This window comes from Phaeovulum sp. W22_SRMD_FR3 (assembly GCF_052113705.1).
GTDB lineage: Bacteria > Pseudomonadota > Alphaproteobacteria > Rhodobacterales > Rhodobacteraceae > JBGQOG01.
In genome coordinates, this window is sequence record NZ_JBGQOG010000006.1 from 222,909 (window position 1) to 278,663 (window position 55,755).

Here is a 55,755-nt window from a genome sequence, read left to right on the forward strand (position 1 = left end):
GCGGCGGGCGTGCCGGTGCGCTATATCGGCGGCGCGGAGTATGACGCCTTTCTGGCCGAGGTGAGCAAATCGCTGGATCTGGCCTGGGAAAAGACCCCCTGGACCAAGTGAGCGGCAGCGCCGGTCCCGGATCACGGCCCCGCGCCGTGGTCCCCCCCCTCTCGGACCGCACCCCCTCCGACCTCCCCCTCTCCTGACCGTCCCTCTCTGGTGACTGCCCTGTGCGATCACCGCTCTCTCCTTTGAAAGGATGTTCCCATGACCTATCGGAAGGCCGAAATTGGGGCCTCGGCAGGGCTGATCCTGCTCGCGATCTTCGGCTGGTTCCAGGTCGATCACCTGCCCGCCGATGCGCTGATGTTCCCCGGGGTGCTGCTGGCGGTGATTGCCGCCCTCTCGGTCTGGATGCTGCTGCGCGCCCTGCGGGGCACCGCGCCGCATCTGACCAATCAGGCGGCGGCGGAATGGCAGTTCGCCATCTCGCGCGAGCGGATGCTGGGCGGCTTCGCCCTGCTCGCGGGCTATCTGGTGATCGTGCCGTTCCTGGGCTTTTTCACCACCTCGCTGATTTTCGTGATGCTTGTCGCCTGGGTCGCGGGCTACCGGCATCTGCGCAATCTGGTGCTGACCTCGGTGGGCTTTTGCCTCTTTGTCTATCTGATCTTTGTCGCGCTGTTCGACCGGCCCCTGCCGAAAGAGCTGCTTCTGACGCTCTTCTCCTCCGCTTCATAAGGACGCGTTATGGACATCCTTTCTGCAATTTTTCACGCGCTGCCGGGCGTTCTGGCGTGGGAAAACCTTCTGGCCATGGTGGTGGGCACGCTGGCGGGCATGACCGTCGGGTCGCTGCCCGGGCTGACCGCAACGATGGCCATTGCCGTGCTGATCCCGCTCACCTTCTCGATGTCGCCGCTGGTGGCGCTGGGGATCATGGCGGGGATCTACAACGGCGCGATGTATGGCGGCGCGATCCCGGCGATTTTGCTCAACGTGCCGGGCACGCCGCCGTCGATTGTCACCACCTTTGACGGCTATCCGCTGGCGCAACAGGGCCGCGCGGCGCTGGCGCTCAAGGTGGCCTGCTGGTCCTCGGCCATCGGCGGCACGCTCAGCGCGCTGTCGCTGATGCTGCTGGCGCCGCCCCTCGTCAAGGTGACGCTGCTCTTTGGCCCTTCGGAGTATTTCTGGCTGGGCATTTTGGGCATGTCCTCCATCGCGATCCTGCTCGGCTCGGACCCGGTCAAAGGGCTGCTGGCGGCGGCCATCGGGCTCTTGCTCGGCACCATCGGCTCGGATGTGGTCACCGGCGAGCAGCGCTTTACCTTCGGGCGGCTGGAGCTGTTGGACGGGATCAACCTGCTGGTGATCCTGACCGGTCTTTACGCCCTGCCCCCGGCGATCCGCATGATCGAGAAACGCTACCGCGCCGATGACGACAAGATCGACATCACCCCGCATCCGGATGATGGCTTCCTCAAGAACTTCAAATACTTGCTGCCGACCTGGCTGCGCTCTTCGCTGATCGGGATCGGCGTGGGGATCTTGCCTGCAACCGGCGGCTCGATGGCGGCATTTCTAGCCTATAACGAGACGCGCCGGACCGCCACCGACACCAGCCTGTTCGGCAAGGGCGACATTCGCGGTGTCGCGGCGGCCGAGACCGGCAACAACGCCGACAATGCCGCCGCGATGATCCCCGCGCTGGTGCTGGGGGTGCCGGGCAGCGGCGTCTCGGCGGTCATTCTGGCCGGGCTTCTGGTGCATGGGTTGCAACCGGGACCGCAGCTCTTTCGCGACACGCCCGACATCGTCTATGGCTTCATGTGGCAGATGCTGATCACCTCGGTCATGCTGTTCGCGCTGGGGGGCAACATCGCCTCGCGCCTGTTCGCGCAGGTGATGCGGATGCCGCAGGCCGCGCTGGCACCGATGATCATGTGTCTGACTTTGGTGGGCATTTACGCGCTGTCGAACGATATGTTCAACGTCTGGATCATGTTTGGCATGGGCATCGTGGGCTATATCCTCAGCCGTCTGAACTTCCCGTTGGCCCCGATCGTGCTGGGGCTGGTGCTGGGCGGGATGATCGAGCAGAATCTGCGGCTGACCTTGCTGATCCACCAGGGCGATCTGACCGCGCTGGTGGCCTCGCCGCTGTCGATCCTGCTGTTCGCGCTTTGCGTGCTGATGTGCCTGATCCCGGTCCTGCGCCGGATGAAACGCGGGCAAACGGCCTGAAATGGACAGCGCCCGGGCGATCCCGGGCGCTGATCCCCCCGCGCCGGGCCGCTCAGGCGCCCCAGCCCATGTCCAACACGCGCCGGACCTCCGCCAGCGGCATCCCACGCAGCGCAAGCGGTGCCAGCAGGTCATTCTCCGCGCCGAAGTCACGCCCGCAGGCGACCGACAGCAGGGTGATGAACGCCGCATGCGCCGGAGCCTCTGCCCCCGCGACCGCCGCAAGATGGGCCAGCAGCACCAGACCATAGGGCACATCTTCGGTGAGATAGCGCGAGGACAGCGTCGCCGGACCGTTCAGCCCGCTGCGCGTCGCGCCAATCGCCTGTACCATCTCCTGCACGCTGCCCTTCGCCGCACCGAACGAGCGGTGCAGATGTTCGGCAAAGGTGACCGGTGCCGCGCCAAACAGGGCCGCGATCCGGCAGCGCTCGGCGTCCAGCTTTTCGATCAGCGCGCAGACCGAGGCGGTCATCTTGCCGTAGTTGGACCATTCCTCGCCCAGTTCGATCCGGGTCAGGTTGCACAAGGCATTGGGCACATGCGCTATCGGATTGGCATTGCCGAACACCACCTCGGTCATCGCGATCTGGCGCAGGTCTTTGCCGCTGAGCGCGCGGACCAGTGCCGCGGTTTGTGCCGCGCGGGCACCGGCATAGAGGGCAAAGCCATAGTCATTGCGGATCGACAGCACCCGCACCGATTGCGCCGAGGTCCGGCGGCCGGTCAGCATCGTGGTCGCCAGGGCCACCACCGGCACATCCGACAGCCCCTGCACGTGCAACTGCTGCGAGAGATAAAGCGCGCTCAGCGAATATTGCGCGCTGATCAGCACCGTCTGCCCGTCCTTCAGCACCGGCACCAGCGCATCAATCAGCGTCTTTTGCGCATCGCCCGGCACGCAGAGCAGGATCACCTCCGCCCCCGCAACCGCCGCGCCCAGCGCCGAATGCGCCGCCACCGGGCCGCGCCAGTCAAGCGCCCCCTGCGCGTCGATCTGCAAGGCGGGTTGATCCGCGGCGATGCTGCGCCCGTGCAGCCGGACGCTGTGGCCCTGAGAGGCGAAGAACGCCGCCATGCCGAGGCCAATGGATCCCGCGCCCAGAACGGCTATGGTGGTCATCTCGGGGCTCTCCTTTGGCATGAACTGGATCGGGGCGCGCGCGCCCGCAGGCCCCCGGACCAACTTTAGACAAACCGGGGCGGATCTTCACCACAGGCGGCAGAATTTTTTGCCAAAACTTCAAATTTATCCGGGTGTTGTGACCCATTTGCGCAGCTCTTTCATCCGCCCCGTCCCCGGTTCTGCGGGGCGGGGCAGAAGGCGGGACCACGCGGCCCGCCGGGGTCGGGGAACCAAGCCTTCGCGGCGGCGTTTTCCCGCAGAGACATAGGCTTGGGAGGTGCCCGATGACGCGCGATGACATCCGGGAACCCCGGGCGATGATCCGCCCTCTGCCGCGCGACGTTGGCGCATCAGCCCCCCGACGCAAGCGGCCCAGACGGCGCCCCGGCCCGTTTCCCGGACCGCAGGCCGGACAGCAACTGGCGCAACACCCCTGCCCCGGCGGCCTCCCTCAGCCCGCTACACCCCCTGACGCCTGTGGCGAAGTTCCGCCGCCGGACTGCAATTTTCATGTGAAACTGCTACCTTAAACACAACCTCAGAATGAAAGCCTTGCCATGACCAGCCCGCAGATCATGATTTTCGCCCTGCTCGCCGCCATGATGGGGCTGTTTCTGTGGGGCCGGTTCCGCCATGATGTGGTGGCACTGGCGGCGCTGCTGGCCTGTGTGATCGCCGGGCTGGTCCCGGCGGAGGAGGCCTTTGCCGGGTTCAGCCACCCGGCGGTGATCACCGTGGCCTGTGTGCTGGTGCTGAGCCAGGGGCTGCGCAGTACAGGCGCGGTGGATTGGCTGGCGCGCAGCATTCTGCCGCGCGATGCCGGACGGGTGACCACCTTGCTGGCGCTGATCGGTCTGGGGGCGGCGCTCTCGGGTTTCATGAACAATGTCGGTGCGATGGCGCTGTTGATGCCGATTGCGATGCAGCTCTCGGGCCGGATTGATCTGACGCCGGGACAGGTGCTGATGCCCCTGGCCTTCGGCACCATTCTGGGCGGCATGACCACGCTGGTGGGGACGCCGCCGAACCTCATCGTCTCGGGTTTTCGGGCGCAGGCCGGGCTGGGGCAATTCGCCATGTTCGACTTTTCCCCGGTGGGCGTCGCGGTGGCGGTGGCGGGTGCCCTTGCCATCGCCTTTGTCGGCTGGCGGCTGGTGCCCGCGCGCAAATCGGCGGCGGGCGACGGGTTTGACACCGGCACCTATCTGACCGAGGTGCGCGTGCCCGAGAAAAGCAAGGCGGTGGGCCTGACCCTGCGCGCCTTTGAAGCCGCAATCAAGGACAGCGGCGCGCAGATTGTCGGCCTTGTCCGCCACGAGGTCCGCATGACAGCCCCCTCTGTCGGGCGCCATATTCAGGCGGATGACATTCTGGTGCTGCAGGCCGATGTGGATGCTTTGGCCGAGGCCTTGTCGGTCTTTGACATCAAGCTGGAGGCGCAAAAGGCCGCCGCGAAAAGTGCCGAGGCCGCGAAGGCTGAGGCTGCAAAAGCCGAAGTGGCGAAGGCTGAGGCCGCAAAGGCTGAGACGGCGAAGGCTGAGGCCGCCAAAGCAGATGCCGCGACAACCAGGGCCGCGCAGAACAGCGCCGTGCAGGAGACCGCCCCAGCCAGCGGATCGGCGACGGCCGCTACCGATGCGGATGCGGATGCGGGTAGCAAGAGCTCCGACAACAGCGACGAGACCGACGACAGTGACGACAGTGACGACAGTGACGACAGTGACGACGATATCGTCTTGAGAGAGCTGGCCATTTTGCCCGGCTCAACCATCGTCGGCCGCTCGGCAAGTGATCTGCGGATGCGCACCCGCTACCGGCTCATTCTGCTCGCCGTCTCGCGCGACGGGCGGCCACCGCAGGCGCGGCTGCGCAATGTAAAGCTGAAATCGGGAGATCTCTTGCTGATGCAGGGGCCCGCGGATGTGATGGCCGAATTCATCAACGACACCGGCTGTGTGCCGCTGGGCGAGCGGGAATTGCGCATCCCGGACAAGAGGATGGCGCTGATTGCCGGGGGGATCATGCTGGCTGCCGTCGGGGTTGTGACCTTCGGGATCCTGCCCGCGGCGGTGGCTTTTGCGCTGGGGGTTTTGGCAACGATGCTGTTTCGCACCGTGCCGCTGCGGCAGATCTACACCTCGATCGACTGGCCGGTCATCGTGCTGCTGGCCGCGCTGATCCCGGTGGCGGGGGCAATGCAGACCACCGGGGCCGCCGATCTTCTGGCGCGGTTTCTGGTGGAGACCATCGCGCGCGACAATCCGATTGCAGCCTTGGGCGTGGTGCTGATCACCACCATGTTCCTGTCCGATGTGATGAACAATGCCGCCACGGCGGCGGTGCTCTGCCCCATCGCGCTGGGGATTGCCGCGACGCTGGATGTCAATCCGGACAGTTTCCTGATGGCGGTGGCGATTGGCGCCTCATGTGCCTTCCTCACGCCGATTGGCCATCAGAACAACACGCTGATCCTCGGGCCCGGGGGCTTCCGCTTTGGCGATTACTGGCGTCTGGGGCTGATGGTGGAGCTGATCGTGCTGGTCGTCAGCCTGCCGCTCCTGCTGATCGTCTGGCCGCTGTAACCCGCGGTCTTCGCTCAGAAATTCGGCGCAACCACCGAGAAATGCAGCCGCGAGCGGTCGGTCAGATAGAGCGAGGTGTAATATTCGATCTTCTCGCCGCGGTCATTTGAACCGACGGATTCAATGCCCAGCAGCGGGCTGCCCAGCGGCACCTGCAGCAGCTTGACCTCTTCGGGTCCGGCACTGGTCGCCTCGATCCAGCGTTCGGCGCGCACCAGCCGGATGCCGTATTGCCGCCCGATCGTGTCATAGAGCGAGCGGTTCTCCATCGGCATCTTGTCCAGACCGGGCACGAAATGCTCGGGCAGTGCACAGCGCACGATGAAACGCGGATGCCCGTCCACCGACAACAGCCGGTCGAGCACCACCACCGGCGTGTCGCTGGAAATGCCCAGGAGCTTGCACATCCGCACATTCGGCAAGGCGATCTCCTGCCGCAGGTTGCGGTGCGAGACGGTCTTGCTTTTGTCGGCCAGCTCGCCGGAAAAGCTGAGCGTGGTGCCGATGAAATCCTGCTCATCGCGGCGTCCCGCCACAAAGGCACCCTTGCCCTGCAGCTTGTAGATCATCCGCTCATTGACCAGCTGCGACAGCGCCTCGCGCACCACGGTGCGCGACACGCCAAAGCGCAGGCACAATTCGGCTTCGGACGGGAGTTGCGCATGTTCGCTCAACTCGCCTTTCAGGATCAGCTGGCTCAGCGCAGATTTGACCTGCGACCACAGCGGTGCGGATTTGCTCCGGTTTGTCGGAAGCAAAAGATCTGCAAATTCCGGTGTGTCCCTGGCCTCCAAGCCGGCTTCCTCCTGAATAATTGTCACCCGATAGTCATGCGATGCCGATCTTGCAAGAGTTTTAGCGTTGCGGCCGCCTCCCCGGCCTCGCGCGTGGCATCCCAGTGCAGCGCGGCCCCCACCAGGCTGGCCAGCGCCGCCAGCCCCTGCACTGTCACCGCCCCCTCAAAGGCCATCAGCGTGCGGCGGAGCACGACATCCTCAAGCCGGGTCACCCGCTCATCGCGGCACAGAAGCGTGATTTCGGCAGAGCTGTAGCCCGAAATGCCCGCCACCATCCCCGGTTCGGCAGCTTCGGCCAGCGCCACATCACGCGCGCGGCTGCCATAACGCGCAGCCAAAACCGCGCATCGCTCCGGCGACAGGCCGGTTTGCGCTGCAAGGTCCGCGCGATAGGCGGCGCGGTCGGCGGGCGCGAAGGGAAAACCCCGCGCGCCGCCGATCGGCAGATCCTCGGTGCTTTGCCGCCGCTTGGCCCCAAGATGCGCCAGCACCGCATCGGCAATCTGCTCGCCACAGACGCGGTAGGTGGTCCATTTGCCGCCGATCAGCGTGACCAGCGGAAACGGCCGCCCGGCCGTGGGCGGGAAATGCACCAGCTTGTGGTCGCGGCTGATCGCCCCCGTCGCCCCGGGTTTGGTCAGGGGCAAAGGCCGCACCCCGGCATAGGCAAAGACGATGTCGGCCCGCGTCAGTTGCACGCCCGGCAGGATCAGCGACAGCTCGTGGAAGAGATAGTCGATCTCGGCTTCGGTGCAGAATTTGTCATTGGCATCATCGCTGCGCAGATCGGTGGTGCCCAGCAACAGCCGGTCCTCGCCAATCGCATAGATCAGACAGGCGCGGTGATCGAGCGTCTCGAAATAGAGCATCTTGCCCGCCAGATCCCGCACCAGCGCCGCACTTTTGACCACCAGATGCGAGCCGCGCGTGCCGCCGATCATCCGCTCATGAAAGCCGAGGTTTTCCTGCACGCCGTCGGCCCAGGCCCCGGCGGCATTCACCACCACCGTCGGGCGGACCTCGAAACGCTCGCCCGTCAGCGTGTCGGTCAGGGTCACCGCGCCATCGCGCAGCGCCCCCGCCGCAAGATAGGGGATCGCCATTGCCGCGGGGCAATCGCGCTCGGCATCGGCGACCAGCTCCGCCACCAGACGCTCCGGATGGCTGATGCTGGCGTCGTAATATTCGGCCACCGCTCGCAGGTTCGGGGCCAGCACCGGCACCTGTTTGCGCGCCGCATCCGCCAGATACATCCGGTGATTGGGCATGGTCTGATGCGCCACGCCAAACCGGTCATAGAGCATCAGCCCCAGCTTGACCGGCACCCCGCCCTTGGCCCCCGGCGTGCGGGTCAGGTGCAAAAACCGCAGCACCGCCATGAAAGAGCCGCGAAACCAGCTCTCCAGCGGCACCCAGACCGGCAAAGGATGCACGACATGGCAGGCGTTCTTCAGCAAGAGGTTCCGCTCGGTCAGCGACTCGCGCACCAGGGCGGCCTCGCCGGTCTCCAGATAGCGCAGCCCGCCATGGATCAGCCGCGAGGGGGCCGAGCTGGTGCCGGAGGCGAAATCCGCCGCCTCGACCAGCAGCGCCGCCTGCCCCTGGGCGGCCAGATCGCGGTAGGTGCCCACCCCGTTGATGCCGCCGCCAATGATCAGCACCGGCGGAGATTCCCCCGCGCGCAGCCGCGCCAGCTGCTCGTCTCTCGTTTGCATGGCGGTTCCTCCCACCCCGTGCCGGCGCGTCTGCAGACAGGACAACGCCGCGTAACTGTTAATGACAAGTTATGCGAGGTTTGCGGCGGACAGAGAAGATGATTCTGATACTGGACGAAATAAATTCCGAATATTTCCGACAGATGCCAGAAAACGCTCATTAATTTAGATTTCTTGACAGATGCCGAATCTCGGTTAGGTTAACTTATAATAACAAGTTGGGTCGATCGGGAAGAGGAGCCGGGTCGACTCGATAGGGAGGATAGCATGAAAAACTGTGTGCTCGGCATTGATGCCGGGGGCACCATGACGAAGGCTGCGCTTTTCGATTATTCGGGAAGAGAGCTGGCCTGCGCACGGCGCAAGAATGTCATGGCGTTTCCGCATTCGGGCTGGACCGAACGTGATCCGGAGGGGATGTGGCAGGCCACAGCCGAGGCGATCCGCGAAGTCCTGACACTGGCGGATATTGAACCGCAAGACATCGCGGCGGTCAGCGTCGCGGGCTATGGCAGCGGCCTTTATATCGTGGATGACGCGGCAAATCCGGTGCGTCCCGGGATTGTCTCGACCGACAGCCGTGCCGCCGCGCTGATCGCGGAATGGACCGAAGCCGGGCTTGCGGCGCAGGTCGAGCCGATGATCCAGCAGCGTCTGTGGTCAGGTCAGTCGCTGGCGCTTCTGGGCTGGCTGCAACGCCACGAACCCGAGGTGATCCGGCCCGGCCATCATGTGCTGTTTTGCAAGGATTTTCTGCGCGCCAAGCTTTGCGGCGACTTTTCCACCGATCCCTCGGATGCCGGGATTGCCGGGCTGATCGATGTGACCCGCTCGGCCTATGCGGAGGAAGCGCTGCACCTTCTCGGGCTCGAGGCCTGGTTGCCGATGCTGCCGCCGATTGGCGCCGCCTGTGACATCGTGGGCGGGATCAGCGCCGAAGCCGCCCGGCTGACCGGCCTGGCGGAAGGCACCCCCGTCGTGCGCGGCGTGGTGGATGTGACCGCCGCCGCCCTGTCGTCGGGCCTGACCCGCCCGGAGGAAATGAGCGTTGTGGCGGGCACGTTCAGCATCAATTCCACCCTGCATGCAACGCCGCGCCAGTCGCTGGCCCCGTTCCTGCAAACGCCCTATCCGCTGGGCGGCTATCTCGCCACCGAAGGGGCGGCCACCTCGGCCAGCAATCTGGAATGGATGGTGAAAACCCTGCTGACGCATGGCGGCGCGCTGCCGCCGGAACAGGCGGTGGGCATCTATGATGTGATCAACACCGCCGTGTCGCGCAAACTCGGCCAGCCGCGCGAGGCCTTGTTCTTCCCCTTCCTCTTTGGCGGCCCGAACGGCGCCCCGGCGGGCCTTCTCGGGATGACGGCCGAATACAGCTTTGACGACATCATGCTCGCGGTGTTCGAGGGGATCGTCTTTGCGCATAAGGTTGATGTGGACCGGCTGCTCTCGGGCAATGATGCCGCCCGGCCGCAGGTGATCCGGCTGGCGGGCGGGGCCTCGCGCTCCGAACTGTGGTCCGAGATGTTTGCCGATATTCTGGGTCTGCCCGTCGAGGTGCCGGACGGCTCGGAACTGGGCGCGCTGGGGGTGGCCATCTGCGCCGCCACCGCCGTTGGCGCGCATCCCTCGCTGAAGGATGCGGTGACGGCGATGACCCGCATTGGCCGCCGCCACAAGGGCGACGCGCTGCGCGCCAAGCCCTATCTGGCGAAATATCCCCGCTATCTGGGCCTCAGCGAAGCGCTCGCTGCGGCATGGTCTCCCCCCGCAACGTCAGGCCTGCAGCATGTTTGAACTTCAGGGTATCTCGCGCGTGGTCAAGGGCCAGACCTGGATCCATCCCACCACGCTCACCCTCGAACGCGGCACGATGAACGTGCTGCTGGGGGCAACACTCTCGGGAAAAACCTCGCTGATGCGGCTGATGGCGGGGCTGGATCAGCCCAGCACCGGCCGTCTGATCTGGGATGGTCAGGACGTCACCGGCATGCCCGTGCAAAAGCGGCGGGTGGCGATGGTCTATCAGCAATTCATCAATTACCCCTCGATGACGGTCTATGACAACATCGCCTCACCGTTGAAACTGATGGGAAAATCCGCCGCCGAGATTGACCGTGCGGTGCGCGACACCTCCGAGATGCTGAAACTCACCCCGCTTCTGGACCGCAAGCCGCTGGAACTCTCGGGCGGGCAGCAACAGCGCTGCGCGCTGGCGCGGGCCTTGGTGAAAGAAGCCGGTCTCGTGCTCTTTGACGAGCCGCTGGCCAACCTTGATTACAAGCTGCGCGAGGAACTCCGCAGCGAGATCCCCAAGATCTTTGAGGCCTCGGGCGCGATCTTTGTCTATGCGACGACCGAGCCGGAAGAGGCGCTGTTGCTTGGCGGCAATACCGCGACGCTGTCGCAGGGCCGCGTCACCCAGTTCGGCCCGACGCCGCAGGTCTATCGCCGCCCGGTGGACACCACCACGGCACGGGTTTTCTCGGACCCGCCGATGAACTTCATCCGCTGCGACAAGCGCGACGGGCGGCTGACGCTGGGCGACGGGGCCACGACCCCCGCCGAGGGCGGTTTCGCCGCTCTGCCCGATGGAAGCTACACCGCCGGTTTTCGCGGCAACCATCTGACATTGCACCGCGAAAGCGGCACCGGCATCGAATTTCCCTGCGCGGTGGCGGTGACCGAGATCACCGGATCGGAGAGCTTTTTGCATCTGGATCACGGGACGGACCGCTGGGTCGGTCTGGTGGAAGGGGTGCATGATCTGGATGCGGGCACCGCGGTTTCGGTCTGGCTGGACCCGTCGCACATCTATCTATTCGGGCCGGATGGTGCGCTGGTGGCCCCTGCCGCCTACGCCCTGGCCAGTCAGGGGAATTGACATGGCACAGATCACCCTTTCCAACCTTGCCCACAGCTACATCAGCCACCCGAGCAAGGACTCGCATTTCGCGCTGAAAGAGATGAACCATGTCTGGCAGGATGGCGGCGCCTATGCGCTGCTGGGTGCCTCGGGATGCGGCAAGACCACGCTGTTGAACGTGATTTCCGGCCTGATCCGCCCCAGCCAGGGCCGCGTGCTCTTTGGCGATCAGGATGTGACCCATGCGCCCACCGCCGCGCGCAACATCGCGCAGGTTTTCCAGTTTCCCGTGGTCTATGACACGATGACCGTGCGCGAAAATCTGGCCTTTCCGCTGCGCAACCGCGGGATGGACGCGGCCTATATCGCCGCCCGGGTCGAGCAGATCGCGCAGATGATCGGCATGGAGGCAACGCTGAACCGCAAGGCGCGCGGCCTGACCGCCGATGCCAAGCAAAAGATCAGCCTGGGCCGCGGCATGGTGCGCGAGGATGTCAATGCGATCCTCTTCGATGAGCCGCTGACGGTGATCGACCCGCATATGAAATGGGAGCTGCGGACCCAGCTGAAACAGCTGCACCGGCAGTTCGGCCATACGATGATCTATGTGACCCATGACCAGACCGAGGCGCTGACCTTTGCCGACAAGGTGGTGGTGATGCACGAGGGGCGCGTGGTGCAGATGGGCACGCCGCAAGAGCTGTTCGAGACGCCCGAGCATACCTTCGTCGGCTATTTCATCGGCTCGCCGGGGATGAACCTGATGGAGGCCGAGGTCGAGGGCAATGTGGCGCATGTGGCGGGCACGCGGATCGCGCTGGCCGGTACCTATGCGCCGATGCAGGGCCGGGTGCAGATCGGGATCCGTCCGGAATTCGTCACCCTGACCGACGGCCGCACGGGCGGGGTGCCGGTGCAGATCCGGCGGATCGAAGATGTCGGCCGCCACCGCATTCTGCGCGCCGATTTTGCCGGGGGCGAGATCAGCGCGATCCTGCCCGAAGAGGCCGAGCTCGCGGCCGGGATGACGCATCTGCATTTCGCCCCCGCCCAGATCAGCGTTTTTGAGAACGATTGGCGCCAGAACCCGCTGGGTTCATTCATCGGAAAGGCCGCGTGATGGAAAAGACAGTCAACCAAAAAGCATGGTTTCTGGTGCTGCCGGTGTTCCTGCTTGTCGCTTTCTCGGCGGTGATCCCGCTGATGACGGTGGTGAATTACTCGGTTCAGGACACATTCGGGAACAACGCTTTCTTCTGGGCGGGCCTTGAGTGGTTCGAGGACATGCTGAAGTCTGACCGGCTTTGGGGCGCGCTGGGGCGGCAGATCATCTTTTCGGCCACCATCCTCGCCATCGAGGTGCCGCTGGGCATCATCGTGGCGCTGAACATGCCGAAAAAGGGCGGCTGGTCCAGCTTTTGTCTGGTGATGATCGCCCTGCCCCTGCTGATCCCGTGGAACGTGGTGGGCACGATCTGGCAGCTGTTCACCCGCGTCGACATCGGCCTCCTGGGCGCCACGCTGCTGGCGCTGGGGATCGAGATCAACCCCGGGCGCGACCCGATTGCCGCCTGGGTGCTGGTGGTGGTGATGGATGTCTGGCACTGGACCTCGCTCGTGGCCCTGTTGTGCTACGCCGGGCTGCAATCGATCCCGCAGGCCTATTATCAGGCGGCGCGCATCGATCAGGCCAGCCGCTGGAGCGTGTTCCGCTATATCGAGCTGCCCAAGATGGGGGGCGTGCTGCTGATCGCCGTGCTGCTGCGCTTCATGGACAGTTTCATGATCTACACCGAGCCCTTCGTGCTCACCGGCGGCGGCCCCGGCAATGCCACCACCTTCCTGTCGATCGATCTGGTGAAAATGGCGATCGGGCAGTTTGACCTCGGGCCCGCCGCCGCCTTCTCGATCATGTATTTCCTGGTGATCTTGCTGGTGTGCTGGGTGTTCTACACCGTGATGACCACGCTCGACAAACAAGAGGAGCGCTGAGATGGCCACCCCTACCCCACACCGCGCCGCAAAAGACTGGGGCAAACCGGTGTCGATCCTGATCATGACGCTGTTCCTGATCTTTCTCTTCGTGCCGATCTACTGGCTGATCAACATGAGCCTGAAGTCGAACACCGAGATCCTGACCAGCATCGCGCTTTGGCCCAAGGATCTGACCTTCGTGAACTTTGAAAAGATCTTCAGCGACTCCACCTGGTACATGGGCTATGTCAATTCGCTGATCTATGTGGTGATGAACACCGTCATCTCGATCACCGTGGCGCTGCCCGCTGCCTATGCCTTCTCGCGCTACAGCTTTGTCGGCGACAAGCATCTGTTCTTCTGGCTCTTGACCAACCGCATGGCGCCGCCCGCCGTTTTCGCGCTGCCCTTCTTCCAGCTCTATTCGTCGATCGGCCTCTTTGACACCCATATCGCCGTGGCGCTGGCGCATTGCCTCTTCAACATCCCGCTGGCGGTCTGGATCCTTGAGGGTTTCATGCGCGGTGTCCCGCGCGAGATCGACGAGACCGCCTATATCGACGGCTATTCCTTTGGCGGCTTCTTCGTGAAGATCTTCGTGCCGCTGATTGCCTCCGGCATCGGGGTCGCCGCCTTCTTCTGCTTCATGTTCTCCTGGGTCGACCTGCTGCTGTCGCGCACGCTGACCTCGGTCAATGTGAAAACCATCGGGGTGGCGATGACGCGCACCTCCTCGGCCACCGGCTTTGACTATGGGCTGCTGGCGGCGGCGGGTGTGCTGACCATCATCCCCGGCGCGCTGGTGATCTACTTTGTCCGCAACTACATCGCCAAGGGCTTTGCCCTGGGGAGGGTGTGATGACCACGACGCGCTGGCCCCTGATCTACACCGCCACCGGCACCTTGATGCTTGCGGCACTGGCCGCCCTCCTGTGGGCGACGCCGCGCACCGAGGATGGGTTTGACTGGTTCGAGCCGATGATCAAAGGCGGCTGGATGGCCTGGACCTTTCCGGTCGCCCTGTTCTTCTACCTCATTGCCTGCCTGCTGGTGACCTTCACCATTCTGGCAATCCGCTTTCCCGAGACACCGCGCATCGGGGTGCTGCACATCGAAACCACGCGCGGTGACCGGCTTTTCATTTCCCTTCTGGGCTCGGCCTTCATCTGTCTGGCCTGGCTCGCGTTGATCGGAGCTCCCGTCTGGGGCGCTCTGGTTGTCTGCCTGATCTTTGCCACAGCGGTGTTCCGCTGGGTCTGACGCCGGGAGGACGTCATGGCCAACCACGGCCAGGATCATGCCAAAAACAGCTGTGCGGCGCGGATGGATGTCCCCGCCCCCCGGCACCTGCAGACCAGTAACGTCTCACATTCTGGGAGGAATACCATGAGACTGCACTACACCACGGCCATGACCGCGGCATTGATCGCCATCGGCATGCCCGCCTTTGCCGACATGGATGCGGCCAAGAAATTTCTGGATGCCGAAATCGGGGACATGTCGACGCTGAGCCGCGCCGATCAGGAAGCCGAGATGCAATGGTATGTCGACGCGGCAAAACCCTTTGCGGGGATGGAGATCAAGGTCGTCTCCGAGACGCTGGCGACGCATGAATATGAATCCAAGGTTCTGGCCCCGGCCTTCACCGCGATCACCGGCATCAAGATCACCCATGATCTGATCGGCGAAGGCGATGTCGTCGAAAAGCTGCAAACGCAGATGCAATCGGGCGAGAACATCTATGACGCCTATATCAACGACTCGGATCTGATCGGCACCCATTGGCGCTATCAGCAGGCGCGCAACCTGACCGACTGGATGTCGGGCGAAGGCAAGGATGTGACCTCGCCCACGCTGGATCTGGCCGATTACATCGGGACCAAGTTTACCACGGCGCCGGATGGCAAGCTCTACCAGCTGCCCGACCAGCAATTCGCCAACCTTTACTGGTTCCGGTACGATTGGTTCAACGATCAGAAATCCAAAGACGATTTCAAAGCCAAATATGGCTATGATCTGGGGGTTCCGATCAACTGGTCGGCCTATGAAGACATCGCGGAATTCTTCACCGGCCGCGACATGTCCTATATGGGCGGGCCGAAATCGGCCTTTGGCAACATGGACTACGGCAAAAAGGACCCCTCGCTCGGCTGGCGGTACACCGATGCCTGGATGTCGATGGCGGGCATGGGCGACAAGGGCGAGCCGAACGGCCTGCCCGTGGACGAATGGGGCGTGCGCGTGGATGAAAACTCGCGTCCCGTCGGCTCTTGTGTGGCGCGTGGCGGGGCGACCAACGATGCCGCCGCCGTCTATGCCATCACCAAATCCATCGAATGGCTGCAGAAATACGCACCGCCCGCAGCCGCAGGCATGGTCTTTGGCGAGGCAGGCTCGGTTCCGGCGCAGGGCGAAGTGGCCCAGCAGGCCTTCTGGTACACCGCGTTTACCGCCGACATGGTGAAACCCGGCCTGCCGGTGATGAACGAGGATGGCACGCCGAAATGGCGCATGGCCCCCTCGCCGCACGGCGCCTATTGGTCGGAAGGCACCAAGGTCGGCTATCAGGATGTGGGTTCCTGGACCCTGATGAAGTCCACCCCCGTCGACCGGGCCCAGGCGGCCTGGCTCTATGCGCAGTTCGTCACCTCCAAGACCGTGGATGTGAAGAAATCCGACGTCGGCCTCACCTTCATCCGTGACTCGACGATCAACTCGCAGCACTTCACCGATCGTGCCGGCAAACTCGGCGGCCTGATCGAATTCTACCGCTCGCCCGCCCGCGTCGCATGGTCGCCCACCGGCACCAACATCCCGGATTATCCGAAGATGGCGCAGCTCTGGTGGCAGAACATCGGCGATGCCATGTCGGGGGAGAAAACCCCGCAGGAAGCGCTGGATGCCCTCTGCGCCGAGCAGGAGAAAGTGTTGGCGCGGATCGAGAAATCCGGCGTTCAGGGCGACATCGGCCCGAAACTGAACGAGGAAAAAGACCCGCAGGAATGGCTGGACGCGCCCGGTGCGCCGGTGGCCAAGCTGGAGAATGAAAAGCCCCAAGGCGAGACCATCGCCTATGACGAGCTGATCAAATCCTGGCAGAACTGACCCTTCTGCCCTGAGAACAGGGCCGACCGTACAGACGGTCGGCCCCCCCCTCCCCAACCCCCTCATTTCACGAGCCCAACCAAACGCCCTCGCGGGCGACAGGAGAAGATCATGACCACCCCCAGGCAACACATCGGCGATCTCGTGTCCGAGATGCTCGCGCAATATGGCGTCACGAAGGTGTTCGGCATGCCGGGCGGGCAGACCACAGCGCTGCACGACGGCATCTCGCGCCGCACCGACCGTATCCGCCACATCCTGATGCGCGACGAGCGCAACGCCGCCTATGCCGCCGATGCCTATGCCCGCCTCACCGGCCGGCCCGGGGTCTGTGATGTCACCGTGGGACCGGGCGCGAACCTCTTGCCCGCGGGCTTCCTCGAAGCGCTGAATGCCTCGATCCCGATGATCGGCATCATTGGTGAGCTGCCGCTGGACTGGCTGTCGCTCAAGGAAAAGGGCATTGCCAGCCAAGGGTTTGACCAGCTGGCCTTCTTCAAGACCTGCTCGAAGGAAGCGTTTCTCGTGCCCTCGGTCGAGGCGCTGCCCGATCTGATCCGCGCGGCCTTCCGCATCGCCACCTCGCCCCGGCCCGGCCCGGTGGCCCTGATCATTCCGCATGATATTTTTGACGCCGAATGGGATGAAGAGACCCTGCCCATCGTCGTGGATGACCGGGCAAAGCAGATCCCCTTCGTGCGCGCCACCGCCCCCGGCCCCGAGATCGACAAGGCCATCGCCCTGATCCAAAAGGCAAAACGCCCGGCCATCGTCTACGGCGGCGGGGTGCATGGCGCGGCCGCGGCGGCCGAGGCCACCGAATTCGCTGACCGTCTGGGCGGGCTGGTGGTGACCAGCCTCTCGGGCAAGGGCTCGGTGCCCGAAACCCGCGATTACGCGGCGGGTGTGCTGAACCCGCTTGGGTCCTGGGCCGCGATCGAACTGATCCAGGAGGCCGATCTGGTGATCTGGTGCGGCTCGAAGGTCAGCCAGAACACCGGGATGAACTGGACACTGCCCAAGCCCGATCAGGCCACGATCACCATCGACAGCGACCCGATGGAACATGGCCGCACCTTCCGCCCGACGGTGCCGCTCTTTGGGGATGTGCGGGAAATCCTGCGCAGCCTGACCGCGGCTTTGGGCGACAGCCTTGCGGGCAGCCGTCCGGACTGGGCGGCGCGGATCGCCGAGATCAAGGCCGAGGGCGATGCGGCGAAGGCGATTGAGATGGCCTCGGATCAGGTCCCGGTCCTGCCGCCGCGCATCATGCGCGAGATCGCCGCGCGGCTGGAGGAGAATGACATTGTCGTCTCGGATGCCTCTTTCTCGGCGGGCTGGATCTCGGGCTATATCCCGGCGAAAAAGGCCGAACGGCAGTTCCTCTTTGCGCGCGGTCAGGGGGGCCTTGGCTATGCGGTGCCGGGGGCCATTGGCGCGGCGGCCACCCGCCCTGATGCAAGGATCGTCACGGTGGCGGGCGATGGCGCGTTTTCCTATACGATCGGCGAATTGGCGACGCAGGCGCAATACAACCAGCGCGTGGTCAATGTGGTGATCAACAACGGCAAGCTCGGCTGGATCCAGCTCTGGCAGGAAATCTACTTTGGCAATGTGCAATCCGCCAATCTGGAAAGCCAGGGTTCAACCCCGGGCTATGCGGCGGCGGCGGCGGGGCTGGGACTGCTCGGGATCTATGTCGAAAAGCCCGATGAGATCGGCCCGGCGCTCGACCGTGCCTTTGCCCATGACGGCCCTTCGGTGGTGGAGGTGCGCATTGATGACCGCGCGACGCCGATCCATTCGTTCAAACGCCGGATGAAAGAGCAAAACGCCAAGCCGCGCCCGCGTCCCGGCACGGTGTACAAGCTGCGGCAGTACAAGATCTCGCCCGATCTTTGAGCGGCAGATCGGGACAATAGTCGCGCGATTGCAATATCTTGCGGGCTTTCCGGCCCGCAAGACGCAGATGGGGAGGCGCAGCGCTTTCCCCACGACCCAAGGCGGAACCTGCCGTCAGGGCGCCGGGTGTTTCTCAAGATCGGGCAGGAAAATCGCCAGAAGCCCGATGGCGGGCAAAAACGCGCAGATGCGGTAGACCATGTCGATCCCCACCTGATCGGCCAGCACCCCGATCAGCGCCGCGCCCAGCCCGCCGAGGCCGAAGGCCAGACCGAAGAACAGCCCCGACACCATGCCGATCCGCCCCGGGATCAGCTCTTGCCCATAGACCACGATGGAGGGGAAGGCCGAAGACAGGATCAGCCCGACGATGCCGCTCAGCGCGACTGTGGCGGTCAGGCCGACATAGGGCAGCACCAGCGTAAAGGGCAGCGCGCCAAGGATCGAGACCCAGATCACCCGTTTGCGGCCAATCCGGTCCCCCAGCGGGCCCCCAACCAGCGTGCCCAGCGCCATCCCCGCCAGAAAGATGAACAAATCGATCTGTGCCGCATGCTCTGACACCCCGAAATGCTGCATCAGATAGAAGATGTAGTAGGAGGTGATCGAGGCGATGTAGAAGAATTTCGAGATCAGAAGCGCGATGAGCACGGCCATGATCCGGCGCAGCTGCGCGGCGGGATAGGCCGCCGGTGCGGCCCGGGCGGGCACCGTGGCGCGGGCGCGCAGATGCGCCTGATACCACCGACCCAGCCCCGCCATCACGATCACCCCCAGCAGCGCGCTCAGCGCGAACCAGGCCAGCGCCGGGCGCCCGTGCGGCAGCACGAAATAGGCGATCAGCAAGGGCCCGACGGCGCTGCCCGCATTGCCGCCGATCTGGAACAGCGATTGCGCGCGCCCAGGCGCGCCGCCCGAGGCCAGCCGCGCCAGCCGCGACGTCTCCGGGTGAAAGATCGACGAGCCGGTCCCCAGCAAAATGGCCCCCACCAGCAGCATCGGATAGCTGCTCGCAAAGGCCAATGTGAGCAGACCGGACAGCGACGACAGCATGCCGAAGGGCAGCGAATAGGGCAGCGGATGCCGGTCGGTGTAGCGTCCGATCAACGGCTGCAGCAGCGACGCCGTGACCTGATAGACAAAGGTCAACAGGCCGATCTGCGCAAAACTCAGGCTGAAGCCGCCCTTGAAGAGCGGATAAGAGGCCACGAACAGCGATTGCGTCATGTCATTGATGAAATGGCTCAGGCTCGCGGCGGCCAGAACCCCATAGACCGGTTTTGGTGCGGAGGCCGGGGGCACCGTCGGCGCGGCACCGGCGGTTTGCGGATGGGTTGCGGTCATCGTCATCGTGTCGTCCTGTCGCTGAGGCCACCCCGTGCAGGGGGATTTTGCCGGTCCGGACGGGAGATAGACCAGATCGACAACGGCCCGCCACCGGGTTAAGGTCAACAAGCAACGAGACTGGGCCAAAGATCGGAGGCGGAACGCGCAGCACAGACACGCGGCGACACGGGGGCGGAACGACGGGAGGCCGGATGAATGGGGACGCGACTGTGAGGGGGAGCGGCGTGAAGGGGGGCGGTATGGAATTCCGGTTTGAGCGCGATCACAGCCGGCCCGAGGTGCAGCGCCCGATCGTGGCGCGCGGCATTGATTACGAAAACGGCAGCGTCGTGCATTCGCATTCGCATGCGCGGGCGCAATTGCTCTATGGCTCCACCGGCACCGTGATGATCGAAACGCCGCGCGGCGCCTGGATGATGCCACCCGAACACGCGCTGTGGATTCCCGCCGGCGTCGCCCATGAGGTGCGGATGATGGGTCAGGTGACGATCCACAGCCTGTATTTCACCCCCGACAGCGTGACCGCGATGCCGTCAACCTGCGTGGTCTTGGGCATCATGCCGCTGATGCGCAGCCTGTTGGCCGAAGCGGTGACCCTGCCGCTGGAATATGATCTGGGCGGTCGCGATGGTCTGGTGATGGCCCTGATCCAGGCCGAATTGCTGCGGCTGCCGGAGGTGCCCCTGTCCCTGCCGCTGCCGCGGGACCCAAAGCTCGCGCGGCAATGCCGGGCCTTTCTGACGCATCCCACCCAGCATGACACGACCGATGACTGGGCGCGCGAAAGCCATGTCAGCCGCCGCACCTTTACCCGCAAGTTCAAGGCCGAAACCGGGCTGAGCTTTGTGGCATGGCGTCAACAGGCCTGTGTGATGGCAGCATTGCCGCGTCTGGTGGCCGGAGAGGCCATCACATCGGTCGCGCTGGACCTCGGGTACAGCAATCCCGCCGCCTTCAGCGCCATGTTCGCGCGCACGCTTGGCGCCGCACCCCGCGCCTATCTGGCAAACGCATCCGACGACGCTGCCGCCGCGCAAACCCGCCGCTGAGCGCGGGCCGCGCCCGGCGCCATCCGCGCCGCCCGTGACATCGCCCGCCGCGCGGCGCAAAGGCAGTGCGCAGGGCAAGGGCGCGCCTTTGCCCGGGCCTGCCTCAACCGGCACCCCGCCGTTGACCGGGACGCCAGCCCATCTCCAGCCCGATCTCCTCCAGCGCCTGCCCCAGGGCCTGAATATGCGCGGGCCCGTGCTGCGGCGAGGGGGTGATGCGCAGCCGCTCGCTGCCGCGCGGCACCGTCGGATAGTTGATCGGCTGGATGTAGATCCCATAGACGTTCAGCAACAGATCCGCCGCCAGTTTCACATGCTCGGGGTCATTGACCATCAGCGGCAGGATCTGCGTCTCGCCCGGCAGCAGCGGCAGATCCAGACCCTCCAGCTCGCTCCGGGTCTCGGCGATCCGCCGCTGCAACATTGCACGCAGGTCATCTGCCTTGCGCAAAATCTCCAGCGACCGTTGCGCCCCCTCGGCCAGATAGGCGGGCAACGACGAGGTAAAGATAAAGCTCGCCGCCTCCGAACGGATCACATCCACCGCCGCCGCGGAACCCGCGATATAGCCGCCCACCAGACCAAAGGATTTCGCCAGCGTCCCCTGAATCATCGAGATCCGTGCCGCCTGCCCCTCGCGCGCGGCGATGCCCGCCCCCTCCGGCCCGTAAAGGCCCACGGCATGCACCTCATCGAGATAGGTGAAGGCGCCATATTTCTCGGCCAGATCGCAGATCCCGCGGATCGGCGCCACCGCGCCATCCATGCTGTAGAGGCTCTCAAAGGCAATCAGCGGCGTGGATTTCTTCGGCAGCCGGACCAGAAGATCCTCCAGATGCGCCAGATCATTGTGCCGAAAGATCTGCACGGGCGCGCCAGAGCGCTTCATCCCCTCGATCATGGAATTATGATTGCCCGCATCCGACAGGATGACGCAATTGGGCAAGACCTTGCCCAGCACCGACAATGCCGCGAGATTGGCCACCCAGCCGGAGGAAAACACCAGCGCCGCCGCTTTGCCGTGCCAATCTGCCAAGGCCGTCTCCAACGCCACATGGGCCGGATGCGTCCCCGCAATGTTGCGCGTGCCGCCGACACCTGCGCCATAAAGCTCGACCGCATCCGCCACGGTGCGGATCACATCGGGATGCTGCGACAGCCCCAGATAATCGTTGGAACACCAGACCGTCACCTCGCGCGGAGTGCCATCGCCGCGCGCCCATTGCGCAAGGGGCCGCGCGCCGGGCTGCATCGCGATGCTGCGAAACTCCCGGTAGCGCCGCTCTGTGCGCAGGACGTCCAGCCGGTCCGTGAACGGGCGATCCGAAACCGCAAATCGGGACATGTCATACCTCATCGGCGGCGCGACCCGGACCTCCGGGCGCCGCATCTTGACGGGCCGCGCCGGTGATGGCGGGCCGTTGGGGGGAAATATTCTGCGACGCGGGGCGTCAGATGTCAGATGTCCGGCGTCGGACGTCAGGCGTCGCGGCGGCCGAAACCATGCATGCGGTTGGCCCATTGCACGGCGACAAACAGCCCCTTGGCCGAGGGCAAAAGCGCCAGCGCGACCACGGTCACAAAGACCGACATCAGCGAGGCCATCACGATGGGCTCCATGCGGAAACTCTCCCACAAGATCGCCATCATGAAACCGGCGAGGTGGCAGACCACCAGAATGACCAGATAGGCCGGGCCATCATCCGCCCGTTGCGGCGTCAGGTCGAGACCGCAGCAGGGGCATTCGGGCTGCACCTTCAGGTAGCGATAGAACAGCGCCCCCTCGCCACAGCGCGGGCATTTCAGCCGGAGGCCGCGCTTGATCGCCAGCTTGCTGTCGCGGGGCTGCTCGGCATCGGAGAATGTTTCTGCGGGCATCTGCGTCCTCATCGGGTGAAGTATGAATCATTACCCGCTTAATGTATGCATTAATGATGCGAAATTGAAGCGGATCCTTGCGCAGACCCCGTGACAAATCGTCCGCCTCCCCCGCGACTGGGCGACGCCGGTGCACTGTCAAAGCGGATGCCGCCGGGTTTCAACCCTTGCGATGATGCGGGTGCCACCGCGCAGCACGTCGCAACAGCGCGCCTCCGGGGTCGCGCCGCCCATCCGCAGACGGACAGTCTCGCCCCGGTCAAGATTGCCCAGATAGACCACATCGCGCCGGGCCAGCGGCGCCAGAACGCCCGAGGCCGCCCATTCCGCCTGCTCCGCCAGTCTGGAGAATGTCGGGAAATAGAGCAGCCCGACGGCGTTGAAATCCAGCGACGGACAGGGCGTCACGGTCACGCCCCCCGGCGGGGCTCCGGCGGCATCGCGGGCGCGGCGCGCCTGCTGCCGCGCCTGATCGGCCAATGCCCGCAACGGCGCAGGCGCGGGCGGCAGGGCCAGCCCGCGGCCCGGCGGACGCCGCAAGATGCGATGGTTCGAGCCGCTCGCATCATGCCCGACAAAGGTGGAGATCATCCGCAGTTCGGCGAGAACACCCCCCGCCTGCTGCAGCAGATGCACCGAGCCGAGCTGGGTCGCGCTGACCTCATACAGCGCCGAGGTGATCTGCGCGCTGTGCCCCAGCAAGGGGCCGTCGGGCCGCGCCAGGACCAGCGATGTCGCGCAAAAGGCGGCATAGAGCGCGCGCCCCTCGGCATCACGGAACACCGCCCGCTCCTGCCCCATGGCCTCGGCAATCAGCGCCCAATGCCGGTCACCCGCGTCGCGCAGCAGCCATTGCTCCGAGAGGCCGTCCGGGCCAAGCTGCATCATCCCGAGACGCACCGTCTCTGTCCGGCGTGGGGCGACGGGCAGAGACGGCACCGCAACGGATGCCGGAATAGATGCCGGAGCGGATGCCGCAACGGATGCCGGTTGGGCAAGCGCGCGCAGCGTCATTGCGCCACCGCTTGCAGCACTTGCCCCGCCAGCTGCGCCTCGATCGCATCGGCGAGATAGCGGCTGTCCTCCTCGATCCCGAGGAAACGCCCCGATCCCCAGGTGTTCAGCCAGCCGAGCCCGATGAAATGGAACCCCGGCACCGGCGTCACGCCCCGGTGAAACACCGGCTTGCCGCGCGCATCGAACACATCGACATGGATCCAGGAATAGTCCGGCCGAAAGCCGATGGACCAGATCACCGAAGTGATCCCCAGCGCCGCCGCGTCAATCGCCGTCACCTCGGTCTCCGGCGTCCAGAGCGGCACGAAGGGCGGCTCTTCCGGGGCCTCGATGCCCGAACGCGCGATATAGGCATCAATCTGCATGCGGATGCCGAGGTAGCTTTTGTCCGCATCGTCGAGGTTTTTCGCCAGATCCGGCAGAAAGCTGATCTGCCCGCCCTGCATCCCCGCCACCGAGCCATAGAGCGAGATCCCATCCTCAACCACAAAGCGGCGCAGGTCGATTTCCTTGCCGCCATCGCGGCCCGACATATAGTGGTTGGTCTGGGTCATCGCCTTCACCGGGTCCGGGTGCTGGTCGATGGTCACCGCGTAATGCCCCATCTCATAAAGCCAATCCGTCGCGTCGCGGCCGCGGTATTTGCGCGGGCTGCGCGGGGCCGGGCCAACGGCCAGATGCACCTTGCGGCCATCGCGCACCAGATCCTCCATGATCTGCACGCCCGATTGCCCGGTGCCGATCACCAGCGTCGCCCCCTGCGGCACCTGCGCCGGACGGCGGTAGTCAACCGAATGCATCTGGGTGATCGCCGGGTCCAGATCCGCAGCATAGGGCGGCACGATCGGATTGTCATAGCCCCCCGTCGCAATCACCACCTGATCGCAGGTCCAGGCGCCAATGGAGGTATCCACCTCATAGCCGCCGTTCAGCCCGGGTGCCACACGGGTCACCTGCACATTCTCCCGCAGCGGCGGCGCAAAGCTGTCGGCGAAAGCATCAAGATAGTCGGTGATCTCCTCCTTAAGCATGAAACCGTCGGGATCATCGCCCGCATAGGGAAAATCCGGCAGCCGGCATTGCCAGTTTGGCGTCACCAGACAGAATGTATCCCAGCGGTTCTCGCGCCAGGAATGGAACTTGCCGTAGCGCTCAAAGACGATATGGCCGATGCCCTTTTGCGTCAGCTGGTGGCTGACCGACAGGCCCGCTTGGCCGCCGCCAACGATCACCACCGGAACATGCGGAATCTCATGTTTTTTCATGGGAGTATCTTTCATTGCGAAATCTCGAGACAGGTGACCATGGCTGCAGGTTGGCCCTCGAATGTGGCGCTGCGGGCCTCGATCCGGTCCAGCTCGGCCATGGCGCTGGTGCAGGCGAAGCCGTATTTCGCCTCGACACGGTTGGAGGCGCGCACCAGCGCGATGCGGGCACGGTTGAGGAAATCCTTCAGCGGATAGCTGGTGCCGGGGCTGAAGAGTTCCGCCACCACGCCAGAGGGGGAATAGCAGCGCTCCACCGTGCCATCGGGCCAGCGCAGGGTGAAAAAGGTCTCAGGCATCTGCGTGCTCCCTTTGGGTAAGGCCGAGATAGGGGGTGATTTTGGGGTCCCAGAAGATGGCAGCGCTGGCGCCCGACCGCAGCGTGACTGCGCTGCCGGGCGTGACCTGCCCGATCACCGCCGCCGCCAGATCGCGCGCGGTAAAGCGGCGGCAGATCTCGTCGGCCTGTTCCGGCGCGGCCGTGAGCAAAAAGCCAAAACTCGGGAAGCTGCGCAGCCAGCGCTCCAGCGGCACGCCGGGTGGCGGCGTGACGCGGGAGAGGTCGATCTCGATCCCGACGCCCGAGCTTTCGGCCAGCATCAGCGCAGTGCCGGGGATGCCGCCCTGGCTGATGTCTTTGCCCGCCCGCACAAGGCCCGCCTCGGCCAGTTCCGGCAACAGCGCCAGATCGCCGCGCAACCGGGCGGGCGGTGCCGCGAGGGCGGCGCAGAAATTGTCAAAGTTGCGGTAGCTGCCGCGCGGGTCATGCACCGCGATCAACACTTGACCGGGGCGGGCGGCAAAGCTGCTGATCAGCGCCGTCGCCCGGCCCAGAACCGAGACCGCGAGATTAAGCTCTCCGGCGGCGAAATTCGTATGTCCGCCCACGAGTGGCACGCCGTAAGCCGCAGCGGCATCGCGGAGCCCGGCCAGAAGCGGGGCCGCCGTCGCCGCATCCGGGGCCCAGATCTGATCGATCAGCGCCACCGCATGCCCGCCCATGGCAGCGATGTCCGAGAGATTGACCATCACCCCGCACCAGCCCGCAAACCACGGATCATCCTGCACAAAGCCGGGGATAAACCCCTCGCCCGCCAAGAGGTCATAGCCGCCCGCGCGGGGCAGAACCGCCGCGTCATCGCCGGGTTGCCCGGTGGCGTGCCCCGCCAGACCCAGCGCAGCCGTGGCCTGCCCGATGGCCAATTTTGAGCGGATGCCGGGATGCGCGCGCAGGCGGGCGGCGAGGGCTTCGGGGTCCGGGATCATGCGCCGATCCCCCGCCGCACCGGGTGATACCAGCCCGCCGCCGGGTCGCTCAGCGGCGGATAATAGGCCAGATCCGCCTGCATTTTCATATGCGGCACACCCTGCAGCGTGACCTCTCCCAAGGGCTGCCAGTGCAGACGCCGGAACAGCACCACATTCTGGCGTTGCACATGCGCGAGGAAAGTATGGCACCCCCGCGTCTGCGCGGTGCGCACGGCCAGCCGGATCAGCTCGGCCCCGAGCCGCCCCACCTGCCGGAAATCGCGGTCCACCGCGAGGCGCGAGCCCCACCAGAGCCCCGGCTCCTGCTGATGAATGCGCACCGTGCCCACCACCGCATCCGCCTCATGCGCATAGGTCGAGAGGGCGACGAGCGGCGTGGCGATGCGGTCAATCTCATCGCGGTCAGAGCCGGTGAAAATTCCCTGTTCCTCGACAAACACCCGGCGGCGCAGATCGGCGGCGCCAAACAGCTCCCAAGGCGTGCTGGCGGCGCGGATGTAATAGCCGGGGCTGTGAAACTGCTGCTGTGCCTGTTGCATCAGACCCCCCGCAGCTTTTCATAGGTGGAAAGCGCCGAGCAGGCGCCGCATTTGCCGCAGCCTGCCTTGATGTCCCCGGAGCGCATTCCGGCGCGGACGATCATCTGGCCGAGCGGTTGCAAGATTGCGGCCATGAACTCGGCCCGCGGCGCGGGATGACTTTCCAGCGGCGTGCCCGAGATCGGCACGAAGGGCACGACAAAGGGATAAACCCCCATCGCACAAAGCTTTTCTGACATTTCCAGAATGGCCTCAACGCTGTCGCCCAGCCCCGCGAGGATATAGGTCGAGACCTGACCATGGCCGAAAACCTTCACCGCCGCCGCGAAACTGGAGAAGTATTTCTCAAGCGGCACCGAGGCTTTGCCGGGCATGATCCGGGCGCGCACCTCCGGCGTCACCGCCTCCAGATGCATCCCGAGACTGTCGACGCCCGCGTCAAACATGCGCTGGTGCCAGATGTCATCCTCGGGCGGCTCGCATTGCGCCTGAAGGGGCAGGTTCACCGCCGCCTTGATCGCCCGCGCGCTCTCGGCCAGCACCGCGGCACCGCGGTCCGACCCGCGTGGGGTGCCGGTGGTCAGCACCATATGTTTGACGCCGTCCAGTTCCACCGCCGCCTTGGCCACTTCGGCCAGTTGCGCGGGGGTTTTGTGCGCGATGGTCCGCCCCGCCGCGAGGCTTTGGCCAATGGCGCAGAACTGGCAGGTTTTCTTGCGGCTTTCATAGCGGATGCAGCTCTGCAACACCGTTGTTGCCAGCACATCCTTCGCATGCAGGGTGGCGATCTGGTGATAGGGCACACCATCCTTGGTGGTCAGATCGTAGAAACGCGGGCGCTGCGGAAACCGCACCTTTGCGACCTCCGCGCCATCCCGCGTCACCCGGGCGCGGCCATCGGCATCCGGCGCCTCGACCAGAAACGGGCTTTGAAAGGCGGGGGCGGTGTGCACCGGCACCATCACCGTGGTCGCGCCAATCGTCACCGCCTTGTGGTCCGAGGGCCCGGCCCCACCGCGCCGCGCCTCATGTCCGGCGCGCGGATCCACCAGCCGCATGCCGTGGGTTTGCAGATCGTTGATCAGGGCGGAGTCAGACATTCTCGCTCTCCTCTGCCGGGGTTTTCACCGGGGTTTCAGGCGGAAATTCCGTCGCCGCGCGGGTCACGGCGGGGCGGGTGTCATGCACCAGATGCAGGAGTTCCGGCCGCGCGTAATGGCCGACGCTGTCCATCATCCGCTTGCGTTTGGTGATCAGCCGCATGTCGAGATCGGCGATCAGGATCCCCTCGCCGCTGGTCAGCGGCGGCACCAGATGCCGCCCCTCGGGCGAGATGATGCAGGTCATGCAGCCGCCGCGCAGACCCTTTTGCAGCGCCGGATCGGGATGGATTTCGGCAATCTGTTCCTCGGTCAGCCAGCCGGTGGCATTGACCACGAAACAGCCCGCCTCCAGCGCATGATGCCGCATCGTCACCTCGATCTGCTCGGCAAAGATCGGCCCGACGAGGCTGCCCGGGAAATGCGCCGCATGGATTTCCTCATGCTGGGTCATCAGCGCGTAACGGGCGAGCGGGTTGTAATGCTCCCAGCAGGCCAGCGCGCCGACGCGGCCCACCTTGGTCTCGACCACCTTCAGCCCGGCGCCGTCGCCCTGCCCCCAGACCATCCGCTCGTGATAGGTCGGGGTGATCTTGCGACGCTTCAGCGCCAGACTGCCATCGGCGTCAAAGATCAGCTGGGTGTTATAGAGCGAACCATTGTCGCGCTCATTCACCCCCAGCACCACCACCACGCCGCGGCGGCGCGCGGCTTCGGCCACGGCGCGGGTCTCAGCCGAGGGGACGGTGACCGCCTCTTGGTACAGCTCCAGATGCGGGGCGCCCTGCTGCACCGGCGGCAATACGAAAGAGAAATAGGGATAATAGGGCACGAAGGTCTCGGGAAAGACGATGAATTCCGCGCCCTTCTCCGCCGCCTCGGCGATGGCGTTCAGCACCCGCTCAATGGTGCCCGCGCGGCCCGCAAGGTTGGGCGCGATCTGCACGGCGGCGGCGCGAATGGTATCAGTACGCATGGGGTTCTCCGGGCTGCGGGGGACATGCGGGGGCCAGAGCTGCGGCCCCCGCGTCTGGATATCGCGGGGCGCGGTGCTCAGACCGTCCAGGTGTCGAGGATCACCGCATCGGCCTTTTTGTGCAGCAAGATGCAGTCGAGCACGTCTTGCGGCGCGATCGGCGTGATGCCCGGGATCAGCGCGGCTTCGCCATGGCCATAGAGCGCCTGCAGGGCGAAGCGGCAGGCATAGACCTTGCCGCCCTCGGACATGAAGCGTTTGAGATTGTTGTTGAAATTCAGATGGCCCGGAAAGGCCTCATCGCCCAGCGTCGGAAAGCCGCGCTGAATGCCCAGCGTCACGCCGGGGCCGTAAAGCAGGATCGAGGTCTCATAGCCTTTGCGCTGCAACCGGATCGCGTTCAGGATGTTGACCAGCCCGATCGAGCCCTCAAAGGCCACGGTGTGAAAGGTCACCAGCGCCTTCTCGCCCGCATCGGCCTTCACATCCTCAAAGACCTTTTGTTCGTAATCGACGAAGTAATCGCCATCTTTATGCGCTTCCTGAGTGACTGTCGGCATCTTGCTCTCCATGTTGGTGATGCCTTTTGATGATCGGGTGTAGTGTATGGATCAATAAACAAAACAATCTACATACAATAATGGCATCATATATCGTACATTCGCGCATAATATTTTTGCAGCACGGCGGCGTGCGCTCAGAAAATAGCCTCGACCAGAACCCTGCGCCCGGTTCTGGCGCGCGTCAGATCCGCGCGCCGAACAGCAATCCATACAATCCGCTTCAGTTTCGGGAATCAGCACGATAGAACGGCAGCAGACTGGAGAAACCGATGACCGACTGGCTTCCGACCCTGAGCAACAACGGCAAACCGCGCTATCTGGCGATTGCGGATGCGATTGCCACCGACATTCGTGCAGGCTCCCTCGCGCCCGGCGACCGCCTGCCGCCGCAGCGGCGGCTGGCGGCCAGTCTTGGCATCGATTTCACCACCGTCTCACGCGCCTATTCCGAGGCACAGGCCCGTGGGCTGGTCGACAGTCAGGTCGGACGCGGCACCTTTATCACCGGCACGGCCCCCGCGGATCAGAGCGCCGATCCTTTGCGCGAGGGCGAAGAAGACCTGTCGATGAACATGCCGCCGGAGCCGACCGATCCGGCGCTTCTGGAGAAAATGCGCGAGGGGATGGGCTATGTCTCGGCCAATCTGATCCCGCTCCTGCGCTATCAATCGGCGGTGGGCAGCGAAAAAGACAAGATCGCCGCCTCAACCTGGCTGTCGCTGCGCGGCATGGTGCCCCGGCTGGAGCGGATCGCGGTGACCCCGGGCGCGCATCCGACGATGCTCGCTATTCTGTCGATCCTCACCAACCCCGGCGACACGGTCTTGTGCGAGAACATCACCTATCCGGGCATCCGCAACCTCGCCGCGCGGATGCGGGTGCGGCTGGAGGGGATTGCGATGGATGCCGACGGCATCCTGCCCGACGCGCTGGAGGCGGCGATCCGGGCGCATGGCCCCCGCGCGCTCTATCTCAATCCGACGCTGCAGAACCCGACCACCCTGACCATGCCCACCGCCCGGCGGCTGGAGGTCAGCGCGATCCTCAACCGGCACGGATTGCCGCTGATCGAGGATGATGCCTATGGGTTCATCCCCGCCAAGGCCCCTGCCCCGCTCGCGGTGTCGGCCCCCGATCTGACCTGGCACATCGGCGGTCTGGCGAAATGCATCGGCGCCGGGCTGCGGCTGGCCTATACCGTCGCGCCCTCGGGCAAGGATGCCTATGCGCTGGCGCAGGCGCTGCGGGCGATCTCGGTCATGCCCTCGCCCTTGCCGATGGCGCTGACCACGCGCTGGGTTGAGGATGGCACCGCCGACCGCATCCGCCGCTTCATCCGGCAGGAAAGTGCCGCGCGGCAAAAGGTGGCCGCCGAGGTCCTGGACGGGTTTGAGTTCACCGCCGCCGAGAATGCGTTCAACATCTGGCTGCGGCTGCCCAAAGGCTCGGGCCGGGCTGATGTGATTGCGCGGATGGCGGGGCGGCATATCGGCATCATGCCCTCGGATGCTTTCACCGTCGGCGGCACCCCGGATGAGCATGTGCGGGTCTGTCTTGGCGGCTCGATCACCCGGGATGCGCTGCAGTCGGGCTTGCTGTTTCTCTCGCATGCCATGGTTCCGGACACCTATATGGGGTGACCCCGCGCGTTGCCGGACGGACCGGGGCACAGAGCCGCGCCCCGTTAGGGGCGGGACTGCCCCCACCCCGCCCCCGGGGCCGGATGGCGGAGAGGCAGGTGCCGCAGTCTTCACAGCATATGGCGATGCGCAGGGGCGCGCGCCGTGCCCCTCGTTCTGCAGGTACCGGGTCATTTGTCGGGTCCCGCCCGAAGGGGGTGTCGCGGAGACGCCGAGCAAGTTTCCCCCCGACGTGCCCGCGCGCGGTGTGCGCTGGGTCCTCCACTATACGGATCAGCACGGACCGCGTTGCCACGCCGTCATGCCGATCGCGTTGAAGATCGGCGGCGGGCCGCAGACCGGGTCAAGAAGGCCAAGGTTGATAGCGTCAGGCGCGCTGGCATCCCTTCCGGGAACTGCGAGCGTCTGAAGGCGCTGGCACGGGAGAAGCGGGAGCTGTGCCAGGCCCACGAGATCCACCGAAAGGCGTCAGCCAATTCTTCGATGATCGAGCGCAATGCGGGATCACTTCGCGCGCTGCGTGAGATGCTCGGCCGCCGGTCGAAGGGTTGGTCGGGTTCATCGTCGATCATCGCGAGAACCACGGGCAGTGATGCGGGAACCGGAGTCGCGCAACGGCGAGTTACCCGCGGGCTGACCTGCCCCGTAGGGCGTCCTATGCCTGCGGTTGCGGTTTCTCTGCTGTCTGGCTGATGTGGCGTTGATGTCGGGAACCCAAACGACAAAACCCCCGCGTGTTGCGGGGGTTTTTGTCGGTATTGGGTCGGTATCGATGGTTGCGGGAGCTCGACTTCATAAATACTTGCCTTTGTATGAAACCCCGTGTGTCAACGATAATCGCTTTATAGAATGCAGATTTTCATGTGCATGAGGCCGCATCGCTTCCTTGATCAAACCCCGCGAAATCAACGCCGCAGAACCCTTCGCCAAATTCTTCAGAAAGCGCCGGAATAGCTCATTTATCTAGAAACACTCAGGTAGGTCGGAATATCCCGTGCCTAGCTCAGTGGCATGTCTGGCCAATCGTCAGGCACGAGAGCGGGCGGTTTCGTCCAAGGTTCCTCAACGATGGCTTCCTGAAACCAAGCGTCCCTAAGATTGGCGTGTTCCGTTACAATTAGTTGAAAGCCGGGCACATCATCGATTGTGAAGCGTTTGAGCACTTCAAAAAGGCGCCGAACTGCATCAATATCTGCATCTTGCTCTGTCTGAGCGACCGAGCCACCAGCATCCCTATACGCGCTCTCGGAGGGAAAATATACTTGCGTCGGCTGATCAATCACCAAAAACCGAGGTATAGGCTGATCATAGTCAGAAGCAAAACGATGAAGTGAAAGGAGTGCTGCTAGATGATAAGCAAGATGGCTTGCACCTCCGCCAGATTTATTCATGTAGACCGGTCGACCAGGCCGGTCGATCACGACCGTAAGGTTGTGTAGGTCCAACCTTGCAGGATATTGACTGAACTCACCGTTCAAATTCTTGATGTAACCCGACATATACATGGCGATGTTACTTAGGGTCGCTGCCAGCTTGGATTCAGAATCGTCCGCGCCAAGTTGCTCCTCGATATCCGAAATGTGCGCCTTGAGCCGTCGTTCCTCGCTCAATAAACGATCCAGCTCGCTGTCGGTGACCAAATTTTCCAAGAAAAGGCTCACACGACCAACAACGCGGGACGCTGCGTTGTTCCTGCTACCCATCTGGGCGATAATCTCATTGGCTTGGATGGCGGAAGACAACTCCAGTTCTTTGTTGCGCATGCTGTCGGTCAGGATGCCAACCTCTTTTCGCAGGCCCAGCAGAAAAGCTTCGAGGGCCGGTCGTTCGCCGGTTACGGCAGAAAGTTCCCGCTCAAGATTTTCCAACTCAGCCAACATTGCTTTTGCAATTGGCGTTTCGATTCCTAGATTTGCCTGAGCAAAGGGCCATTGCCATTCGCCAGTCGCCTTGTTGAATGGAAGCGCATTGATCGATGTGAGCCGGTCGCGCTGTTCGATAACCTCTCCCTCGAAACCATTCGCCCGTTTCGCAAACTGTTCCGCACTTTCCATTTGCCTTTGGATAATGCGACGACGGTCTCGCATTGACGCCAATTCGTTCTCTATCAATGATACGCGGTCACTGTCGTCATCAGGTATTGATTGCGGCTGCCAATTCAGTGCTTGTCGAAGCATTTCCGTGACTTTAATCTCAACCTCCCCATGAAGAGGAATACCTACTGCTCTGGCTTCGGAAAGCAGCCCGATCGCACGCTGTTCCGAATTATCCAACGCATCCTTAGCCTGATTGACCAATTTCGTATTCAGCCGAAGTCCACGTTGAGCGGTGCGTAATTGCGCCTCCAACGTAAATTTATCTCGGCCAGATACGCCAAGCAGAATCGGCAGCGTGTCTTTTATGGCTTGGGGCTGATAATCCTCATTCTGACGGTAGAACAGCTGGTCCTTGTTCGCGACAATCCCCTGCTTCTGAAACAGGTAGTAAAGCGTGTGCTTGATATTCGCGTCGTAGCTTTCGCGGCTGTTCTCGATTGGGACCTCGGTGGCGTTCTCAGGAATTCCCAGCAGTTGCGACAGCAGCGACGCTATTCCGTTATCATTATCGTTGACCATGAGTTCATCCGGCTCGGGGGGCATGACATCTGCGCCACGTCTGAGCATAACGGCGCTTGCACTCAGGGCGCCCGGCGAAGGCGCGGGCTTCGCAACCAAAACCTCCTCGCCATGGAACCGATATATGACCGCATACCAAGCCACTTTGTCTCGTATTACCCCTTCTGGGACATTGAAGGTCGATCTGCCCATGCAATACTCGATAATTTCGGAGAGGGCGGATTTTCCTGTGGAGGACCGACCTGTGATGATATTCAGCCCGTCATGAAATTTCACATCGCGCCGACGGCCATCATCACTGTAGATGTGGATGGATTTGATTTTCATGGTCGAATTCCCAAAGTCGAATATATGGTGCTGCTTTGGCCAATGCGCGCGAACTCTTTGCCTAAAAACACCGCGGCACGTTGAGTTGCTTTGGTCTCATCTGTGCCCGAGATGGTCTTCTTTACGCCATCGTTCACAGTGGTCAGTCTTCCATTAGCCTGAACGCTCATCGTGCCAACGCTGCTGAGCACTCCCAAAGCTTCAAGCGTAAAAGGGAACATATCCGTGCAGCGTTGGCCAAAATCGACCTGCAACTCGGGGTGATCAGCGATGATTTTCAGTAAAAAATTCCTATTCCCACGTTGGATGACCTCACGCGACTGCCGCTGCAACGCCAAAGGAAGTATCAGCAATGACATCGAGAACGGCATGCCCTTAGCGTCGATTTCTTGAAACGCAGCCATGGCTCTGTATAGGACCAGGCCACAGAATCCCGGATTGAAAAGGTTTCGCACCTCTATAGGTCGCCTATCCCATTGCTTCATGCCGCTGTCCCTAAAATTTTGGCAAGGCGCTCAAGAAACCTAGGATGCCAGTGAACTCTTGGTATAGGTCGATCATTGGCTAGCATCTGGAATGCACCTCGCACGACATAGCCTTCATTTACCCTCTCGCGAATTCGAAGATGCGGGGTTTCATTCAACGCCCAAAGGTAAAGTGCTTTTCCAGCTTCGATGCAGGCGTCTTCCTGGCTTGTCTCCGTGATATTCTCATAGAGGATTGCCTTATGCCGATCCCATTCTTCGACCAGTCGCTCTTCATAATCTTCGATTTCGCCGGCTACAATCAAATGTGCGCGCGCCCAGATAGAACGCTGCTCGAATGCGCGATAATAGTCGATGATCGCGTGCCTTATCCTTTGATCCGAAAGCTTCAGGGCGTGGAGCTGAACCACAAAAGTGCGCTTATCGTTCGACGGGTCAATATTATCGGGCTGCTTGTTTCGCAAATCGATGGGCAAATTGTCTGCTTTGAACTGTTCGGCTAGTAGCACCAGCTGGTCGAATACCTCTTGAACCTTGATGGCCTTTCGCTCCTTTTCCGTGAGCGCGCGGATTACTAAATCTGACCACCAACCCTCCAGCCTCTCAAAGAGTGCCTTTCGGTCCTCTTTTCTGATCGTGCGCAATCGTTGATCAATTAGCGTTGGGATGTCATCGATGCGCGGGGTGCTCGGCGAGATAGTAATGCGGTCATAGAAGTCCTGCGCCTCTATTTCCGTGAGTAATTTGAGGTCGGCCTTCACCTTACCGATTTCCGCCGACGTGCTGGAAGCGAGCGCGGCGGCGGCTGCAGCGGCACGAGTCTCACCCAGACCACCGTCGCGAACGAAATACTCTAAAAACGACCCAGCGGATACACTAGCGGTGCTATAAAGTATGAACCTAGTGCTGGAACCGGCTGCACCAGCCGACTTGTAATAATTCACCCAGACACGAACTGATTTCCAAAAATCCACAGAAAGGTCGGACAGTCGATCGCCCACAGCTTTGTGTTTTAGTGACCCCAGTGTTACCCGACCGTCTGCCAAGACGAATTCCACGTCGTCGTTACGCTCAATATAGACTTCACAGTCCTCAGGCAGGTCAAACATTCGAAGTAGTGCATACCTCGATTGATAAATGTAACCCAAACCGGGTTCTGCCGCAGAGAACTGTGACGTGGCACCCATCATTTAACCGCGCCCGGCACAACCAAGGATATCGTGTCCAATTTCAAATCAAGTCCTTTTTACTAATTCAACAGCCAAAATTGTGGGGCTTGTGGCTTCTCAAATCAATAGAAATCAACGAAGTATGAAATTAGCCATTGCGCTGCCACGCTGAATATAGAGGGTATCTGCCATCCATTCGCTATGGGCGTGCGCCCTATCTGCTTTTAGCGTCAGCGCATTTGATGAAAGATCCTTGAGCCCGCTGAAGCGGTTCCGCTTTTCCTACCTTTTGATGCGGTCAGAGATTTGGGAGCGCGCGTGGCTAACCAACTGCTGGTTTGTGGCTTCCCAAAAGCGGCCAATCTGGAAAACCCGTTATTGCTCGACGACAGCTTGTTCTGGGGATCTCTGCATCTCCTTCAAGAAGCCGACGACTGCGAGATCAAGACGTTTGGCGCCCCCGTCGCTTCTCAGAAGTTTTATCCCATGCACGACATCTGGATGCATGCAGATGACATCGCAACCGACCACCCAAACCTGAGAGCGCTCAACGCTGGTTGTGTAGGAATGCCGTTACTTGTGGAACATTTTCATTAAGCTCGGGGGTTCCGGGCTAAGGAGATGTTCTATGACCAAGGATCAACGCGAGATTCAGCGCAAATGGCCCTGCCGAGTAGTGGCAGGGCAATATTTGTCCACAGGCTACACTGAGCGCTTGTCTGAAGCTGGCTTCGGGCCATCAGTCGCGGGCGTTGGCGATGCCTATGGCAACATCCTCGCGGAAACGATCAATGTGCGCTACAAAACTGAGCTGGTCGATCGTCTGGGCCGGTGGCGTCACATGCAGGATATGGAAAAGGCCACCTTCAGCTGGGTCGATTGGTTAAACAACAGGCGCCCGCATGGCCCAATCGGGAACATCCCACCAGCAGTAGCTGAAGAGAACAGCTATGCAAAGTGCGTCGTGCTCGATATGGTCGCGTGAAATGAAGCTTTAGATCTCCGGCAAACGCGGGGCGTTTCAAACTACGACATAGGACAGTCACGCAAGACGCTTACACCTCGGGCTTGGCCGTGCGGGAAACTGCTGCCGTTCACCAATTTTATTTCAACGGCCGCTTTTCAGAAATTACGCACGTGGCCAATGAGGATGTTGGTCATCAATGACGATCGGATGGCTATGTGATCGGCCAAGGAGAATATGTGGGTGATCTACTGGTAGGTCAGCATGAGTATGTTCAATTGTTCCTGTATCGTCTTGCGCCCAAAGAATGACCCCGCCGGCCATCCCGGCCGCGGCCAGCAATGCAAGCACGGCAAATGCAGTCGTTGGCCCGGCTACCGTAATCAACCACCCAGAAAGTGGATAGGTGACAAGCCAACAGGCATGAGACAGCGCAAATTGAGCGGCGTAAACTGCAGGTCGGTCTTCGGCATGTGCGGATCGTTTGAGCAACCGCCCTGACGGGGTCAACACGACCGAATACCCAATCCCTATGATTAGCCAGCCTACAAGAAGCGGGACCCATTGCAGACTATAGGTCATCGACATGAGGGACAGGCCCAGTAAAGCGGTGACCAGCACCGCCGCACCGCCGATCATCACGGGGCGGTCTGGGCGGCCGTCCAGTAGACGGGGCAAAAGCAGTGCTGCCAGCATGGAACCACCGCCAAATGCGCCGAGTGCAATCGCCACTTGCGTGTCTCCCAGCCCCAGATGTGAGCGGACCAGCACCACAGTATTTACCAGAACCATCGCACCAGCTGCTGCCGCCGCGAGGTTGAGCGACAGCAACCCTCGAAGACGCGGTGTGGCGAGGTAAATCCGCATGCCACGTGTGGTGCGATCATAGATGCCTCTTGGCGCCGATGGTTGTGGGCTGGGCAGCATCACGGACACGACCAGCAAGGCCGAGCCAACAAAGCCGATCACTGTGCCGACGAACAAGACATGATAGCTGACGACGGCCAGAAGGATCGCAGCCAACATCGGACTAATGATGTTCTCCAAGTCATAGGCCAACCGCGACAGGGATAGCGCGCGGGTATAACGGTCTTCTTCGGGCAGGATATCGGGGATGGTTGCCTGAAATGTCGGCGTGAACGCGGCAGAGGCCGATTGCAGCACAAAGATCAGGATATAGACCTGCCAGACCTCGCTCACGAACGGCAAACAAAGGGCCACCGCCGCCCGGATCAAATCGAGACTGACCAGCATCCCCCGCCTGGGCCAGCGATTTGCAAACGCCCCCGCGATGGGGGCGATCCCCACATAGGCCACCATCTTGATCGTGAAAATCGTGCCTAGAACCAGACCCGCCCGCTCACCCGACAGATCATAGGCCAAAAGACCGAGTGCGATGGTCGCAAGCCCAGTGCCAAGCAAGGCCACGATCTGCGCCAGAAACAGATGGCGATAGGTGCGGTCGGCAAGGACTGCGAGCATGTTGATCCCTCAAAGGTATTTTGTGATGGCCTTGAAGTCTGCCACAGCGGATGTGTCACCCGTTCCAGCAATCGCCTCATCAAGACAGTGATCGATGTGGTCTTGGATTAACGTACGCTTGGCTTGCAGGATTGCCTTTTCAACCGCATGGAGTTGCTGGGCGATATCGGTGCAGGGTCTATTACCTTCGATCATCGCGATAACGCTCTGAAGGTGACCATTGGCACGTTTCAGCCGCTTTACGATATCGGGGTGGGTTGCATGGGTGTGGTGATCTGTCATAAGACAGGCGTAACCCCCCTGGGGGGATAAAGCAAGCGGGCCTTAACCCGCAAACTGCGGGTAAAATGAGACAGCAGATCGGATTTCATGTCAGGCTTATGCTGACCGTCGTTTTGGCGGTCTCTATGCTGTTGGTATCCAACGCACGGATTGCGGCACATGATATGCCTGAACTCACACAGATCGTGACGGATCATCAAACCGAGATCGCGGAGCATGGTCATGCCCACGAAGAAGTGGTCAGTGTATTGGATGCATACCATGGCCACGGCCATGATGTGGCCGACCACGATCACAATGTCGCATTCCTCCCCGATCGCAAAGCATCTGGGACGATGATGCCGACCCGCTCTAACTGGCGCATCGCCAATAGCGCATTGCCCAGTCATAGTATCGCCGATCTGGATCGACCTCCGCGAGGATGAAATTGCGTCCAAAGACGTAACTATCAACTCCTTTCACAAAGCGGAAAATTACAATGATAAACAACCGATCCTATGGGTCGGGGCCTTTGTCGCATCCTTTGCGGCAATCCCTGATCCTTATGGCAATGGTCATGCTGGCGTTACTCGCCTTCGCGACCACGGCCTATGCTCATGCTGTCACCGAAGGTGACAAGGGCTATATCCAAGAGGTCAGCGGCATGAAGCTGATCCCCTTCATGTATCTGGGGGCCAAGCACATGGTCACCGGATATGACCATCTGCTGTTCCTCTTTGGCGTCGTCTTCTTCCTCTACAAAATGAAGCACGTTGCCCTCTACGTCAGCCTATTTGCCATCGGCCACTCAACAACAATGCTGGCCGGTGTCTATTTCGGCTGGAATGTCAGCGCCTACCTGATCGACGCCATCATCGGACTGTCGGTGGTCTACAAGGCGCTCGACAATCTGGGGGCTTACCAGCGGTGGTTCGGTTTCCAACCTAATACCAAAGCTGCAACGTTGCTCTTCGGTTTCTTCCACGGGCTGGGTCTGGCGACCAAGATTCTGGAATATGAGATCGCACAGGACGGCCTGATACCAAACCTGCTGGCCTTCAATGTAGGCGTCGAGATCGGTCAGTTGATCGCCCTAGCTATGATTCTGATTGTCATGGGCTATTGGCGCAAGACCACCAGCTTTTGGAAACATGCCTATACCGCAAATGTCGTGATGATGTCCGCCGGCTTCATTCTGTTTGGAATGCAGATGACAGGCTACTTCGTCGGTTGAAATTTTGGAGACTATGAAAATGCATAACGGAAACAAACCAAACCTTGATGAGCTGCCAACATCTGCGCAGCTTATCAAATCCACGATCGCCGCCGCCGCCGCGGCCATCGTTATTCTCATCACCGTCGTCTTGCCCTCGGAATATGGAATCGACCCCACCGGCGTAGGCAAGGCCATCGGGCTTGCTGAAATGGGTGAGATCAAAGGCCAACTTGCTGAAGAGGCCGAAGCCGACCGTCTTCAGGAGCTACAAAACAGTGGCTCTAGCAAACAGCAGTCCAGTCTCGGCGGTGGGTTATTTAGCTTCTTTGTCGGCACAGCTCATGCACAGACCGCAGAACCAGAATGGACGGATCAATTCAGCGTCACCCTTACGCCGGGCGAAGGGACCGAGGTCAAGCTCGTTATGGAAGACGGCGCAGTGGCTGAGTTTCGCTGGGTCGTTGAGAATGGCGTCGTCAACTTCGATCTGCACGGCGACGTTGGTGGGGAAAACATCAGCTACGAAAAGGGCCGTGCCGTTGCTGACGATGAAGGTATCCTAACTGCCGCATTCACTGGCAATCACGGCTGGTTCTGGCGCAACCGGGGCGAGCAGGACGTGACTGTAAAGCTCTACGTGCGCGGCGATTACAGCGAGATGAAATTGCCATAAGAAAAAAAGATGGCCTCTGCCTGCGTGGTAGAGGCCATTTTCCGCGGCACGCTTTGCCCATCAGGATCGCACCGGACATAAAGTGGTTCGCGCATGCCCGATATCTTGCGGCGATCTCCAGTCAGTTTATCCCGTTTTCACGCTGCAAGGCCCGCACATAGGCCACAACGTTCAGAATATCCGCGTTGGTGACGCCTTCTACTGGTGGCATATCGCCAAATTTCCAATGATGCGCCCGAACGCCGTTTTGGGCGGCCATGACAAAAGCCATATCCCCGTGATGGCTCGGTTCATAAATGCGGTGGATCAAAGGTGGGGCAACGCCTTCCTGACCTTGTGCATTGGCGCCGTGGCAGGCCGCACACACCGCATCATAGGCGCGGTTTCCCATTTGCTCTTGTTCCGTCAACCGTGTCGGCAGTGAAACCGTAACCATAGCGCCATCCGTAAGTGGAGCGGCGGCGGTATTATTGGTGTTATCGGATTTTGATTGCACCACATACCAAGTGCCGGTTGCAAGGGCTATGGCAGCAAACAGAAGTGCCAGTTTATTCATGTCGGTCTCTTTCATATTGACGCGCGAACTTGGGGCGCTGAGGGAAACCCAACGCCCCATTTGAGCGTTACTTCAGGGCTGTCACAGTCAGCTTGCCGTTCACACGGTCGGCCAGAAACTCGACATCTTTGCCTTCAGCCAATTTGGCGATGATCGTCTCATCGGCGCGGAACACCATCGTCATCGCGGGCATGCCAAGATCAACCAATTCCTCGTGGATAATGGTGACTTTGCCAGCGTTGGCGTCCAGCTTTTTGATGGTGCCTTTGGTGTAGGTTTCGGCCGCAGCGACCGACAGCGATGCCGCCAAAGCCAAAGTTGCCAGCGAGAGTGTTTTGAAAATGTTCATTGGATCGTCCTTTGGTTGGGTTTGGGGATTAGTTGACGGTCAGCGCGCCGTGCATTCCGGCCTCGTAGTGACCGGGGATAAGGCAAGCGAACTCAAAGCCGCCCGCGTTCGCAAAGGTCCACACGATGGTGCCCTTTTCGCCGGGTTGCAGGCGGATTGCGTTGGGGTCGTCATGTTCCATCTCCGGGAATTGCTCCATCACCTTCTTGTGCTTGGCATTGTTGTCCAAGGTATCCATGACAAACTCATGCTCTTGCTCGCCATCATTGGTAATGGTGAACTGCACGGTTTCACCGGCCTTGAAAGCGAACTCGCGCGGTTCAAACAGCATTTCGCCGTCGTCGGTTTCGACCAGCGAAACGCTGACTTTGGTCATGTTGCCAGTCATTTTGGCAGGCATGCCCACTTCCATCATCTCACCATGGCCACCGCCGTGGGTGCCGCCCGCAAAGGCAGGGGAGAGGGTCAAGGCGAGAAGGGTCGTCGCAAGGGTAAGTTTCATTTTGTGTTCCTGTATATCGGGTGGCCCATTCAGGGCCGTTCGGGGTTAGCCTTTGTCCGCAGACGCTGGGCGAGGCGTAATCTGGGTTTTCGGGTTGGTATTGGTGGCGAATTCAGGCAACTCGCCTGTCCATTCATAGGCTTGTTCGCCGGGTGGATTTTCATACCAACCGGGGTCGGAGTAATCGTCGGGCCCAATGCCTTCGCGGACCTTCACAACCGAAAACATGCCGCCCATTTCAATCGGGCCATATGGCCCCCAACCGGTCATCATCGGGATGGTGTTGTCAGGCAGCGGCATTTCCATAACGCCCATATCGGCCATGCCAGCGGTGCCCATCGGCATGTATTCCGGCTGGAATTCACGGATTTTCTGGGTCAGCGGCTTTTTGTCGACGCCAATGAATGTCGGCACATCATGGCCCATCGCATTCATTGTGTGGTGGGATTTGTGACAATGGATCGCCCAATCCCCAAGATGGTCGGCCACAAATTCATAGGCCCGCATTGCGCCAACCGGAATGTCGATCGACACCTCCGGCCATTGCGCACTTTCGGGCACCCAGCCGCCATCGGTGCAGGTAACCTTGAAATCATAGCCGTGCATGTGGATCGGATGGTTGGTCATGGTCAGATTGCCAACCCGCACCCGCACGCGATCGCCACGGTTGACCACCAGCGGGTCGATATCTGGGAAGATCCGGCTGTTCCATGTCCAGAGGTTAAAATCGGTCATGGTCATGATCCGTGGAACATAGGTGCCGGGATCAATGTCATATGCGTTGAGCATGATCAGGAAATCGCGGTCCACGGGCATGAACGTCGGGTCTTTGGGATGAACGATGAAAAACCCCATCATCCCCATCGCCATCTGCACCATCTCATCCGCATGCGGGTGATACATAAAAGTGCCTGATTTGGTCAGATCAAACTCATAAACATAGGTCTTGCCGGGTGGAATGCCTGGGTGCGACAGCCCACCAACCCCGTCCATGCCAGACGGCAGGATAAGCCCGTGCCAATGCACCGTGGTATGTTCCGGCAGGCGGTTGGTGACGTAAATGCGCACGCGGTCGCCTTCCACGGCCTCAATCGTGGGGCCGGTGGATTGGCCGTTATAGCCCCAAAGATGGGCGATCATGCCATCGGCAAGCTCGCGTTCCACAGGTTCTGCGACGAGGTGGAACTCTTTGACGTTGCCGTTCATGCGGTGCGGCAGGGTCCAGCCGTTCAGCGTGACCACGGGTGTATAATCCGGCCCCGAATTGGGGCGCGGCGTGATTAACGTGCTGGCGCTGTCCATCTGGGCGGCCTCGGGCAGACCCATATTCGTGGTCTTGCCCCAAGCTTGCGAGGATACAAGCGCAGCACCCGCTGCCCCTACCCCGATCAATTGACGTCTGTTCAACATCGGAAATCCTTTCAAATTTTGGGTCAATGGCCTGCCCCCCCAGCAGCGATTGCCGGGCCTTCGCTTGCCCCTGAACCACCCGACCCGCCGCCATAGATCGCAGCTGTCAGCTCGGCCTGCGCGAGGTAGAAATCACGCTTGGCATTTGCCGCCTCCAGCTGTGCGGCAAGCTTTTCGCGCACATCTGTCAAAAGCTCGAATGTGTTGGTGATCATGCCATTGTAAGACAGCAGGCCCTCTTCCTCGACCGTCGTGCGCAGCGGCACGACGACATCGCGGTAATGGCGCGCGATTTTATAGGACGCGTGATAGGCAACCTCCGCCCCGCGTGCTTCGGACCGCACGTTGACGGCCTTTTCTGCCAGCACATTGGCGGCTTGCAGATAGGACAATTCGGCCTTGCGCATCCGCGCCTTGCCAGAATCGAAGATGGGAATGGCAAACTCAAGTTCGACTTGCGGAGTCACGACCTTTTCGATGTCTCCGTCATCGCCAACCTCACGTTCCAACTCGGCCCCTGCGACAATCTCCAGATCGCTGACGATCCGGGTCTGGTCGGTCAGGCCAAAAGCTGCGGCTTGTGCCTCTAGCCCCAGCTTTGCGATCCGGAGGTCAACGCGGTTCGCCAAGGCCTTTGCCTCCAGATTGCGGATCTTGCCAACCGAATTTGGCAAGGCGGGTAACGCATCGGGGACGGTGAAATTCACATCATCACCCCATAGCCCCATCAGCCGTGTCAGCTCCTCCTTCGCACGGGTTGCGTTCAGCCGTGCCATGGCAACCTGTCCCGCAAGTTCCGCATTAAAGGCTTGCTCACGTGCTTGCCCCGCCTTGTTCAGCGCACCGGTTTCGCCCAATTTACGCGCCAATTCCGACCCCGCATCCGAGGTGCGCTTGGCTTGGGTCAGATAGCTGACCGTTTCAAACGCGGCGACGGCGTTGATCCATGCAACCCGCGTTTGATTGGCGAGCGCCAACGTGTCATGAACGGCCGATTGCTGGGCTTGCTGAAAGCCGGCATCGGCAATTGCGACCCGCTGTTTGCGCGTTGTGGCATCCAGAACATTGACCCGCAACAAGCCCTCAATCGCACGGTATGCGCCCAGCTCGGGCGCGCCTATCCCTAGTAGGCCTATTGATACCACAGGGTTTTCTGGGGTCGATTGCTGCCAAGCCTCTGCGGCAGAAAGCCCTACGTTGGCATAGGAGGCTTGAAGGCCCTTATTGCTGAATAGCGCCGCCTGAACAGCGGTTTCTGCACCGATGCGCTTGCCGCGCACCAAGGCCTGAACCTGCTGGCGCAAGGCGTCATTTTCAGCCTGTGATTGGGCAAAGGCGGTTTGTTTTCCGATTGCCGCAGAGGTTTGGCTCGAGACGGCCGCAAATCCGGCTTTGTTATTCGTATAGGCGCCGGGAACGGCCCCGACACAGGCGCTCAACAACAGCGGACCCGCAATAAGCAAAGGGTTTTTAAGGAGGCGCATCAGTTGCCCTCCGTCTGTTCTTGATTGACGTCACGCCAATCGCGCGGCCCGGTCGGGGCGCGATAGGTGTAACCGGCTAGCGGGTCTGCGGCGCGCAGCGGAGCGGCGGCCCCAGGAAGGCTTGCGGCCTGTAAGGCGGTGGTATCGGGAAGCGGTGCTGGCGTAGATGCACAGGCACCAAGCGCCAAGGCACAAGCCCCGGTTAGGATTTGGGATTTCATGTGTATTACCTGATCAAAGGACAATTCGCGCGGAGCCCGCGCAAAGAGGCCGACCCCGCGGGGCCGGAGGTCAGATCAGGTGTTTGGGAGGCCGCAAAAAGCCATTGCTATCAGCTGCGACAAGCGTCGAATGGAGCATAACAGGGTCAAGCGGCGTGGCATCGGCAAGCGGCGACGCAAAACCATCAATCAGAATCGCCGCCAGACACATGCCCGCACAGCATTGATGAAGGCCTGTATCGGAAGAAGATTTTCCGGTGCTTGTGTCGCAATCCATTTGTGTAGCGGCGTGCGCATGGGCCAATTCGGCTGTGTGGCCAGCACTTTGTGTGACCTCAGAATGGTCACTATGAATACCAATCGCCGCATGCGCCGAGGTCGATGGGAAAACCGCCAAGGCAAACGCAAATACAAGGCACGCAAGCACCTTGATCACACCTGCAATGGAATTCCCTTGTTTCATGCAACATCGATGGCGCAAGCTCGGCCCTCTGTCAACGCCTCCTTCCCTGAATGGTTTCTGACAAACCCGTGAGTTCCGGCACTATTTCAATAATTTTGGGAACCCTCCAGCCTAGGAAGATCGTTTTGTTAAAAGAACAAGCCATCCGGGGGACAAACAATGACTTATGGACGTTTCTTTGCAATGATTTCGACATCGACGGTGGTCATGTTCGGTTTGATGTATCTGAACACTTATTTGCTCAGCCATATTTTTTGGTCTGAGACGCGGGCTTACATGGCCGTTTTGATGGGAGCCGTTATGGCGATCATCATGTTGGCTTTCATGTTTTCGATGTATCCAAGCAAATCGGTCAACTTGGCGATATTTGCAGCGGCAGCGGTGTTTTTTGGCGGATCACTGTGGCTGGTTCGCAGCCAAGTGACGGTCGGCGACACCTCTTACATGCGCGCGATGATCCCGCATCATTCGATTGCCATTATGACATCAGGTCGCGCCAACATCGCGGACGCGCGTGTGCGAAAGATGGCGGACGGGATCATTTTTGCACAAGACAAGGAAATCGCAGAGATGCGCTACCTTATCAATGATATTGACGCGAATGGGATCAAAGAAGACCTGCCCGATCCGGCGCCTGCAGAGATTGTGACGCTTGACCAAGCGATGGCCACCGCAGAAGTGGCAGGTCTTGACCCGGAGTTCATGAGAAATGACGAAATAGCGCGCTTGTTTCCTGAAGGGGAAACCTGCCGTTTCAGCTATACGCCAGACAGCCATCCAGTGCTGGTCGTGGGAAAAATAGACGGCGCAGAAACCGCGTTGTTCAAGATCAGTGGTGATTTGGTGAAATTGGTCGGTGACAATTCTGGCGGGTTCACTGCCGATGGAGTTCGGATGACCTTGGGCCAAGTTGATGGTTTAGCAATCACACCATCTGACAGGGCTGTTGATGCAAACCTGACCATGACCCTCGATGCAGGGCTGAACACCGGATACCGCGGATACGTCCGCTGTTCTGCGGCAGGGTCGCTATGAAAATCCCTGCGTCTCAATATGCGATCACTTCTTTCGTGATGCTCTTGACCTTCCTGTAGCTGGAAGGCCCAGAGTTCCAATTGGTTTCGATCTCCGTTTGCAACGAACGGAAGGGATAACAGCGCTGGCGCGGCGAAAACGATACGGCGCTTGTGCGGTATGCGACGCTTAAATCTGCGCGCGACGCTGCAAACGGCGATTGCCCGAGATGGGCCTGAGCAGTGTTTATCAGCAGATAAGAAGCTATCACAGGATAGGTAAGAGCGATGATGAACGGATATGGTTACGGAATGGGCTTCGGCTGGATATGGATGATCGTCATCCTTGTTTTGGTCGTCCTCGCAATCGCGGCGTTGGTCAAATACCTGCGCAAATGAACCCAAAAGGAAATATAATGGATTATACAATCAACCGCCTGATAACGGGCGCTGGTTTTGAAGCCGTTGATGGCAGCCTGAAGGTCAGTGCGATTGATCCTTTAGCTTCAATGCAGGGAATTGATAACGCGGCACTGCATGCGGTGGCGGGTCAGGTGCGTGACCTTTTAGCCAAGGCTGTCGAGGAGATTTGAGATGAGCCTGCGCCGAGGCCTCCTTGTAACGATGGCAATTCTCGGGATCGCCATGCTTGCGCTTTGGTGGTTCGCGCCGTCACTATTGGCTGATGCCCGTCAGCTTATGGACCGAGACGCGCTTGAGGCAATGGTGGCGCGGGCGGGCCTCTGGGGACCTTTGTTGATCATCGGTCTGATGACTGTCGCGGTGGTTGTTAGCCCCCTTCCCAGCGCTCCGATAGCCTTGGCGGCTGGTGCCGCCTATGGCCACATCTGGGGCACGGTGCAGGTAGTCATAGGTGCCGAACTTGGCGCGCTGATCGCGTTTGGGCTGGCCAGAAATCTCGGGCGCGACGCGCTGCGGCGCCTGTTCGGTGCAAAGGTTGATGCAGGGTTACTGGGGTCGCAGAACGCCCTGACACGGACCGTATTTGCCAGCCGCCTGATGCCCTTCGTGTCCTTTGACATGATCAGCTATGCGGCAGGGCTAAGTTGCCTGCATCTGTGGCGTTTCGCCGTGGCAACATTGGCAGGAATTATCCCAACAAGCTTCGTGCTTGCGCATTTTGGCGTTGAAGCGATCAGCGGAGACATGGGCCGCACCACTTGGGCGGTCTTGGGACTTGGACTGCTCACCGGATTGCCCCTGCTATGGGTCGCGTTGAGACAAAACACCGAAAAGGAAAGTTGATGGCGCAAGCGGTGCAGGTGTTTTCGCGCGGCAGCGTCCGGCTCGCACCATATAGACGAATGCGACGACGAATAAAGCTTGAGCTTCCAGTTACTGGATGGCTTAGGCCAAAGAAATCCAACAGAAAGCTGTGACACCATGGAACATGATCATTCACACACATTGTCGAAGATCCCCGAGGGCGCTGAAACGGCAACGGATCCGGTCTGCGGTATGACGGTTGTGGTTGGACCTGAGACGCGCCAAGCAAAATCTGAGGGCGCGACTTTCTATTTCTGCTCTGACAAATGCCAGACGAAATTCAGGGGTGATCCATGGTTCTATGCGCAGGGACGCGCCAAAGATCGCAAGAAGACGGTAGCGGCTGACAAGCAATACACTTGCCCGATGCACCCCGAGATTGTCCGTGACGCGCCCGGTGCCTGCCCGATCTGCGGTATGGCGCTGGAGCCGATGCTACCAACAGACGAGCCCAGCGAAGAATTGACAGATTTCACGCGCCGGATGTGGATTTCCGCGACGGCAGCGGTGCCGCTCATCGTTTTGACGATGGGGGAATTCGTCGGCCTGCCGGTGCGTGATTGGATCGGCCATCAGATCGCTAGCTATCTGGAATTTGTGTTGGCGACGCCAATTGTTCTGTGGGCCGCAGCGCCCTTCTTCAAGCGTGGTTGGGACTCGCTGGTCAACCGATCCCCGAACATGTGGACGCTGATCAGCCTTGGCGTGGCGGCGGCCTATCTCTATTCAATCGTGGCAACCTTTCTGCCAGGCGTCTTTCCCGATGCCTACCGGATGGGCCAAGGCGTCGGCACGTATTTTGAGGCGGCGGTGGTGATCATCACGCTGGTTTTCGTGGGACAGGTGCTGGAGTTGCGAGCGCGGGAGCGCACAGGGGATGCTATCCGCGCCTTGCTTGACCTTGCACCAAAAACTGCGCGGCGCATCCTGCCAGACGGCACCGAATACGATGCCCCGCTGGAAAACATCATGGAGGGTGACCGCCTTCGTGTGCGCCCCGGCGATGCCGTCCCGGTGGATGGTGTGGTGATCGAGGGGCGGTCCAATCTGGATGAAAGCATGCTGACAGGCGAATCCATGCCCGTTGAAAAGGGTGCAGGAGATGCCGTGACTGGGGCTACGATCAACAAAAACGGGTCTTTGGTCATTGAGGCGGGCAAGGTCGGGTCTGACACGGTGCTCGCGCAGATCGTGGCGATGGTGTCGAACGCCCGCCGCTCACGTGCGCCGATCCAAGGCATGGCTGACCGGGTGTCGGCGGTGTTTGTGCCGACTGTGGTGGGCACGGCACTTCTGGCCTTTGTTGTCTGGATGATCTTTGGGCCAGAGCCTGCGCTGGTTTATGCCATCGCCTCCGCAGTTTCGGTGCTGATCATTGCCTGCCCCTGCGCGCTTGGTCTTGCCACCCCGATTTCAATCACTACGGCGGCCGGACGCGGGGCACAGGCAGGCGTGCTGATCAAGGATGCCGAAGCGCTGGAACGTATGGCAAGCGTAGATACGTTGATCGTGGATAAAACCGGCACGCTGACCATGGGCAAGCCAAAGCTGACCGATATCGTTGCGCTTGGAGACGTCACTGAGTCCGACCTTCTGTCAATGGCCGCCGCTCTTGAGCGCGGCTCGGAACATCCCTTGGCCGAGGCCATTGTCGAGGGAGCCGAAGCGCAAGGTGCTGACCGGCAAGAAGCTGCGGATTTCGAGTCCGTTACCGGCAAAGGCGTGCGCGGCACTGTTGGCGGCCGCGCTGTGGCCCTTGGCAACACGGCAATGATGCAAGAAATGGGCTTGGACACGGCGCAGGCCGAGGAAAAGGCGGATGCGATGCGGACTGAGGGCAAGACCGCGATGTTCGTCGCCGTGGATGGCGCGATTGCTGGCATCGTGGCGGTGGCTGACCCGATCAAGGAAAGCACCGCGCAGGCCATCAAGGCGCTGCATGCGCAAGGCCTGCGCGTCATCATGGCGACAGGCGACAATGAACGCACCGCGCAGGCGGTAGCAAGCAAACTTGGTATTGACGAGGTGCGGGCAGGTGTCTTGCCCGAGGACAAAAAGAACCTGATAGACCAATTGCGCCGTGACGGGCACAAAATCGCAATGGCAGGTGACGGGGTAAATGACGCGCCCGCTTTGGCGGCAGCAGATGTTGGTATAGCCATGGGGACCGGCGCAGATGTGGCGATGGAAAGTGCTGGCATCACGCTTTTGGGCGGTGACCTGATGGGCATCGTGCGGGCAAGAAAACTGGCCCGAGCCACTTTGCGCAATATCAAGCAAAACCTGTTTTTCGCCTTTGCCTACAATGCTGTCGGCGTGCCAATCGCGGCTGGGCTGCTTTATCCGGTCACGGGACTGCTGCTGTCGCCAATGATTGCGGCAGCGGCGATGAGCTTGTCCTCAGTCTCCGTCATCACCAACGCGCTGCGCTTGCGGCGGGTTGATCTGTAAAAAACAAACAGAGAGATTCCAATGACAACCTTCCACATCCCCGACATGAGCTGCGGCCACTGCAAATCTACCGTAGACAAAACAATTCACAGCCTCGATCCATCGGCACGCATTGAGTTCGATATGCCAGCGCGAAAGGTCTTCGTCGAAAGCAATACTGATGGGGCGGCTGTGGTAGCCGCGCTGATGAAGGTTGGCTTCCCCGCTTCGGTCGCATGACAGCCCCTTACCAATGTGCCACGGAACCTTTTCCCATTGGGCTGCGTCCACGTCACTGTAGAGAATAGCAGACGTGCCGCCGGTCGTGCTGGGCGGCTTCTAACACTGGCACCGAGTATTATGAGAAAATGGCTCTAACAAACGAATATCAAAATATCAGAACGAACCCCATAGACCTATAGAGCCTGACAATCCGAAATATGATCCCCACTTCCCGCCCAGACTTCGAACTTGTCATCAATGTCTCAGATGGCAAAAAACGCCATTCTTTGCGCAATCATAAACCTTTAGTGCGTTTGCCCGATTGCGCTCAATCGAAAATCTGCAACAGAAAAGCCCATCCGGAAAATACTTAGTTCAAGCAGGCGCTATCCCAAGGCGGCCGGTTACGACTGGCGCATAATTGACGCACAAACGGTCTAAACCATTCGACAATATAGCCGGTATCAGGCGTCTCTAAACGCGCCTAGAGTGTGTAGTCTCGCTTAAGCGAGGACGAAATAGAACAAACGACCATGGCTCACGCAGCCTCGTAGCGCGAAAAAACTTCGGTCGTGCCGTCGCGCCGGATCAGGAACACATCATACGCCTCGCGCTCGCTTTCCGGCCCCATCCCCGGAGAACCGTAAGGCATACCAGGCACTGCCAAGCCGATGGCATCGGGGCGCTCGACCAGAAGGCGCCTTATATCGGATGGTGGCACATGGCCTTCCAGCATATACTGATCAATCCGGCCAGTATGGCATGAGATCATGTCCTGCGGGATACCATTGTCGGATTTATACTGCATCAGCAAGGTTCCAAGACTGTCCTCGGTGGTAACCGCAAAACCTTCGGTCTGCAGAACATCGACCCAAGCCGAACAGCATCCACAGTTTCGATCCTTGACGACATGAACGGCAGGATCTGCTGCAAGGGCCGGCCGGGCGATGGCTGAAGCTCCGGCGATCAACATCAGGTGGCGGCGTGTTAAGGTGGCAAAAGACATGGTGAGCTTCTCCTCAGGCAAGAATGCGGCGTAATTTTGGAACAGCGAAACGCCGATCCTCGTGGAAGTCAATGATGCTGGCAAATCGCCCGTTGGCATAGAACAGGAAAACGCCCGCAGTGTGGTTAATGGTGTAGTCGCCGTCCACGGTAGGCATTTTCTCAAAGCTGATGCGAAAATCAGCGGCCGCGCAGGCTGTCTCGCCCATACTGCCGGTAAGGCCAATGATCCGCGGGTCGAAATTAGATAGGTAATCCGCAAGCACATCCGGTGTGTCACGCTCCGGGTCGACTGTGATCAGAGCGACCATCAGCCTGTCGGCGTCTGAGCCAAGCGCTTCCAACCAGTCAGCAATATCAAGCAGCGTGGTTGGGCAAACATCGGGGCAATAGGTAAAGCCAAAAAACACCATGGCAGGGCGTCCCCGCCATTCTGCGACGGTGACCTCTTGCCCTAGGTGATTGGTCAGACGCCAGTCCATTTTCGTTAAGCGCAATGGTAGCAGTGCGTTGGGAACGGCGCGGTTACGCGCTTTCCATGCCCCCAATCCCAACATGAAAGCCGCAGCCCCTGCCACTCCGGCAAGCGAGAGGATTACTTGGCGTCGACGCACGCAGCCTCCTGTGCCCGCATCGACAAAATATCCACCGTCACATCAAGCGTGCCTGCCTTCTCGAAAGTCAGAGTGATAGGAAATTTTTCGCCTTCGACCAGCGGCGCGGTCAGGCCCATGAGCATCCCGTGAAATCCTCCCGGAGACAGAGCCACAGTTTGGCTTGCTGGAACGGGAATTGATGCAGCATGGGGCATCGCGGCGACACTATCTGTGACAGTGGTTTCATGCAGCATCGGCATGCTGGCCGCCGGTGTCGTGAGGCCAAGTAGGGCGTCATCCATGGCGCCGTCGTTGGTGATCTCCAGATACAAAACCGCTGGGCGCCCCGTTCCGATAGAGGCACGGGACCAAGCCTGTTGGACGCTGATATCGCCGCTCGTAAAGGTTTCACAGGCTTGCGCCATTGGGGCCGCCAACAAAAATGCCATTGCAGGAAGGAGATTTTTCATGTGTCAGAACCTCGATTTCAGATCGGAAAGAATGGCATCGGCAGGGGTGCCATAGTCGAATTGGCGCAACCAATCACCCTTCGGGCCGATAAGGTAAAGGGCTGCACTATGCGACATGGTGTAAGCTCGGATCAGAACAGCGTCATCGATAACAGGGGCTGTTGCTGCGGCAAGGGCGGCGTCACGCTGACGGGTGACGTAAAAGGCGCCGCTACCAAAGGCTATCACGCCCAAAGCGGTCGAGCCGAGAACAAAAGCGCGGCGATTCATGCGCGGGATACTTTTAGCAACTTGAGATCGGCCAGGACGGCCGCAAAAGCGATGGTGGATAGGTGGGGCAAGGGCAGCCCAAGGACCAGCTGTGCCTGATCTGTGCAGGACGAACCTGATGCGGTGCAAGGTGCGATGGCGGCAGGGATCAACCCTGCATACAGCCCGCTGTGCCAAAGTGCCAATGCGAGCCCCGCCAGTGCGAGGGGCAGCGCGTATATACGCACGCCTGTATCCCCGCGCAATGCTCCGATCCCTAATATCGGCACCAAAGGAAACATGGCGATGCGCTGATACCAACACAGAGTGCAGGGCATCTGACCCAAGACCTCACCGATGAACAGCGCGGCCAGGGTGGCGACAAGGGCAATCCCGAAAGCTACCGCCAGCGCCCCTTCCAAACGGAAAGTTGTAAGGAATCCGTTTTCACGCATCGGCATTCTCCTGCTCAGGTGCCTTACGCAGCATTGCCAAAATCAATGCTACCGCCCCAAGGCTGATCGCCACATCGGCCATATTGAAAGTCGGCCAATGCCACGTCCGCCAATAGACGTCGAGAAAATCTGTCACCATGCCTTGCCGCACCCGATCAATGATGTTCCCGAGCGATCCACCGACGATCAGAGTCAGCCCCAGCCGTTCCCATCTGTTGTTTGTCCGCAATGCCATGATGGCCATGAGCAGTGTCAAACCACCCGTCAGGGCAATCATGGCCCATGGCCTGCCTGCCATGACCCCGGACAACAAGCCAAAACTGGCACCTTCATTGAAACCAAGTGCGAGATTAAAGCCGGGCGAAACAGGATAGGGATCTCCTTGCGTCAACCAGACAAGCGCCATGAGTTTTGTGATCTGATCAAAAGCGACCACCCAAACCAGAACAAAACCCATCGCAAGACGCGTTTCCGGAATTTCCATTTTCAATCCGATCCAGCGCGGAACATCCTTGCAATATGCTAGGTAGGGCTGCCCAAGCGTGCGGGCCAAAGCAGCTTCCTCTGATCGGATTTGCAGGCTGGCCGAGGTCAGGAATATCACGACAGCCGCCGCGGTCGGCAGCGCTGGGATCGCCAGTGCCACACCGGCCAACAGCATAGCTTGCCCCAAGAAAGTCGGATTGCGGCTGATGCGAAACAACCCGGCCTGAACCAGGGCTCCGGTATCAACCTCAGGAACCCCGACCCGCCAAGAGGTGCCCATCGACTTTTGCGCCAGAACGGCGACCATCGCGCCAACTGCTGCGACGCAAATACCAATGATCCCAAGGCCGGGAAACGCGCCTTCGGTCCACAGCGGGTCAGTCTTGTGCAGTGCCGGAACTGCCAGCCAAAGCATTGGTCCAAAGCCTGCCACCACAAAGGATGAACGAAACCCAAGCGCGGCGACTCGGTCGCTGCCCTTGGCCTTGCCAAACAGCCAGACCGATCGTCCTATTGCACGCGAGGCCATCGCATTGCCCCAGACGAACAGAGCAAGATATGTCGCCAAAATGGCAAGAACGACCCACCCAAACAGTGATATCACGTCATCCCTCCCGCTCAGGGTCAAAGCGCAACAGGCGCAGCGCGTTTAGGGTCACCAGCACGGTGGCACCGGTATCAGCCAGAATGGCGATCCACAGCCCAGTAATTCCCAACACGGAGGTCACGAGAAAGACCGCCTTCAGCCCCAGTGCGAGCGTCACGTTCTGGCGGATATTGGCCATAGCACCCCGCGCCAACCGGATCTGCGCAGGCACATCCGTAACCCGGTCGCGAAGAATGGCGGCATCGGCGGTTTCCAGCGCCACATCGGTGCCCGATCCCATCGCCACGCCAACCGACGCCTGTTTCAGCGCCGGCGCGTCATTGATGCCGTCACCAATCATCATCACATGACCGGTCTCACCCATCTTCTTGATTGCCGTCAACTTGTCCTCGGGCATCATTTCCGCCTGAAACTCTATGCCGAGGCCGCCCGCAATAGCCGCTGCCGTGCGTGGGTTGTCGCCTGTCAGAACCACTGGTGTGATCCCCATGGCGCGCAACTGGCGCACCGCATCGACGGCATCGCTGCGCGGTTCGTCCCGCAGCCCAAACAGGGCAAGGGGTTCGCAGGCACGGTAAAGCACGGCAACGGTCTTGCCTTCTTCCTCCAGCGCTGTCGCGCGCCGCAACCCAATACCGTCCAAGCCGCCTTGTTCCATCGCATATTTGGGGTTGGTGACCCAAACGGACGCGCCGTCGATCACTGCCTCAACCCCTTTACCCAGGATCGCGCGGGCGTCTTTCGCCGCCAATACAGGCGCATTTGCGTCCTTGGCCTTGCCGGAGATTGCCATGGCGAGCGGATGGTTTGAGCCGGCCTCAACCGCTGCCGCAAGTGATAACACGGCGCTTTCCTCCAACGCCCCCAACGGAACCACATCCGTCACAACCGGGCGACCATGCGTCAGAGTGCCGGTCTTATCAAAGGCCACATGGGTGGTCTTGGCGGCGGCCTCGATCACGGCCCCGCCTTTCATCAACAGCCCCTTGCGCGCACCTGCAGACATGGCCGAGGCAATGGACGCAGGCACCGAAATCACCAGCGCACAAGGGCAACCGATCAGCAAAAGTGCGAGGCCACGATAAATCCATGTGTCCCACGACTGCCCGAACACGAGAGGGGGCACGAGGATAACCAGCGCTGCCACACCGACAATTGCAGGCATATACCAGCGGCTGAACCGATCAATGAACCGTTCTGTCGGCGCGCGGGCTTCCTCGGCCTCTTCCACCAATTGGATAATGCGGGAAATTGTGTTGTCCTGCGCAGCTTTGGTCACTCTCACGCGCAAGGCGGCCTCTGTATTGATCGAGCCTGCAAAGACCGCATCGCCTGGCCCTTTGGTGCGCGGCACGCTTTCGCCCGTTACCGGGCTTTCATCGATGCCACTTGTGCCCGATGCAATCTCACCATCCGCTGGGATGCGATCACCGGGACGCACCAGCACGATCTGGCTCACAGTCAGGGTTTCCGCGGGAATTTCACGGGTGGTGCCATTTTCCTCCAGCAGCGCCGTTTTGGGCACGAGATTGGCTAATGCACGAATGCCGTCACGCGCTTTGTTTGCCGCAACGCCTTCCAGCACCTCGCCCACCGCAAACAAAAAGACTACCAACGCCGCCTCTTCCGCCGCGTTGATGAACAGCGCGCCAATGGCGGCAATCGTCATCAGGCTTTCGATGGTAAAAGGTTGGCCGACGCGCAGCGCGGCAAAGGCCCGTTTGGCCACGGGTGCTACTCCGATCAGGCAGGCAACAAAGAACGCCCAATAGCCGATCTCAGACGAAGTCAAAAGTTCGATGGCCCA

55 protein-coding genes and 1 pseudogene (2 of these 56 running past the window's edge) are annotated in these 55,755 nt (G+C 61.1%); 24 read left to right on the plus strand and 32 right to left on the minus strand.

Annotated features, from left to right (window positions below):
* The 3 genes from ACEN2S_RS10670 to ACEN2S_RS10680 all read left to right on the plus strand — a co-directional run.
* Positions 1-111, plus strand: partial view of a tripartite tricarboxylate transporter substrate binding protein gene (locus ACEN2S_RS10670; RefSeq protein ID WP_441866004.1) — the 3' end only. It extends 870 nt beyond the left edge of the window; the window shows 111 of its 981 coding nt (coding positions 871-981); its start codon lies off the left edge, out of view; it ends in the stop codon at positions 109-111.
* 147 nt (positions 112-258) lie between these two features.
* Positions 259-732, plus strand: coding sequence for a tripartite tricarboxylate transporter TctB family protein (locus tag ACEN2S_RS10675; protein ID WP_441866006.1), 474 nt, complete (start codon positions 259-261; stop codon positions 730-732).
* A gap of 9 nt (positions 733-741) precedes the next feature.
* A complete protein-coding gene (locus ACEN2S_RS10680) occupies positions 742-2,238 on the plus strand; it encodes a tripartite tricarboxylate transporter permease (RefSeq protein WP_441866008.1) in 1,497 nt (498 codons plus the stop codon).
* A 52-nt stretch (positions 2,239-2,290) separates the two neighbouring features.
* Here ACEN2S_RS10680 and ACEN2S_RS10685 read toward each other — a convergent pair whose 3' ends face one another.
* Positions 2,291-3,361 carry an NAD/NADP octopine/nopaline dehydrogenase family protein gene (locus ACEN2S_RS10685; protein WP_441866010.1) on the minus strand — a complete coding sequence of 357 codons (1,071 nt, stop codon included), beginning with the start codon at positions 3,359-3,361 and terminating at the stop codon, positions 2,291-2,293.
* Between the two features lie 560 nt (positions 3,362-3,921).
* Here ACEN2S_RS10685 and ACEN2S_RS10690 point away from each other — a divergent pair.
* On the plus strand, positions 3,922-5,946 hold the full coding sequence (locus tag ACEN2S_RS10690) for an SLC13 family permease (protein WP_441866011.1): 2,025 nt from the start codon (positions 3,922-3,924) through the stop codon (positions 5,944-5,946).
* A gap of 14 nt (positions 5,947-5,960) precedes the next feature.
* Here ACEN2S_RS10690 and ACEN2S_RS10695 read toward each other — a convergent pair whose 3' ends face one another.
* The gene (locus ACEN2S_RS10695; RefSeq protein WP_441866013.1) at positions 5,961-6,740 is read right to left on the minus strand and encodes a GntR family transcriptional regulator; all 780 of its coding nucleotides are present in this window, start codon (positions 6,738-6,740) and stop codon (positions 5,961-5,963) included.
* Between the two features lie 23 nt (positions 6,741-6,763).
* Positions 6,764-8,458: a glycerol-3-phosphate dehydrogenase/oxidase gene (locus tag ACEN2S_RS10700; protein WP_441866015.1), complete on the minus strand. Its 1,695-nt coding sequence runs from the start codon at positions 8,456-8,458 to the stop codon at positions 6,764-6,766.
* A gap of 267 nt (positions 8,459-8,725) precedes the next feature.
* On the opposite strand from ACEN2S_RS10700, the gene ACEN2S_RS10705 reads away from it, so the two are divergent.
* The 8 genes from ACEN2S_RS10705 to ACEN2S_RS10740 all read left to right on the plus strand — a co-directional run bounded on the left by ACEN2S_RS10705 (position 8,726) and on the right by ACEN2S_RS10740 (position 18,308).
* A complete protein-coding gene (locus tag ACEN2S_RS10705) occupies positions 8,726-10,258 on the plus strand; it encodes an FGGY-family carbohydrate kinase (RefSeq protein ID WP_441866017.1) in 1,533 nt (510 codons plus the stop codon).
* Positions 10,251-11,345, plus strand: a complete 1,095-nt coding sequence (locus ACEN2S_RS10710; RefSeq protein ID WP_441866019.1) for an ABC transporter ATP-binding protein — start codon at positions 10,251-10,253, stop codon at positions 11,343-11,345. Before ACEN2S_RS10705 ends, ACEN2S_RS10710 begins: the two co-directional genes overlap by 8 nt.
* A 1-nt stretch (position 11,346) precedes the next feature.
* Positions 11,347-12,447 carry an ABC transporter ATP-binding protein gene (locus ACEN2S_RS10715; protein WP_441866021.1) on the plus strand — a complete coding sequence of 367 codons (1,101 nt, stop codon included), beginning with the start codon at positions 11,347-11,349 and terminating at the stop codon, positions 12,445-12,447.
* A complete protein-coding gene (locus ACEN2S_RS10720) occupies positions 12,447-13,319 on the plus strand; it encodes a carbohydrate ABC transporter permease (RefSeq protein ID WP_441866023.1) in 873 nt (290 codons plus the stop codon). The genes ACEN2S_RS10715 and ACEN2S_RS10720 overlap by 1 nt, the downstream gene beginning before the upstream one ends.
* Before the next feature lies 1 nt (position 13,320).
* Entirely contained in the window at positions 13,321-14,160 is an 840-nt protein-coding gene (locus ACEN2S_RS10725) for a carbohydrate ABC transporter permease (RefSeq protein ID WP_441866025.1), read from the plus strand.
* 119 nt (positions 14,161-14,279) lie between these two features.
* Positions 14,280-14,561 carry a DUF2160 domain-containing protein gene (locus ACEN2S_RS10730; protein WP_441866155.1) on the plus strand — a complete coding sequence of 94 codons (282 nt, stop codon included), beginning with the start codon at positions 14,280-14,282 and terminating at the stop codon, positions 14,559-14,561.
* Between the two features lie 126 nt (positions 14,562-14,687).
* Entirely contained in the window at positions 14,688-16,406 is a 1,719-nt protein-coding gene (locus tag ACEN2S_RS10735) for an ABC transporter substrate-binding protein (RefSeq protein ID WP_441866027.1), read from the plus strand.
* A 111-nt stretch (positions 16,407-16,517) separates the two neighbouring features.
* Positions 16,518-18,308, plus strand: a complete 1,791-nt coding sequence (locus ACEN2S_RS10740) for a thiamine pyrophosphate-binding protein (RefSeq protein ID WP_441866029.1) — start codon at positions 16,518-16,520, stop codon at positions 18,306-18,308.
* 114 nt (positions 18,309-18,422) lie between these two features.
* Here ACEN2S_RS10740 and ACEN2S_RS10745 read toward each other — a convergent pair whose 3' ends face one another.
* Positions 18,423-19,658 (minus strand): MFS transporter, encoded by a 1,236-nt coding sequence (locus tag ACEN2S_RS10745; protein WP_441866031.1) that lies wholly within the window; start codon positions 19,656-19,658, stop codon positions 18,423-18,425.
* Positions 19,659-19,894: 236 nt separating this feature from the next.
* On the opposite strand from ACEN2S_RS10745, the gene ACEN2S_RS10750 reads away from it, so the two are divergent.
* Complete coding sequence (locus tag ACEN2S_RS10750) at positions 19,895-20,704, plus strand: AraC family transcriptional regulator (RefSeq protein WP_441866033.1); 810 nt, start codon at positions 19,895-19,897, stop codon at positions 20,702-20,704.
* Between the two features lie 103 nt (positions 20,705-20,807).
* Here the strand turns inward: ACEN2S_RS10750 and hemA are convergent, their stop codons facing one another.
* From hemA to ACEN2S_RS10800, 10 genes are all read right to left on the minus strand, one after another.
* Entirely contained in the window at positions 20,808-22,049 is a 1,242-nt protein-coding gene (hemA, locus tag ACEN2S_RS10755) for a 5-aminolevulinate synthase (protein ID WP_441866035.1), read from the minus strand.
* 134 nt (positions 22,050-22,183) lie between these two features.
* Positions 22,184-22,582 (minus strand): DUF983 domain-containing protein, encoded by a 399-nt coding sequence (locus tag ACEN2S_RS10760; protein WP_441866037.1) that lies wholly within the window; start codon positions 22,580-22,582, stop codon positions 22,184-22,186.
* Between the two features lie 138 nt (positions 22,583-22,720).
* Complete coding sequence (locus ACEN2S_RS10765) at positions 22,721-23,482, minus strand: Pnap_2097 family protein (RefSeq protein WP_441866038.1); 762 nt, start codon at positions 23,480-23,482, stop codon at positions 22,721-22,723.
* Between the two features lie 110 nt (positions 23,483-23,592).
* Positions 23,593-24,864 carry an MSMEG_0569 family flavin-dependent oxidoreductase gene (locus tag ACEN2S_RS10770; protein ID WP_441866040.1) on the minus strand — a complete coding sequence of 424 codons (1,272 nt, stop codon included), beginning with the start codon at positions 24,862-24,864 and terminating at the stop codon, positions 23,593-23,595.
* An 11-nt stretch (positions 24,865-24,875) separates the two neighbouring features.
* Positions 24,876-25,163, minus strand: coding sequence for an MSMEG_0570 family nitrogen starvation response protein (locus ACEN2S_RS10775; RefSeq protein ID WP_441866042.1), 288 nt, complete (start codon positions 25,161-25,163; stop codon positions 24,876-24,878).
* Positions 25,156-26,130, minus strand: coding sequence for a sll0787 family AIR synthase-like protein (locus ACEN2S_RS10780; RefSeq protein WP_441866044.1), 975 nt, complete (start codon positions 26,128-26,130; stop codon positions 25,156-25,158). Before ACEN2S_RS10780 ends, ACEN2S_RS10775 begins: the two co-directional genes overlap by 8 nt.
* Positions 26,127-26,672 carry an MSMEG_0567/Sll0786 family nitrogen starvation N-acetyltransferase gene (locus ACEN2S_RS10785; RefSeq protein ID WP_441866046.1) on the minus strand — a complete coding sequence of 182 codons (546 nt, stop codon included), beginning with the start codon at positions 26,670-26,672 and terminating at the stop codon, positions 26,127-26,129. The genes ACEN2S_RS10780 and ACEN2S_RS10785 overlap by 4 nt, the downstream gene beginning before the upstream one ends.
* The gene (locus ACEN2S_RS10790) at positions 26,672-27,772 is read right to left on the minus strand and encodes an MSMEG_0568 family radical SAM protein (RefSeq protein WP_441866048.1); all 1,101 of its coding nucleotides are present in this window, start codon (positions 27,770-27,772) and stop codon (positions 26,672-26,674) included. The genes ACEN2S_RS10785 and ACEN2S_RS10790 overlap by 1 nt, the downstream gene beginning before the upstream one ends.
* Positions 27,765-28,748, minus strand: a complete 984-nt coding sequence (locus tag ACEN2S_RS10795; protein WP_441866050.1) for a Nit6803 family nitrilase — start codon at positions 28,746-28,748, stop codon at positions 27,765-27,767. The genes ACEN2S_RS10790 and ACEN2S_RS10795 overlap by 8 nt, the downstream gene beginning before the upstream one ends.
* Positions 28,749-28,825: 77 nt before the next feature.
* A complete protein-coding gene (locus tag ACEN2S_RS10800; protein WP_441866052.1) occupies positions 28,826-29,308 on the minus strand; it encodes an MSMEG_0572/Sll0783 family nitrogen starvation response protein in 483 nt (160 codons plus the stop codon).
* A gap of 272 nt (positions 29,309-29,580) precedes the next feature.
* On the opposite strand from ACEN2S_RS10800, the gene ACEN2S_RS10805 reads away from it, so the two are divergent.
* On the plus strand, positions 29,581-30,951 hold the full coding sequence (locus ACEN2S_RS10805) for an aminotransferase-like domain-containing protein (RefSeq protein ID WP_441866054.1): 1,371 nt from the start codon (positions 29,581-29,583) through the stop codon (positions 30,949-30,951).
* A 998-nt stretch (positions 30,952-31,949) separates the two neighbouring features.
* On the opposite strand, the gene ACEN2S_RS10810 is transcribed toward ACEN2S_RS10805, so the two are convergent.
* Genes ACEN2S_RS10810 through ACEN2S_RS10820 form a run of 3 tightly spaced genes read right to left on the minus strand, consistent with a single transcriptional unit; the run spans position 31,950 to position 35,568 of the window.
* Positions 31,950-33,893 carry a DUF3732 domain-containing protein gene (locus ACEN2S_RS10810; protein WP_441866056.1) on the minus strand — a complete coding sequence of 648 codons (1,944 nt, stop codon included), beginning with the start codon at positions 33,891-33,893 and terminating at the stop codon, positions 31,950-31,952.
* On the minus strand, positions 33,890-34,378 hold the full coding sequence (locus ACEN2S_RS10815) for a three component ABC system middle component (RefSeq protein ID WP_441866058.1): 489 nt from the start codon (positions 34,376-34,378) through the stop codon (positions 33,890-33,892). Before ACEN2S_RS10815 ends, ACEN2S_RS10810 begins: the two co-directional genes overlap by 4 nt.
* Positions 34,375-35,568, minus strand: a complete 1,194-nt coding sequence (locus ACEN2S_RS10820) for an ABC-three component system protein (RefSeq protein ID WP_441866060.1) — start codon at positions 35,566-35,568, stop codon at positions 34,375-34,377. Before ACEN2S_RS10820 ends, ACEN2S_RS10815 begins: the two co-directional genes overlap by 4 nt.
* A 297-nt stretch (positions 35,569-35,865) precedes the next feature.
* Here ACEN2S_RS10820 and ACEN2S_RS10825 point away from each other — a divergent pair, with 297 nt between their 5' ends.
* Together ACEN2S_RS10825 and ACEN2S_RS10830 are read left to right on the plus strand one after the other, a co-directional pair.
* Positions 35,866-36,144 carry a hypothetical protein gene (locus tag ACEN2S_RS10825; protein ID WP_441866062.1) on the plus strand — a complete coding sequence of 93 codons (279 nt, stop codon included), beginning with the start codon at positions 35,866-35,868 and terminating at the stop codon, positions 36,142-36,144.
* A gap of 85 nt (positions 36,145-36,229) precedes the next feature.
* Positions 36,230-36,532, plus strand: a pseudogene (locus ACEN2S_RS10830) (integrase core domain-containing protein); the annotation flags it as partial.
* A gap of 144 nt (positions 36,533-36,676) precedes the next feature.
* Here the strand turns inward: ACEN2S_RS10830 and ACEN2S_RS10835 are convergent.
* Positions 36,677-37,993, minus strand: coding sequence for an MFS transporter (locus ACEN2S_RS10835; RefSeq protein WP_441866064.1), 1,317 nt, complete (start codon positions 37,991-37,993; stop codon positions 36,677-36,679).
* 9 nt (positions 37,994-38,002) lie between these two features.
* The gene (locus ACEN2S_RS10840) at positions 38,003-38,275 is read right to left on the minus strand and encodes a metal-sensing transcriptional repressor (RefSeq protein WP_441866066.1); all 273 of its coding nucleotides are present in this window, start codon (positions 38,273-38,275) and stop codon (positions 38,003-38,005) included.
* A 65-nt stretch (positions 38,276-38,340) separates the two neighbouring features.
* On the opposite strand from ACEN2S_RS10840, the gene ACEN2S_RS10845 reads away from it, so the two are divergent.
* The 3 genes from ACEN2S_RS10845 to ACEN2S_RS10855 all read left to right on the plus strand — a co-directional run bounded on the left by ACEN2S_RS10845 (position 38,341) and on the right by ACEN2S_RS10855 (position 40,143).
* Positions 38,341-38,700: a hypothetical protein gene (locus ACEN2S_RS10845; RefSeq protein ID WP_441866068.1), complete on the plus strand. Its 360-nt coding sequence runs from the start codon at positions 38,341-38,343 to the stop codon at positions 38,698-38,700.
* A gap of 131 nt (positions 38,701-38,831) precedes the next feature.
* Positions 38,832-39,488 (plus strand): HupE/UreJ family protein, encoded by a 657-nt coding sequence (locus tag ACEN2S_RS10850; protein ID WP_441866070.1) that lies wholly within the window; start codon positions 38,832-38,834, stop codon positions 39,486-39,488.
* A 13-nt stretch (positions 39,489-39,501) separates the two neighbouring features.
* Positions 39,502-40,143, plus strand: a complete 642-nt coding sequence (locus ACEN2S_RS10855) for a transmembrane anchor protein (RefSeq protein ID WP_441866072.1) — start codon at positions 39,502-39,504, stop codon at positions 40,141-40,143.
* A gap of 121 nt (positions 40,144-40,264) precedes the next feature.
* On the opposite strand, the gene ACEN2S_RS10860 is transcribed toward ACEN2S_RS10855, so the two are convergent.
* The 6 genes from ACEN2S_RS10860 to ACEN2S_RS10885 all read right to left on the minus strand — a co-directional run bounded on the left by ACEN2S_RS10860 (position 40,265) and on the right by ACEN2S_RS10885 (position 45,128).
* Positions 40,265-40,699 (minus strand): c-type cytochrome, encoded by a 435-nt coding sequence (locus ACEN2S_RS10860; RefSeq protein WP_441866074.1) that lies wholly within the window; start codon positions 40,697-40,699, stop codon positions 40,265-40,267.
* Between the two features lie 67 nt (positions 40,700-40,766).
* Positions 40,767-41,048 (minus strand): copper-binding protein, encoded by a 282-nt coding sequence (locus ACEN2S_RS10865; RefSeq protein ID WP_441866076.1) that lies wholly within the window; start codon positions 41,046-41,048, stop codon positions 40,767-40,769.
* 28 nt (positions 41,049-41,076) lie between these two features.
* Positions 41,077-41,550, minus strand: coding sequence for a cupredoxin domain-containing protein (locus ACEN2S_RS10870; RefSeq protein WP_441866078.1), 474 nt, complete (start codon positions 41,548-41,550; stop codon positions 41,077-41,079).
* 45 nt (positions 41,551-41,595) lie between these two features.
* Positions 41,596-42,960 carry a multicopper oxidase family protein gene (locus ACEN2S_RS10875; protein WP_441866157.1) on the minus strand — a complete coding sequence of 455 codons (1,365 nt, stop codon included), beginning with the start codon at positions 42,958-42,960 and terminating at the stop codon, positions 41,596-41,598.
* A 23-nt stretch (positions 42,961-42,983) separates the two neighbouring features.
* The gene (locus ACEN2S_RS10880) at positions 42,984-44,444 is read right to left on the minus strand and encodes a TolC family protein (protein ID WP_441866080.1); all 1,461 of its coding nucleotides are present in this window, start codon (positions 44,442-44,444) and stop codon (positions 42,984-42,986) included.
* Positions 44,445-44,735: 291 nt separating this feature from the next.
* Positions 44,736-45,128, minus strand: a complete 393-nt coding sequence (locus ACEN2S_RS10885; protein WP_441866082.1) for a hypothetical protein — start codon at positions 45,126-45,128, stop codon at positions 44,736-44,738.
* Positions 45,129-45,287: 159 nt separating this feature from the next.
* Here ACEN2S_RS10885 and ACEN2S_RS10890 point away from each other — a divergent pair, with 159 nt between their 5' ends.
* From ACEN2S_RS10890 to ACEN2S_RS10910, 5 genes are all read left to right on the plus strand, one after another.
* Complete coding sequence (locus ACEN2S_RS10890) at positions 45,288-46,163, plus strand: DUF305 domain-containing protein (protein WP_441866084.1); 876 nt, start codon at positions 45,288-45,290, stop codon at positions 46,161-46,163.
* A 394-nt stretch (positions 46,164-46,557) separates the two neighbouring features.
* Positions 46,558-46,734 carry a hypothetical protein gene (locus ACEN2S_RS10895; protein WP_441866086.1) on the plus strand — a complete coding sequence of 59 codons (177 nt, stop codon included), beginning with the start codon at positions 46,558-46,560 and terminating at the stop codon, positions 46,732-46,734.
* Between the two features lies 1 nt (position 46,735).
* A complete protein-coding gene (locus ACEN2S_RS10900) occupies positions 46,736-47,407 on the plus strand; it encodes a TVP38/TMEM64 family protein (RefSeq protein WP_441866088.1) in 672 nt (223 codons plus the stop codon).
* A 138-nt stretch (positions 47,408-47,545) separates the two neighbouring features.
* Entirely contained in the window at positions 47,546-49,879 is a 2,334-nt protein-coding gene (locus tag ACEN2S_RS10905; protein ID WP_441866090.1) for a heavy metal translocating P-type ATPase, read from the plus strand.
* A gap of 21 nt (positions 49,880-49,900) precedes the next feature.
* A complete protein-coding gene (locus tag ACEN2S_RS10910) occupies positions 49,901-50,098 on the plus strand; it encodes a heavy-metal-associated domain-containing protein (RefSeq protein ID WP_441866092.1) in 198 nt (65 codons plus the stop codon).
* Positions 50,099-50,618: 520 nt separating this feature from the next.
* Here ACEN2S_RS10910 and ACEN2S_RS10915 read toward each other — a convergent pair.
* The 7 genes in view from ACEN2S_RS10915 to ACEN2S_RS10945 are tightly spaced (at most 13 nt apart) and all read right to left on the minus strand, a layout consistent with a single transcriptional unit that may run on beyond the window.
* Positions 50,619-51,086 (minus strand): DUF411 domain-containing protein, encoded by a 468-nt coding sequence (locus tag ACEN2S_RS10915; RefSeq protein WP_441866094.1) that lies wholly within the window; start codon positions 51,084-51,086, stop codon positions 50,619-50,621.
* Positions 51,087-51,099: 13 nt separating this feature from the next.
* Entirely contained in the window at positions 51,100-51,699 is a 600-nt protein-coding gene (locus ACEN2S_RS10920; protein ID WP_441866096.1) for an SCO family protein, read from the minus strand.
* Complete coding sequence (locus ACEN2S_RS10925) at positions 51,681-52,151, minus strand: copper chaperone PCu(A)C (protein WP_441866098.1); 471 nt, start codon at positions 52,149-52,151, stop codon at positions 51,681-51,683. The genes ACEN2S_RS10920 and ACEN2S_RS10925 overlap by 19 nt, the downstream gene beginning before the upstream one ends.
* A gap of 3 nt (positions 52,152-52,154) precedes the next feature.
* Positions 52,155-52,421, minus strand: a complete 267-nt coding sequence (locus ACEN2S_RS10930) for a hypothetical protein (RefSeq protein WP_441866100.1) — start codon at positions 52,419-52,421, stop codon at positions 52,155-52,157.
* On the minus strand, positions 52,418-52,855 hold the full coding sequence (locus ACEN2S_RS10935) for a disulfide bond formation protein B (protein ID WP_441866102.1): 438 nt from the start codon (positions 52,853-52,855) through the stop codon (positions 52,418-52,420). Before ACEN2S_RS10935 ends, ACEN2S_RS10930 begins: the two co-directional genes overlap by 4 nt.
* The gene (gene lspA, locus ACEN2S_RS10940) at positions 52,848-53,945 is read right to left on the minus strand and encodes a signal peptidase II (RefSeq protein ID WP_441866104.1); all 1,098 of its coding nucleotides are present in this window, start codon (positions 53,943-53,945) and stop codon (positions 52,848-52,850) included. Before lspA ends, ACEN2S_RS10935 begins: the two co-directional genes overlap by 8 nt.
* 1 nt (position 53,946) lies before the next feature.
* A protein-coding gene (locus tag ACEN2S_RS10945; RefSeq protein ID WP_441866106.1) for a heavy metal translocating P-type ATPase crosses the window boundary here: on the minus strand, positions 53,947-55,755 show its 3' portion. Its footprint extends 459 nt past the window's final position; the window shows 1,809 of its 2,268 coding nt (coding positions 460-2,268); its start codon lies off the right edge, out of view; the stop codon is at positions 53,947-53,949.

Excerpts from the sequence above, each read along its gene's own strand:
- ACEN2S_RS10675 (WP_441866006.1), top strand. The coding sequence starts at position 259 with ATGACCTATCGGAAGGCCGAAATTGGGGCCTCGGCAGGGCTGATCCTG.
- ACEN2S_RS10680 (WP_441866008.1), top strand. The coding sequence starts at position 742 with ATGGACATCCTTTCTGCAATTTTTCACGCGCTGCCGGGCGTTCTGGCG.
- ACEN2S_RS10685 (WP_441866010.1), bottom strand. The coding sequence starts at position 3,361 with ATGACCACCATAGCCGTTCTGGGCGCGGGATCCATTGGCCTCGGCATG.
- ACEN2S_RS10690 (WP_441866011.1), top strand. The coding sequence starts at position 3,922 with ATGACCAGCCCGCAGATCATGATTTTCGCCCTGCTCGCCGCCATGATG.
- ACEN2S_RS10700 (WP_441866015.1), bottom strand. The coding sequence starts at position 8,458 with ATGCAAACGAGAGACGAGCAGCTGGCGCGGCTGCGCGCGGGGGAATCT.
- ACEN2S_RS10705 (WP_441866017.1), top strand. The coding sequence starts at position 8,726 with ATGAAAAACTGTGTGCTCGGCATTGATGCCGGGGGCACCATGACGAAG.
- ACEN2S_RS10710 (WP_441866019.1), top strand. The coding sequence starts at position 10,251 with ATGTTTGAACTTCAGGGTATCTCGCGCGTGGTCAAGGGCCAGACCTGG.
- ACEN2S_RS10715 (WP_441866021.1), top strand. The coding sequence starts at position 11,347 with ATGGCACAGATCACCCTTTCCAACCTTGCCCACAGCTACATCAGCCAC.
- ACEN2S_RS10720 (WP_441866023.1), top strand. The coding sequence starts at position 12,447 with ATGGAAAAGACAGTCAACCAAAAAGCATGGTTTCTGGTGCTGCCGGTG.
- ACEN2S_RS10725 (WP_441866025.1), top strand. The coding sequence starts at position 13,321 with ATGGCCACCCCTACCCCACACCGCGCCGCAAAAGACTGGGGCAAACCG.
- ACEN2S_RS10730 (WP_441866155.1), top strand. The coding sequence starts at position 14,280 with ATGATCAAAGGCGGCTGGATGGCCTGGACCTTTCCGGTCGCCCTGTTC.
- ACEN2S_RS10735 (WP_441866027.1), top strand. The coding sequence starts at position 14,688 with ATGAGACTGCACTACACCACGGCCATGACCGCGGCATTGATCGCCATC.
- ACEN2S_RS10740 (WP_441866029.1), top strand. The coding sequence starts at position 16,518 with ATGACCACCCCCAGGCAACACATCGGCGATCTCGTGTCCGAGATGCTC.
- ACEN2S_RS10745 (WP_441866031.1), bottom strand. The coding sequence starts at position 19,658 with ATGACGATGACCGCAACCCATCCGCAAACCGCCGGTGCCGCGCCGACG.
- ACEN2S_RS10750 (WP_441866033.1), top strand. The coding sequence starts at position 19,895 with ATGGAATTCCGGTTTGAGCGCGATCACAGCCGGCCCGAGGTGCAGCGC.
- hemA (WP_441866035.1), bottom strand. The coding sequence starts at position 22,049 with ATGTCCCGATTTGCGGTTTCGGATCGCCCGTTCACGGACCGGCTGGAC.
- ACEN2S_RS10760 (WP_441866037.1), bottom strand. The coding sequence starts at position 22,582 with ATGCCCGCAGAAACATTCTCCGATGCCGAGCAGCCCCGCGACAGCAAG.
- ACEN2S_RS10770 (WP_441866040.1), bottom strand. The coding sequence starts at position 24,864 with ATGAAAAAACATGAGATTCCGCATGTTCCGGTGGTGATCGTTGGCGGC.
- ACEN2S_RS10775 (WP_441866042.1), bottom strand. The coding sequence starts at position 25,163 with ATGCCTGAGACCTTTTTCACCCTGCGCTGGCCCGATGGCACGGTGGAG.
- ACEN2S_RS10780 (WP_441866044.1), bottom strand. The coding sequence starts at position 26,130 with ATGATCCCGGACCCCGAAGCCCTCGCCGCCCGCCTGCGCGCGCATCCC.
- ACEN2S_RS10785 (WP_441866046.1), bottom strand. The coding sequence starts at position 26,672 with ATGCAACAGGCACAGCAGCAGTTTCACAGCCCCGGCTATTACATCCGC.
- ACEN2S_RS10790 (WP_441866048.1), bottom strand. The coding sequence starts at position 27,772 with ATGTCTGACTCCGCCCTGATCAACGATCTGCAAACCCACGGCATGCGG.
- ACEN2S_RS10795 (WP_441866050.1), bottom strand. The coding sequence starts at position 28,748 with ATGCGTACTGATACCATTCGCGCCGCCGCCGTGCAGATCGCGCCCAAC.
- ACEN2S_RS10800 (WP_441866052.1), bottom strand. The coding sequence starts at position 29,308 with ATGCCGACAGTCACTCAGGAAGCGCATAAAGATGGCGATTACTTCGTC.
- ACEN2S_RS10805 (WP_441866054.1), top strand. The coding sequence starts at position 29,581 with ATGACCGACTGGCTTCCGACCCTGAGCAACAACGGCAAACCGCGCTAT.
- ACEN2S_RS10810 (WP_441866056.1), bottom strand. The coding sequence starts at position 33,893 with ATGAAAATCAAATCCATCCACATCTACAGTGATGATGGCCGTCGGCGC.
- ACEN2S_RS10815 (WP_441866058.1), bottom strand. The coding sequence starts at position 34,378 with ATGAAGCAATGGGATAGGCGACCTATAGAGGTGCGAAACCTTTTCAAT.
- ACEN2S_RS10820 (WP_441866060.1), bottom strand. The coding sequence starts at position 35,568 with ATGATGGGTGCCACGTCACAGTTCTCTGCGGCAGAACCCGGTTTGGGT.
- ACEN2S_RS10835 (WP_441866064.1), bottom strand. The coding sequence starts at position 37,993 with ATGCTCGCAGTCCTTGCCGACCGCACCTATCGCCATCTGTTTCTGGCG.
- ACEN2S_RS10840 (WP_441866066.1), bottom strand. The coding sequence starts at position 38,275 with ATGACAGATCACCACACCCATGCAACCCACCCCGATATCGTAAAGCGG.
- ACEN2S_RS10845 (WP_441866068.1), top strand. The coding sequence starts at position 38,341 with ATGAGACAGCAGATCGGATTTCATGTCAGGCTTATGCTGACCGTCGTT.
- ACEN2S_RS10850 (WP_441866070.1), top strand. The coding sequence starts at position 38,832 with ATGCTGGCGTTACTCGCCTTCGCGACCACGGCCTATGCTCATGCTGTC.
- ACEN2S_RS10855 (WP_441866072.1), top strand. The coding sequence starts at position 39,502 with ATGAAAATGCATAACGGAAACAAACCAAACCTTGATGAGCTGCCAACA.
- ACEN2S_RS10860 (WP_441866074.1), bottom strand. The coding sequence starts at position 40,699 with ATGAATAAACTGGCACTTCTGTTTGCTGCCATAGCCCTTGCAACCGGC.
- ACEN2S_RS10865 (WP_441866076.1), bottom strand. The coding sequence starts at position 41,048 with ATGAACATTTTCAAAACACTCTCGCTGGCAACTTTGGCTTTGGCGGCA.
- ACEN2S_RS10870 (WP_441866078.1), bottom strand. The coding sequence starts at position 41,550 with ATGAAACTTACCCTTGCGACGACCCTTCTCGCCTTGACCCTCTCCCCT.
- ACEN2S_RS10875 (WP_441866157.1), bottom strand. The coding sequence starts at position 42,960 with ATGTTGAACAGACGTCAATTGATCGGGGTAGGGGCAGCGGGTGCTGCG.
- ACEN2S_RS10880 (WP_441866080.1), bottom strand. The coding sequence starts at position 44,444 with ATGCGCCTCCTTAAAAACCCTTTGCTTATTGCGGGTCCGCTGTTGTTG.
- ACEN2S_RS10885 (WP_441866082.1), bottom strand. The coding sequence starts at position 45,128 with ATGAAACAAGGGAATTCCATTGCAGGTGTGATCAAGGTGCTTGCGTGC.
- ACEN2S_RS10890 (WP_441866084.1), top strand. The coding sequence starts at position 45,288 with ATGACTTATGGACGTTTCTTTGCAATGATTTCGACATCGACGGTGGTC.
- ACEN2S_RS10895 (WP_441866086.1), top strand. The coding sequence starts at position 46,558 with ATGGATTATACAATCAACCGCCTGATAACGGGCGCTGGTTTTGAAGCC.
- ACEN2S_RS10900 (WP_441866088.1), top strand. The coding sequence starts at position 46,736 with ATGAGCCTGCGCCGAGGCCTCCTTGTAACGATGGCAATTCTCGGGATC.
- ACEN2S_RS10905 (WP_441866090.1), top strand. The coding sequence starts at position 47,546 with ATGGAACATGATCATTCACACACATTGTCGAAGATCCCCGAGGGCGCT.
- ACEN2S_RS10910 (WP_441866092.1), top strand. The coding sequence starts at position 49,901 with ATGACAACCTTCCACATCCCCGACATGAGCTGCGGCCACTGCAAATCT.
- ACEN2S_RS10915 (WP_441866094.1), bottom strand. The coding sequence starts at position 51,086 with ATGTCTTTTGCCACCTTAACACGCCGCCACCTGATGTTGATCGCCGGA.
- ACEN2S_RS10925 (WP_441866098.1), bottom strand. The coding sequence starts at position 52,151 with ATGAAAAATCTCCTTCCTGCAATGGCATTTTTGTTGGCGGCCCCAATG.
- ACEN2S_RS10930 (WP_441866100.1), bottom strand. The coding sequence starts at position 52,421 with ATGAATCGCCGCGCTTTTGTTCTCGGCTCGACCGCTTTGGGCGTGATA.
- ACEN2S_RS10935 (WP_441866102.1), bottom strand. The coding sequence starts at position 52,855 with ATGCGTGAAAACGGATTCCTTACAACTTTCCGTTTGGAAGGGGCGCTG.